The 54,817-nt window shown below is 64.9% G+C and carries 56 protein-coding genes and 1 riboswitch (1 of these 57 cut by a window edge); of the genes, 31 read left to right on the top strand and 25 right to left on the bottom strand.

Annotated elements, in window-relative coordinates:
* A protein-coding gene (locus E7681_RS04245) for a hypothetical protein (protein WP_136338036.1) crosses the window boundary here: on the bottom strand, positions 1-1,459 show its 5' portion. 263 nt of this gene lie to the left of the window's left edge; only the first 1,459 of its 1,722 coding nucleotides appear in the window; it begins with the start codon at positions 1,457-1,459; its stop codon lies beyond the left edge, outside the window.
* 137 nt (positions 1,460-1,596) lie between these two features.
* On the opposite strand from E7681_RS04245, the gene E7681_RS04240 reads away from it, so the two are divergent.
* Positions 1,597-2,277: a thiamine diphosphokinase gene (locus E7681_RS04240; protein WP_136338035.1), complete on the top strand. Its 681-nt coding sequence runs from the start codon at positions 1,597-1,599 to the stop codon at positions 2,275-2,277.
* Here the strand turns inward: E7681_RS04240 and E7681_RS04235 are convergent.
* The 4 genes from E7681_RS04235 to E7681_RS18780 form a co-directional block, all read right to left on the bottom strand.
* Positions 2,204-3,142, bottom strand: coding sequence for a DMT family transporter (locus E7681_RS04235; protein ID WP_136338034.1), 939 nt, complete (start codon positions 3,140-3,142; stop codon positions 2,204-2,206). The two genes, E7681_RS04240 and E7681_RS04235, sit on opposite strands and share 74 nt — an antisense overlap.
* 90 nt (positions 3,143-3,232) lie before the next feature.
* Positions 3,233-4,606, bottom strand: a complete 1,374-nt coding sequence (locus E7681_RS04230) for an L-serine ammonia-lyase (protein ID WP_136338033.1) — start codon at positions 4,604-4,606, stop codon at positions 3,233-3,235.
* Between the two features lie 158 nt (positions 4,607-4,764).
* Positions 4,765-5,196 carry a hypothetical protein gene (locus E7681_RS04225; RefSeq protein WP_136338032.1) on the bottom strand — a complete coding sequence of 144 codons (432 nt, stop codon included), beginning with the start codon at positions 5,194-5,196 and terminating at the stop codon, positions 4,765-4,767.
* A complete protein-coding gene (locus E7681_RS18780) occupies positions 5,193-5,330 on the bottom strand; it encodes a hypothetical protein (RefSeq protein WP_168733157.1) in 138 nt (45 codons plus the stop codon). Before E7681_RS18780 ends, E7681_RS04225 begins: the two co-directional genes overlap by 4 nt.
* A gap of 186 nt (positions 5,331-5,516) precedes the next feature.
* Here E7681_RS18780 and rpiA point away from each other — a divergent pair, with 186 nt between their 5' ends.
* The 6 genes from rpiA to E7681_RS04195 all read left to right on the top strand — a co-directional run bounded on the left by rpiA (position 5,517) and on the right by E7681_RS04195 (position 11,718).
* The gene (gene rpiA / locus E7681_RS04220; protein ID WP_136338031.1) at positions 5,517-6,305 is read left to right on the top strand and encodes a ribose-5-phosphate isomerase RpiA; all 789 of its coding nucleotides are present in this window, start codon (positions 5,517-5,519) and stop codon (positions 6,303-6,305) included.
* Positions 6,306-6,314: 9 nt separating this feature from the next.
* Entirely contained in the window at positions 6,315-7,676 is a 1,362-nt protein-coding gene (gene gor, locus E7681_RS04215) for a glutathione-disulfide reductase (protein ID WP_136338030.1), read from the top strand.
* A gap of 73 nt (positions 7,677-7,749) precedes the next feature.
* The gene (gene hflK, locus E7681_RS04210) at positions 7,750-8,892 is read left to right on the top strand and encodes an FtsH protease activity modulator HflK (protein ID WP_136338029.1); all 1,143 of its coding nucleotides are present in this window, start codon (positions 7,750-7,752) and stop codon (positions 8,890-8,892) included.
* Between the two features lie 3 nt (positions 8,893-8,895).
* On the top strand, positions 8,896-9,774 hold the full coding sequence (gene hflC, locus E7681_RS04205) for a protease modulator HflC (protein WP_136338028.1): 879 nt from the start codon (positions 8,896-8,898) through the stop codon (positions 9,772-9,774).
* Positions 9,771-9,968: a DUF2065 domain-containing protein gene (locus E7681_RS04200; RefSeq protein ID WP_211089764.1), complete on the top strand. Its 198-nt coding sequence runs from the start codon at positions 9,771-9,773 to the stop codon at positions 9,966-9,968. The genes hflC and E7681_RS04200 overlap by 4 nt, the downstream gene beginning before the upstream one ends.
* A 289-nt stretch (positions 9,969-10,257) precedes the next feature.
* Entirely contained in the window at positions 10,258-11,718 is a 1,461-nt protein-coding gene (locus E7681_RS04195) for a DegQ family serine endoprotease (RefSeq protein WP_136338027.1), read from the top strand.
* A 232-nt stretch (positions 11,719-11,950) separates the two neighbouring features.
* Here E7681_RS04195 and E7681_RS04190 read toward each other — a convergent pair whose 3' ends face one another.
* Entirely contained in the window at positions 11,951-12,481 is a 531-nt protein-coding gene (locus E7681_RS04190; protein ID WP_136338026.1) for a peptidoglycan-binding domain-containing protein, read from the bottom strand.
* Between the two features lie 157 nt (positions 12,482-12,638).
* On the opposite strand from E7681_RS04190, the gene E7681_RS04185 reads away from it, so the two are divergent.
* Together E7681_RS04185 and E7681_RS04180 are read left to right on the top strand one after the other, a co-directional pair.
* On the top strand, positions 12,639-12,962 hold the full coding sequence (locus E7681_RS04185; protein WP_136338025.1) for a 2Fe-2S iron-sulfur cluster-binding protein: 324 nt from the start codon (positions 12,639-12,641) through the stop codon (positions 12,960-12,962).
* Entirely contained in the window at positions 12,962-13,660 is a 699-nt protein-coding gene (locus E7681_RS04180; RefSeq protein WP_136338024.1) for an FG-GAP repeat domain-containing protein, read from the top strand. The genes E7681_RS04185 and E7681_RS04180 overlap by 1 nt, the downstream gene beginning before the upstream one ends.
* Here E7681_RS04180 and E7681_RS04175 read toward each other — a convergent pair.
* From E7681_RS04175 to purD, 3 genes are all read right to left on the bottom strand, one after another.
* On the bottom strand, positions 13,647-14,186 hold the full coding sequence (locus E7681_RS04175; RefSeq protein ID WP_168733156.1) for a hypothetical protein: 540 nt from the start codon (positions 14,184-14,186) through the stop codon (positions 13,647-13,649). The genes E7681_RS04180 and E7681_RS04175 overlap by 14 nt on opposite strands.
* A gap of 32 nt (positions 14,187-14,218) precedes the next feature.
* Positions 14,219-14,818: a LuxR C-terminal-related transcriptional regulator gene (locus tag E7681_RS04170; protein ID WP_136338022.1), complete on the bottom strand. Its 600-nt coding sequence runs from the start codon at positions 14,816-14,818 to the stop codon at positions 14,219-14,221.
* Positions 14,819-14,940: 122 nt separating this feature from the next.
* Positions 14,941-16,203 (bottom strand): phosphoribosylamine--glycine ligase, encoded by a 1,263-nt coding sequence (purD, locus tag E7681_RS04165; RefSeq protein WP_136338021.1) that lies wholly within the window; start codon positions 16,201-16,203, stop codon positions 14,941-14,943.
* A gap of 73 nt (positions 16,204-16,276) precedes the next feature.
* Between purD and xseA the strand changes: the two genes are divergently transcribed.
* Positions 16,277-17,818 (top strand): exodeoxyribonuclease VII large subunit, encoded by a 1,542-nt coding sequence (gene xseA, locus E7681_RS04160; RefSeq protein ID WP_136338020.1) that lies wholly within the window; start codon positions 16,277-16,279, stop codon positions 17,816-17,818.
* Between the two features lie 20 nt (positions 17,819-17,838).
* Here xseA and E7681_RS04155 read toward each other — a convergent pair whose 3' ends face one another.
* Together E7681_RS04155 and E7681_RS04150 are read right to left on the bottom strand one after the other, a co-directional pair.
* Positions 17,839-18,843, bottom strand: coding sequence for an alkane 1-monooxygenase (locus tag E7681_RS04155; protein ID WP_136338019.1), 1,005 nt, complete (start codon positions 18,841-18,843; stop codon positions 17,839-17,841).
* Positions 18,844-18,949: 106 nt separating this feature from the next.
* Complete coding sequence (locus tag E7681_RS04150; protein ID WP_136338018.1) at positions 18,950-19,351, bottom strand: hypothetical protein; 402 nt, start codon at positions 19,349-19,351, stop codon at positions 18,950-18,952.
* Between the two features lie 97 nt (positions 19,352-19,448).
* Between E7681_RS04150 and E7681_RS04145 the strand changes: the two genes are divergently transcribed.
* The 5 genes from E7681_RS04145 to E7681_RS04125 all read left to right on the top strand — a co-directional run bounded on the left by E7681_RS04145 (position 19,449) and on the right by E7681_RS04125 (position 23,285).
* Positions 19,449-20,090 (top strand): lysoplasmalogenase family protein, encoded by a 642-nt coding sequence (locus E7681_RS04145; RefSeq protein ID WP_136338017.1) that lies wholly within the window; start codon positions 19,449-19,451, stop codon positions 20,088-20,090.
* Between the two features lie 60 nt (positions 20,091-20,150).
* Positions 20,151-21,161, top strand: a complete 1,011-nt coding sequence (ftsY, locus tag E7681_RS04140) for a signal recognition particle-docking protein FtsY (protein ID WP_136338016.1) — start codon at positions 20,151-20,153, stop codon at positions 21,159-21,161.
* Between the two features lie 183 nt (positions 21,162-21,344).
* Entirely contained in the window at positions 21,345-21,779 is a 435-nt protein-coding gene (locus E7681_RS04135) for a hypothetical protein (protein WP_136338015.1), read from the top strand.
* Entirely contained in the window at positions 21,776-22,678 is a 903-nt protein-coding gene (locus tag E7681_RS04130) for an EamA family transporter (protein ID WP_136338014.1), read from the top strand. Before E7681_RS04135 ends, E7681_RS04130 begins: the two co-directional genes overlap by 4 nt.
* A 4-nt stretch (positions 22,679-22,682) precedes the next feature.
* Positions 22,683-23,285: an inner membrane-spanning protein YciB gene (locus tag E7681_RS04125; protein WP_136338013.1), complete on the top strand. Its 603-nt coding sequence runs from the start codon at positions 22,683-22,685 to the stop codon at positions 23,283-23,285.
* Here the strand turns inward: E7681_RS04125 and E7681_RS04120 are convergent.
* From E7681_RS04120 to E7681_RS04110, 3 genes are all read right to left on the bottom strand, one after another.
* The gene (locus E7681_RS04120) at positions 23,276-23,941 is read right to left on the bottom strand and encodes a class I SAM-dependent methyltransferase (RefSeq protein ID WP_136338012.1); all 666 of its coding nucleotides are present in this window, start codon (positions 23,939-23,941) and stop codon (positions 23,276-23,278) included. The two genes, E7681_RS04125 and E7681_RS04120, sit on opposite strands and share 10 nt — an antisense overlap.
* Positions 23,942-24,048: 107 nt before the next feature.
* Positions 24,049-24,762 carry a glutathione S-transferase N-terminal domain-containing protein gene (locus E7681_RS04115; RefSeq protein WP_136338011.1) on the bottom strand — a complete coding sequence of 238 codons (714 nt, stop codon included), beginning with the start codon at positions 24,760-24,762 and terminating at the stop codon, positions 24,049-24,051.
* 226 nt (positions 24,763-24,988) lie between these two features.
* Complete coding sequence (locus E7681_RS04110; RefSeq protein ID WP_136338010.1) at positions 24,989-25,729, bottom strand: DUF726 domain-containing protein; 741 nt, start codon at positions 25,727-25,729, stop codon at positions 24,989-24,991.
* Positions 25,730-25,842: 113 nt separating this feature from the next.
* Positions 25,843-25,921, top strand: a riboswitch (SAM riboswitch).
* Positions 25,922-25,985: 64 nt separating this feature from the next.
* On the opposite strand from E7681_RS04110, the gene E7681_RS04105 reads away from it, so the two are divergent.
* From E7681_RS04105 to E7681_RS04090, 4 genes are all read left to right on the top strand, one after another.
* Positions 25,986-27,167, top strand: coding sequence for an aminotransferase class I/II-fold pyridoxal phosphate-dependent enzyme (locus tag E7681_RS04105; protein WP_136338009.1), 1,182 nt, complete (start codon positions 25,986-25,988; stop codon positions 27,165-27,167).
* Positions 27,168-27,279: 112 nt separating this feature from the next.
* Complete coding sequence (gene folE2, locus E7681_RS04100) at positions 27,280-28,377, top strand: GTP cyclohydrolase FolE2 (RefSeq protein ID WP_136338008.1); 1,098 nt, start codon at positions 27,280-27,282, stop codon at positions 28,375-28,377.
* A gap of 234 nt (positions 28,378-28,611) precedes the next feature.
* Positions 28,612-28,887 carry a hypothetical protein gene (locus E7681_RS04095; protein WP_136338007.1) on the top strand — a complete coding sequence of 92 codons (276 nt, stop codon included), beginning with the start codon at positions 28,612-28,614 and terminating at the stop codon, positions 28,885-28,887.
* Positions 28,888-29,014: 127 nt separating this feature from the next.
* Entirely contained in the window at positions 29,015-29,239 is a 225-nt protein-coding gene (locus E7681_RS04090) for a DUF1127 domain-containing protein (RefSeq protein WP_136338006.1), read from the top strand.
* Positions 29,240-29,393: 154 nt separating this feature from the next.
* Here the strand turns inward: E7681_RS04090 and E7681_RS04085 are convergent, their stop codons facing one another.
* Positions 29,394-31,145 carry a serine protease gene (locus E7681_RS04085; RefSeq protein WP_342777047.1) on the bottom strand — a complete coding sequence of 584 codons (1,752 nt, stop codon included), beginning with the start codon at positions 31,143-31,145 and terminating at the stop codon, positions 29,394-29,396.
* Between the two features lie 181 nt (positions 31,146-31,326).
* Here E7681_RS04085 and E7681_RS04080 point away from each other — a divergent pair, with 181 nt between their 5' ends.
* The 7 genes from E7681_RS04080 to folP all read left to right on the top strand — a co-directional run bounded on the left by E7681_RS04080 (position 31,327) and on the right by folP (position 40,567).
* Positions 31,327-32,259 (top strand): glycine--tRNA ligase subunit alpha, encoded by a 933-nt coding sequence (locus E7681_RS04080; RefSeq protein ID WP_136338004.1) that lies wholly within the window; start codon positions 31,327-31,329, stop codon positions 32,257-32,259.
* Positions 32,256-32,783 carry a DUF6446 family protein gene (locus E7681_RS04075; protein ID WP_136338003.1) on the top strand — a complete coding sequence of 176 codons (528 nt, stop codon included), beginning with the start codon at positions 32,256-32,258 and terminating at the stop codon, positions 32,781-32,783. The genes E7681_RS04080 and E7681_RS04075 overlap by 4 nt, the downstream gene beginning before the upstream one ends.
* A 1-nt stretch (position 32,784) precedes the next feature.
* On the top strand, positions 32,785-35,010 hold the full coding sequence (glyS, locus tag E7681_RS04070) for a glycine--tRNA ligase subunit beta (RefSeq protein WP_136338002.1): 2,226 nt from the start codon (positions 32,785-32,787) through the stop codon (positions 35,008-35,010).
* A 153-nt stretch (positions 35,011-35,163) separates the two neighbouring features.
* Entirely contained in the window at positions 35,164-37,719 is a 2,556-nt protein-coding gene (locus E7681_RS04065) for a putative PEP-binding protein (protein WP_136338001.1), read from the top strand.
* Between the two features lie 169 nt (positions 37,720-37,888).
* Positions 37,889-38,506, top strand: a complete 618-nt coding sequence (locus E7681_RS04060) for a cell wall hydrolase (protein ID WP_136338000.1) — start codon at positions 37,889-37,891, stop codon at positions 38,504-38,506.
* Positions 38,507-38,602: 96 nt separating this feature from the next.
* Entirely contained in the window at positions 38,603-39,520 is a 918-nt protein-coding gene (locus E7681_RS04055; protein WP_136337999.1) for a dihydroneopterin aldolase, read from the top strand.
* A gap of 33 nt (positions 39,521-39,553) precedes the next feature.
* Positions 39,554-40,567: a dihydropteroate synthase gene (gene folP / locus E7681_RS04050; RefSeq protein WP_136337998.1), complete on the top strand. Its 1,014-nt coding sequence runs from the start codon at positions 39,554-39,556 to the stop codon at positions 40,565-40,567.
* Here folP and E7681_RS04045 read toward each other — a convergent pair.
* On the bottom strand, positions 40,557-41,474 hold the full coding sequence (locus tag E7681_RS04045; protein ID WP_246032403.1) for a DMT family transporter: 918 nt from the start codon (positions 41,472-41,474) through the stop codon (positions 40,557-40,559). The two genes, folP and E7681_RS04045, sit on opposite strands and share 11 nt — an antisense overlap.
* 72 nt (positions 41,475-41,546) lie before the next feature.
* Positions 41,547-42,569 carry a ketol-acid reductoisomerase gene (gene ilvC, locus E7681_RS04040; RefSeq protein ID WP_136337997.1) on the bottom strand — a complete coding sequence of 341 codons (1,023 nt, stop codon included), beginning with the start codon at positions 42,567-42,569 and terminating at the stop codon, positions 41,547-41,549.
* Positions 42,570-42,701: 132 nt separating this feature from the next.
* On the opposite strand from ilvC, the gene E7681_RS04035 reads away from it, so the two are divergent.
* From E7681_RS04035 to E7681_RS04025, 3 genes are all read left to right on the top strand, one after another.
* Positions 42,702-43,157, top strand: coding sequence for an Lrp/AsnC family transcriptional regulator (locus E7681_RS04035; protein ID WP_136337996.1), 456 nt, complete (start codon positions 42,702-42,704; stop codon positions 43,155-43,157).
* Positions 43,158-43,209: 52 nt separating this feature from the next.
* Positions 43,210-43,665, top strand: a complete 456-nt coding sequence (locus E7681_RS04030; protein WP_136337995.1) for an Lrp/AsnC family transcriptional regulator — start codon at positions 43,210-43,212, stop codon at positions 43,663-43,665.
* A 74-nt stretch (positions 43,666-43,739) separates the two neighbouring features.
* Positions 43,740-44,867 carry an aminotransferase class V-fold PLP-dependent enzyme gene (locus E7681_RS04025; protein WP_136337994.1) on the top strand — a complete coding sequence of 376 codons (1,128 nt, stop codon included), beginning with the start codon at positions 43,740-43,742 and terminating at the stop codon, positions 44,865-44,867.
* A gap of 95 nt (positions 44,868-44,962) precedes the next feature.
* Here E7681_RS04025 and E7681_RS04020 read toward each other — a convergent pair whose 3' ends face one another.
* From E7681_RS04020 to E7681_RS04010, 3 genes are all read right to left on the bottom strand, one after another.
* Complete coding sequence (locus E7681_RS04020) at positions 44,963-46,165, bottom strand: UbiH/UbiF family hydroxylase (RefSeq protein ID WP_136337993.1); 1,203 nt, start codon at positions 46,163-46,165, stop codon at positions 44,963-44,965.
* 62 nt (positions 46,166-46,227) lie between these two features.
* Positions 46,228-46,431 (bottom strand): hypothetical protein, encoded by a 204-nt coding sequence (locus tag E7681_RS04015; RefSeq protein WP_136337992.1) that lies wholly within the window; start codon positions 46,429-46,431, stop codon positions 46,228-46,230.
* 106 nt (positions 46,432-46,537) lie between these two features.
* A complete protein-coding gene (locus tag E7681_RS04010; RefSeq protein WP_136337991.1) occupies positions 46,538-47,182 on the bottom strand; it encodes a pyrimidine 5'-nucleotidase in 645 nt (214 codons plus the stop codon).
* A 112-nt stretch (positions 47,183-47,294) separates the two neighbouring features.
* Between E7681_RS04010 and E7681_RS04005 the strand changes: the two genes are divergently transcribed.
* On the top strand, positions 47,295-47,918 hold the full coding sequence (locus E7681_RS04005; RefSeq protein ID WP_136337990.1) for a GntR family transcriptional regulator: 624 nt from the start codon (positions 47,295-47,297) through the stop codon (positions 47,916-47,918).
* On the opposite strand, the gene E7681_RS04000 is transcribed toward E7681_RS04005, so the two are convergent.
* Positions 47,871-49,697 carry a glycosyltransferase gene (locus E7681_RS04000; RefSeq protein ID WP_136337989.1) on the bottom strand — a complete coding sequence of 609 codons (1,827 nt, stop codon included), beginning with the start codon at positions 49,695-49,697 and terminating at the stop codon, positions 47,871-47,873. The two genes, E7681_RS04005 and E7681_RS04000, sit on opposite strands and share 48 nt — an antisense overlap.
* Positions 49,698-49,830: 133 nt before the next feature.
* Positions 49,831-50,988, bottom strand: a complete 1,158-nt coding sequence (gene carA / locus E7681_RS03995) for a glutamine-hydrolyzing carbamoyl-phosphate synthase small subunit (protein WP_136337988.1) — start codon at positions 50,986-50,988, stop codon at positions 49,831-49,833.
* A 200-nt stretch (positions 50,989-51,188) separates the two neighbouring features.
* Between carA and E7681_RS03990 the strand changes: the two genes are divergently transcribed.
* Positions 51,189-51,650, top strand: a complete 462-nt coding sequence (locus E7681_RS03990) for a GatB/YqeY domain-containing protein (protein WP_136337987.1) — start codon at positions 51,189-51,191, stop codon at positions 51,648-51,650.
* A gap of 43 nt (positions 51,651-51,693) precedes the next feature.
* On the opposite strand, the gene E7681_RS03985 is transcribed toward E7681_RS03990, so the two are convergent.
* From E7681_RS03985 to E7681_RS03975, 3 genes are all read right to left on the bottom strand, one after another.
* Positions 51,694-52,188 carry a DUF2244 domain-containing protein gene (locus E7681_RS03985; RefSeq protein WP_136337986.1) on the bottom strand — a complete coding sequence of 165 codons (495 nt, stop codon included), beginning with the start codon at positions 52,186-52,188 and terminating at the stop codon, positions 51,694-51,696.
* An 82-nt stretch (positions 52,189-52,270) separates the two neighbouring features.
* Positions 52,271-53,944: a cytochrome c oxidase subunit I gene (locus E7681_RS03980; RefSeq protein ID WP_136337985.1), complete on the bottom strand. Its 1,674-nt coding sequence runs from the start codon at positions 53,942-53,944 to the stop codon at positions 52,271-52,273.
* A 308-nt stretch (positions 53,945-54,252) separates the two neighbouring features.
* Positions 54,253-54,642: a c-type cytochrome gene (locus E7681_RS03975; RefSeq protein WP_136337984.1), complete on the bottom strand. Its 390-nt coding sequence runs from the start codon at positions 54,640-54,642 to the stop codon at positions 54,253-54,255.
* Between the last annotated feature and the right edge of the window lie 175 nt (positions 54,643-54,817).

The raw sequence follows: 54,817 nt of genomic DNA, 5'->3' as shown, positions 1-54,817 counted from the left end.
TTTCCGCGAAGGCGGCGAAACCGTCACCGTCGTCTTGCGCGGCCATGGGGGCCGGCTCGTCCTGGATTTCGGCCAGCGAGACGCGGCGCGGGCGCACGACCTGGGTCTGGGCGGGGCTGGCGGCATCGACGCGCTGTTCGGCGACCAGCTTCAGCGGTGCCGGTTTGGTCACGGGGCGGCGCTGTTGCTCGGCCTCGGGTTCGGCGCTGCGGGGACGGCGCGGACGGACCACGCTGTTCAGATCGTCGCGATAAGCGTGCAGGCTGTCGTCGCCACGGTTCAGGCCGCCACCGGCCTCGGTCTCGGCGCGGGTCGCCTGGACGGCAGCGCGCAGATGGGCGATGGCGCTGCGGCGATGGGCACCTTCGGGGCGGTCCATCTCGACGCGGGCCTTGTCCATCAGCCGGCCGACATCGGTTTCGGCTTTGCCAACCGGAGCTGCGGGCGCTGCGGGCTTTTCGTCTTCGTCGAAGATGGAATCGAGTTCGGCTTCGAAGTCGTCCGCGTCTTCGGCGTCTTCGTCGATGGGATCAGAAATGCCCGACAGTTCGGATTCGACGCGCGCCAGTTCGGCCAGCAGGTCTTGTTCGTCCTCGGGCGACAGGCCGTCGGAATCGTCGGTGCTAAGCGCGCCCGAGGCGACCGCGGCGTCGAAATCCGAGCGCTTCATGCGGATCACACGGGTGCGGGCGGGGGCCTCTTCGGCGACTTCCGGTTCAGCTTCGGCTTCGGCGATGTCGGCGGCCAGCTGCGGGTCTTCGGGCTGATCGTCCTCCAGCAGATCCTCGAAGCTGTCGTCCTCGTCCAGGTCTTCGAACGCGTCGTCCTCGGCCAGATCCATCGGCTGTTCCGAGGTGTCGCGCAGGGCAGCCGCAATGGACGCGGCGGTCGCGTCCGAGGCATCCTCGGCGTGTTCGTCTTCGGAATAGGCGGGCGGCTGCGCTGCGGCCTCGGCATTGCGGGACACAACGGCCCGGATGCGTGACAGCTTGGCGGCGACGCTTTCCTCGTCCAGCTTCGGTGCAATGGGGGCGGGTTCGGGGATGACGGCCTCTTCGGGTTCGTCCTCGATCAGTTCTTCCAGCTCTTCGGGTTCTTCGATCACCTCGGGTGCGGCGGCGACCACAGGCTCGGCCACAGGGGCCGGAGCGGGCTTGGGCGCTTCGACGGCGGCGGGCGGCGTGGCGACGGCGGGTTCAGCTTCTTCGGTGGGGCGCAGCACCACGGCACCGTGTTCCATCCGCGCCTCGACCCGGCGGGCCACCTCTCGCTCGGCGATGCGGGCCAGCATTTCGGTGTCCGGTGTCGGCGGTTCCGCACCGAAATACCGGTCATCCTGCGCCAGATCCCGAAAGTATTCCGCGATGGCCTTCATCGTGTTGAACGAGTCGTCGAATCCTTCCAACGTGCAGGAGAAGGTTCCGTAGGAGACCGTCAGAATTTTGCTCGTGTTGACCATGACTACTCGCTTCCTGGTTATTATGACCCATTGTTTACCATGAGGAACCAGACCAAAGAGGCTCGAATCTTGGGTTTTTACAGTATCATTTTATGGCGATATTGTGATCCCTACGGTTAACGGGCACTAAACGGCATATGAATAAGCCGATTTTTCACTCAGAGCAGGCAGTCACACTGATCGGGGCGGGGGGCGCCACGGGGGCGACCTTGCGCCGGGCGCTGGATTTGGCGCCGCGGATTGTCGCCGCAGACGGGGGGGCAGACGTGGCCCTGGCGCACGGATTGACGCCCGAGGCGGTGATCGGCGACCTCGATTCCCTTTCCGCGCGCGCGCGCGAGGCGCTGGGGCCAGAGCGTATCCACCGCATCCCGGAACAGGACAGCACCGATTTCGACAAGGCGCTGCGCAGCATCGCGGCCCCGCTGGTGATCGGCGTGGGGTTTGAGGGCGACCGGCTGGATCACCTGCTGGCCTGTTTCAACACCCTGCTGCGGCGGCCGGAACGGCGCTGCCTGCTGCTGACCGCCGATCAGGTGGTGTTCCTGTGTCCTGCGAAGGCGCATTTTGATCTGGAGCCCGGCACGCTGGTGTCGCTGTTCCCGATGGCCGAGGTGCGCGGGCAGTCCAGCGGGCTGGAATGGCCGATCGAGGGGCTGAGTTTTGCGCCCTATGGCCGCGTGGGGACGTCGAACCGGGCGGTGGGCGCGGTGGACCTGCAGATGGATGCGCCCCGGATGATCGTCATTCTGCCGCTGGTGGCGCTGGAGGCGGCGGTGCGGGCTGTGCTGACGGGCGATGGGTGGCCCGTTCTCTGAACACGATATAAAGGCCTGAGGCCATCGTGATCGTGATCCCCATGGCGGCCAGACCGTTGGGCAGATCCTTGAAAAGTAGCCAGCCGATGGCGGTGGCAAAGGGGATTTCCAGATATTGCATCGGGGCCAGCGTGGTCGAGGGCGCAAAGCGCAGCGACCAAGTCATCACCAGATGTGCGAGTGTACCGACGAGGCCGATCAGGAACAGCAGCACGGCTTGGTTAACGGTCGGCACCACCAGCGAAAAGCTGGGCCAATGCAGGACGGTGCCGATCAGCATCACCGGGGCCAGGATCAACGAGGCGATGGCCCCGCTGACGGCTTGCAGGGCGATGGGGTCGGTGTCCTTGGCGATCTGGCGCGTGACCAGCATGAACAGGGCGAACACGACGGCCACGCCCAAAGGCAGCAGCGCCGGCAGGCCGACCTGCGCGAAACTGGGCTGGATCACCAGAAGGGTGCCTCCGAACCCGATCACGCAGGCTATCAGGCGGCGCGGGCCGACATCCTCGTGCAGGACGTATTTGCCCAGCAACAGCATCAGGAACGGCATCACGAAGGCGATGGCGATGGCGTCGGCCAGTGGTAAAAAACGTAGCCCCGTGAACATCATACCGATCCCGGCGATGTGCAGCAGGGTGCGCCAGACGGTCAGCCTCAGCAGACGGCCGCGCAGGCGCCACGGGCGGCGGGTGGCCAGCGTCAGCGGGGCCAGGAACAGGGCCTGCGCCAGAAAGCGGACCATCAGGATCATGGCGACCGACAGCGATGCGCCCAACAGTTTCGCCAACGCATCACCCAAGGGGGCGAGCGCGCAAAACAGCAGCATCAGCAGGATGCCAAGAAAGGGGCGATCAGTTTGCATCGGCGCAGATTAGAAGCGCGCCGGTCGGGCGGCAAGGCCGTGGAAATTCGGTGCGGTTTGGGGTGGTCTAGCGGCGTGTGACGAAATTGTTCAGCAATTCGGCACGTTTACGGCCAACCCCCCGAGCGAGGTTTCCTTGTAATGCTCGTGCATGTCGCGGCCGGTCTGACGCATGGTTTCGATCGCGGCGTCCAGCGGGACAAAGTGCTGGCCGTTGCCGCGCAGCGCCAGCGAGGCGGCCGAGACGGCCTTGATCGCGCCCAGCCCGTTACGCTCGATGCAGGGCACCTGAACCAGCCCCTTCACCGGGTCGCAGGTCATGCCCAGATGATGCTCCAACGCGATTTCCGCAGCGTTTTCAATCTGCTCCGGGGTGCCGCCCATTACGGCACACAGCCCGGCAGCGGCCATTGCGGCGGCCGAGCCGACCTCGGCCTGACAGCCCGCCTCGGCCCCGGAAATCGAGGCATTGTACTTGATCAGCCCGCCAATCGCGGCGGCGGTCAGCAGAAATTCGTCGACTTTTGAAGGTGTTGCGCCGGGAACGTGGTCCAGCCAATAGCGGATGACCGCAGGCAGCACCCCGGCGGCGCCATTGGTGGGGGCGGTGACGACCTGACCGCCGGCGGCGTTCTCTTCGTTGACGGCCATTGCGTAGGTGCTCATCCAGTCGTTGATGACGTGTGGGGCCGAGATGTTGAGGCCGCGCTCGGCCTGCAACGCATCATGTATGGCTTTGGCGCGGCGTTTGATCTTCAGCCCGCCGGGCAGGATGCCGTCATTGGTCAGGCCGCGCTCGATGCAGGCGTTCATCACGTCCCACAGCCGCGCCATGCCGTCCTTGAGGTGCGCGTGCGAGTTGCGAGACAGCTCGTTCGCGGCCTTCATCTGGGCGATGGTCTTGCCAGATTGTTCAGCCATTTCAAGCATTTGCGCGGCAGTTTTGAACGGGAACGGCACCGGCGGGCCCTGATCGGTGTCCTGTCCGGCGGCCAGTTGTGCCTCGGTCAGGACGAAGCCGCCGCCGACGGAATAGTAGGTTTCCTGCAAGATCACGTCGCCCTGCGCGTCGGTGGCCATCAGGATCATGCCGTTGGCGTGGCCGGGCAGGGGGTGGTCGTAATCAAAGATCAGGTCGGATTTCGGGTTGAAATTCAATGGGTTGAAGTCGGGGAGAAGGATTTTGCCGGTGGCGTTGATCTGCTCCAGAACGGCCTCGGCGCGGGCGTGGTCGTAGCTTTCGGGGGTGAAACCGGCCAGCCCCAGAACGGTGGCGCGGTCGGTTGCGTGGCCCACCCCGGTAAAGGCCAGAGAGCCATGCAAGGACGCCCGCAAACCGTGGAAGTCGAACGGAGATTTTCGCATGAAATCAAGGAATTGCGCGGCAGCCACCATCGGCCCCATCGTGTGCGAGGAGGACGGGCCGACGCCTATTTTGAACATGTCGAAGACCGAAAGAAACATCGCGCACCCCTGTTGTTTCGCCCATTCTAGCACCGGACAGGGGGGCGCGACCCCCGCGATTTGCGACGTTTCAGCGGGGAAAACCGCTGTGGTCACGATGCGTTAACCCCGGAAATCGTATGATTCCCGGGGAAAAACGTACAACTCTTTTGCGGTGCTCAGGCCGGGATGCAGGGGAAGAGGTAGATGGCGACCTCGGTCGTGCGGGTGAAGCGGATCGGCGCGAAATCGACGGCGCGGCCGCCGATGGTGATGGCGCCGGGTTGAAAGACCACGCGGGCGGCCTCGGCGTTGCCCGTGGGCGACGGGAAGGTCACGTAGGCCCCGTTGAACTGGAGGCCGTGTTCCGCGTTGGTGTTGTTATGCGTCTTGCGGGTCGCGGGGGCGTAGCTTTTGCCGCCCTCCTCAAGGCGGATGCGGCCCGGATTGATCCGGACGGACTGGATCGGGCCGAGCTTTTTGCGCTGCAGGATCTGCAGATCGACGGTGGCGTGGGGCTTGGCCTGTTCCGGGGGCGAGGCCCACAGCGAAACGCGGACATCGGCGGTGCCGATCTGGCGGTTTGCGACGGATTTGGCGTTGTTCATCATGCAACCGCTGCCGCCGCCCTGAACGGGAACGCATCGGCGGGATTGGGGGCATACACTTTGCTGGAAATCGGAACGGGGGCACAACCGGCCAAGGCAACAAGCACTGCGGAAACAGAGGTCAGAAGACGGGTCATGGAAAATATCCTTTAATAAATTGACCAAAAATATGGGCAATGACACAGCGTAAGGCGCAAAGGTAACATAATCCAAGGAATTTCGGCCTGCGCGCGCCAAGGCGGATCGCGGAAAACGGGCGCTTCCCCCTCGCACCTTTGCGGCAACTTTTCTATAAGCGTTTCAGAACCATTGGAGTCACCGCCATGACCGGAGAATTGTCACCCATCGACAAGGCCAAGTTCGTCGCTGCCAAGCGGGCGGTGGACTTTGTCGAGGACGGGATGAAGGTCGGTCTGGGCACGGGTTCGACCGCGGCATGGATGGTGCGCTGCCTGGGCGAGCGCGTGCGCGAAGAGGGGCTGCGGATCAAGGGGGTGCCGACCTCGGCCCGGACAGCGATGCTGGCGCGCGAGGTGGGGATCGACGTGATCAGCCTGGACCAGGCGCGCTGGCTGGACGTCACCATTGATGGCGCGGACGAGTTCGACGGCGAGTTCAACCTGATCAAGGGCGGCGGCGGGGCGCTGTTGCAGGAAAAGATCGTGGCGACGGCCAGCGACCGGATGATCGTGATCACGGATGCCAGCAAAGAGGTCGAGACGCTGGGCGCGTTTCCCCTGCCGGTCGAGGTGATCCCGTTCGGCTGGCAGACCAGCAAGGCGCTGCTGGAGGAATTGCTGATCTCTCTGGACGTGATGGGGCGCGAAACGACGCTGCGGATGAACGGCGCGGTGGCCTATGTGACGGACGAGGGCAACCACATTCTGGACCTGCACCTGAACCGCATCGGGAACGCCCGCCAGCTGGCGATGGCGCTGAACCAGATCCCGGGCGTGGTTGAAAACGGGCTGTTCATGGATATTTGTGACACGGTGGTCATCGGCTACGGCGACGGTCGGGTCGAAACACGCGACATTAACGAGGGTTCGGTACAGCATGACCGTCTGGATTTCGTCGAGGCGGACAACCTGTTCACGGACCTTTCTGACTGAGGACAACTGATGCAATTCGACTATGACCTGTTCGTGATCGGCGGGGGCTCGGGCGGGGTTCGGGCGGCGCGTGTGGCCGCTGGCGACGCCGGTGCCAAGGTGGCGCTGGCCGAAGAGGACCGCTATGGCGGCACCTGCGTGATCCGGGGCTGCGTGCCGAAAAAGCTGATGGTGTTTGCCAGCGAGTTTTCCGGCATGGCGGCGGATGCCGAGGCGTACGGCTGGGACATCCAGCTGGGCGCGTTCAGCTGGGACGCGTTCAAGGACAAGCTGAACGCGGAACTGGACCGTCTGGAGGGCGTGTATCGGCGGCTGCTGGCGGGCTCGGGCGTTCAGACGTTCGATGCGCGGGCCAAGGTCGTGGATGCGCATACGGTCGAGCTGTCGACGGGCGAGCGCAAGACGGCCAAGCATATCCTGCTGGCGATGGGCGGGCGTCCGGTGAAGGTGGACGTGCCGGGGGCGGAGCTGGCCATCACCTCGAACGACATTTTCCATCTGTCGGAAATGCCGAAGAATATCCTGATCCTGGGCGGCGGCTATATCGCGTGCGAATTCGCGGGCATCCTGAACGGGCTGGGCGTGGACGTGACGCAATATTACCGCGGCGCGCAGATCCTGCGGGGCTTTGACGACGAAGCGCGCGGGCTGGTGGCCGAGGAAATGATCCAGCGCGGCGTGAAGCTGCACCTGGGCACGAATGTCGAAAGCATGGAGCGGACCAGCGACGGGCGCATCCGTGTGGTGGCGACGAATGGCGACGAGACGGTGTTCGATCAGGTCATGTTCGCCACGGGCCGCGCGCCCAACACCGACGATATGGGTCTGGAACAGGCGGGCGTGAAGCTGGGCCGGGGCGGTCAGGTGATCGTGGATGACTATAGCCAGACGGCGGTGCCCTCGATCTACGCGGTGGGCGATGTGACGGACCGGGTGAACCTGACCCCTGTCGCGATCCGCGAGGGGATGGCTTTCGTGGAAACCGTGTTCAAGGGCAACCCGACCAAGCCCGACCACGAGCTGATCCCGACCGCGATCTTCACCCAGCCCGAGATGGGCACCGTGGGGATGAGCGAGGAAGAGGCGCGCGAGAAGGGCCCGATCGAGGTTTACGCAACCTCGTTCAAGCCGATGCAATCGGCCTTTGCCGGGCGCACGGATCGTGTTCTGATGAAGCTGGTCGTTTGCGCCGACACGCGCCGCATTCTGGGCTGCCACATCGTGGCGCCGGGCGCCGGAGAGATGATCCAGCTGGCCGGAATCGCGGTCAAGATGGGCGCCACGAAAGAGGATTTCGACCGGACCGTGGCGGTGCACCCCACCATGTCCGAGGAAATCGTCACCATGAAGACCCCGGTTCGCCGGGCCTGAGCTTGAATTTTCGCAAAGGCTGCACAGGTTATGGGCAGCCCGAGAACAAAGATAACAAGAGGAAGACTGGTTAATGGCTGGTAATTCTGGCGGCCCCTGGGGCGGCGGCGGAAACAGAGGAGGCGGCGGCGACGACAACCGCCCGAACAACAATGGTGGCCGGCGTCCGCAGGACGATGGCCCGCAGATCCCCGAGATCGACGAGCTGATGAAGAAAGGCCAGGAACGCCTGCGCGTTCTGATGGGCGGCGGCGGTGGCGGCGGCAATGGGCCGGCCAATCGCGGCTCGCGTCCGTCGGGGCCGGGGGTCTCGAAGGGGACCGTGGGGCTGGGCGTGATGGCGGCCGTGGCGCTTTGGGCGTTCGGCAGCTTCTACACCGTGAAGCCCGAAGAACAATCGGTCGAGCTGCTGCTGGGCGAGTTCCACAAGATCGGCAACCCCGGTCTGAACTTTGCGCCCTGGCCGTTCGTGACCGCCGAAGTGGTGAACGTGACCTCGGAACGGACGGAAACCGTGGGTGTGGCGCGCGGCAGCGCGGATTCGGGCCTGATGCTGACCACGGACGCGAATATCGTGGATATCGATTTCCAGGTGGTGTGGAACATCAACGATCCGGCGAAACTGCTGTTCAACATCTCGGACCCGCGCCTGACCGTGCAGGCGGTCTCGGAATCCGTGATGCGCGAGATCATCGCGGCCAGCAACCTGGCGCCGATCCTGAACCGCGACCGCGGCCTGATCGCCGACCGGGTGAAGGAAAACATCCAGTCGATCCTGAACGAGTACGAAAGCGGCATCAACATCGTCCGCGTCAACCTGGAAAAGGCCGACCCGCCGCGCGAAGTGATCGACAGCTTCCGCGCCGTGCAGGCCGCCGAACAGGAACGCGACCGACTGCAACGTCAGGCCGATGCCTATGCCAACAAGGTGCTGGCCGAAGCGCGCGGTGAAGCGGCGCAAAAGCTGGAACAGGCCGAAGCCTATCGCGCCGAGGTCGTGAACGACGCCCTGGGTGAGGCCAGCCGCTTCAGCGCGGTGCGTGCCGAATACGAAAAGGCCCCCGAAGTGACGCGCAAACGTCTGTACCTGGAGACGATGGAAAAAGTGCTGGGCGAGGTGGACAAGACCATCCTGGACAGCAGCGTGATCGGCCAGGGCGGCTCGGGCGTGGTGCCCTACCTGCCGCTGAACGAACTGCGCAAGGGGGGGAACTGAGCCATGAAGAAACTGACTTATGCCATCCCCGTTGTCGTGATCGCCGTCGTGGGCGTTCTGTCCTCGGTTTTCGTGGTGGATGAACGCGAAAAGGCGCTGGTGCTGCAATTCGGCCAGATCCGCGCCGTCAAGGAAAAGCCGGGCCTGAACTTCAAGGTGCCGCTGATCCAGGAAGTCGTGAAATACGACGACCGTATTCTGTCGCTGGACACCGACGCGATCGAGGTGACCCCCTCGGATGACCGCCGCCTGGTGGTGGACGCCTTCGCGCGCTACCGCATCAGCGACGTGGTGCAGTTCCGTCAGGCCGTCGGCGTCGGCGGCATCCGCGTGGCCGAGGACCGGCTGTCCTCGATCCTGAACGCGCAGATCCGCGAAGTGCTGGGTGCCGATCAGGTGACCTCGGACACGATCCTGTCGCAGGACCGCCGCGTTCTGATGACCCGGATCCGCGACCAGGCCCGCACCTCGGCGCGCAGCCTGGGGATCGAGGTCGTGGACGTCCGCCTGAAGCAGACCAACCTGCCGCAGCAGAACCTTGACGCGACCTTTGCCCGGATGAAAGCCGAACGCGAACGCGAAGCGGCCGACGAAATCGCCCGCGGTAACGAAGCAGCACAACGCGTGCGCGCGCTGGCCGATCGTACCGTGGTCGAAACCCTGTCCGAGGCCGAGCGCGAAGCCCAGGTCACCCGCGGTGAAGCGGACGCCAAACGCAACGCGATCTTCGCCGAAGCCTTCGGCGCGGACCCCGAGTTTTTCGCCTTCTACCGCTCGCTGCAAGCGTACGAAAAGGCGCTGAAGGGCGGAAACTCGTCGCTGGTGCTGACCCCGGACAGCGAGTTCTTCGACTATCTGAAGGCTGACGGCGCGTCGAAATGATCGAAATCGCACTGTTGGCCCTCGGGCTGGTGCTGATCGTGGAGGGGCTGGCCTGGGCGCTGGCCCCTTCGATTATCGAGCAGTTGCTGGAAGCCCTGCGCGCCCTGCCCATGGATCAGCGCCGCCTGCTGGGCCTGACGGCCCTGGCCGTGGGGATATTCTGCGTCTGGGTCGCCAAGACCCTGGGCGCCTGAGCCTGGCCCAACGGTCGGGTTTGAGTATTTGGATCAGAAAGAAGCCAGAATGCGGCGTCCTTCTCCGCCCGCGCGCGAGATGGCAAAAGGACGGCACCCTGGCTTCTTTCTGATGAAAATACTCGCGGCGGAACAGATTGTCCGGGCGCGGGTTGTGACAGGATCACCGGCGGTTCACGGCCACTTGAGGTGCCGCGATGTGGATTGAGTTGAAAACCGGAGCGGGTGCTGGGAAGGTAAGGCCAAACCGGCGCCAGAGGCCGGCATGTTTAGCAGGATCAAAGGAGAGATGGGAGTGAGCAGTCTGGCAGTTTCTGTTCCGAACCAGAAGGGCGCGCTGCGTGCGCTTTGGCTGGGTGTCGTGGCGCTGGCGATGGTGTTGGCGCAGGCCATGAGCGCCTCGGCGCGACCCGACAGCCTGGCCGATCTGGCTGAAAAGATCAGCCCCTCGGTGGTGAATATCACGACCTCGACGGTGGTCGCCTCGCAGGCAGGGCCGAATCCGATCGTGCCAGAGGGCAGCCCGTTCGAGGAATTCTTCAAGGATTTCCAGAACCGTAACCAGGGGCAGGGCGACCGTCCGCGGCGCAGCTCGGCGCTGGGGTCGGGCTTCGTGATTTCCGAGGACGGGTTCATCGTCACCAACAACCACGTCATCGAAAGCGCCGACGAGATCGAGATCGAGTTCTTCGGCGGTGAGACCCTGAAGGCCACGCTGGTCGGCACCGACCCGAACACCGACATCGCCCTGCTGAAGGTCGAGGCGGACAAGCCGCTGCCTTACGTCACCTTTGGTGACAGCGACAAGATGCGTGTGGGCGATTGGGTGATGGCAATGGGCAACCCGCTGGGGCAGGGGTTCTCGGTCAGTGCGGGCATCGTGTCGGCGCGTAACCGGGCGCTGTCAGGCAGCTATGACGACTTCATCCAGACCGATGCGGCGATCAACCGGGGCAACTCGGGCGGGCCGCTGTTCAACATGGACGGAGAGGTGATCGGCGTGAACACCGCGATCCTGTCGCCCAATGGCGGCTCGATCGGGATCGGGTTCTCGATGGCGTCGAACGTGGTCAGCAAGGTCGTGGCGCAGCTGAAGGAATACGGCGAAACCCGCCGTGGCTGGCTGGGCGTGCGGATCCAGGACGTGACCCAGGACGTCGCCGAGGCGATGGGTCTGGAAAAGGTCGCTGGCGTGCTGGTGACGGACGTCCCCGAAGGCCCCGCCAAAGAGGCCGGCATCCTGCAGGGCGACGTGATCCTGTCCTTTGATGGCGTCGATGTCGCGGATACGCGGGGTCTGGTGCGCCAGGTCGGCAATACCGATGTCGGCAAGGCCGTTCGGGTGATGGTGCTGCGCGACGGCAAGACCCAGACGCTGAAGGTCACGCTGGGCCGCCGCGAAGAGGCCGAAGCCGTGCCCGCCGCAGCCGCCAAGCCCGAAGCGACCGAGCCGTCCGAGATGCTGGGCCTGACCCTGAACGTGTTGACCGACCAACTGCGCAAAGAGCTGCAACTGGCCAACACGGCAACGGGCCTGGTCGTGATGGACGTGGTCGAAACCTCGGAGGCCTATGAAAAGGGCCTGCGCGCGGGTGACCTGATCACGGAGGCTGGCCAGCAAAAGCTGGAAACCGTCGCGGATCTTCAAGCCCGCGTGGACGAGGCCAAGGACGCGGGGCGCAAGTCGCTGCTGCTGCTGATCCGCCGCCAGGGCGAGCCGCGCTTTGTCGCGCTGTCCGTGGCCGACTGATCGCAATACTAACTGAAAATGAAAGCCGCCCTTCGGGGCGGCTTTTTCTCGCGCTCATCTGCCAACCGTCCCGCGCGCGGCGGTGTTGGAATTGAGTATTTTCATCAGAAAGAAGCCCATAGTTGGCGTCCTTCTCCGCCCGCGCGCGGGGTGTTGAAGGGACAGCTTTCTGGCTTCTTTCTGATCTAAATACTCAATGGCCCGCCGGTGCGGCCGGGTGCGCGCCTTGAGGTCAGTCCTTGGGCAGGATGACGGCGATCAGGCCGAGTTTGCGGGCGGCGGCGGTTGAGAGGATGCCGGAGTCCAGGCCTTGTGGCTTCTGGTACCGGCGCACGGCGGCGCGGGTGGCGCTGTCCATTTCTCCGGTGATGCGACCGTGGTAGTGGCCGCGCGCGGCCAGGGCGCGCTGGACGGAGGCGACGAAGTCTGGGGTTTGTGCCTCGGGGCAGGGGGTTTCGAACCAGGTGTCGCGGCGTTCGCGGGTGATGCGCTGGTGGGTTTCGGTCTTGTAGATCGCCGGCTGTTCCACCGTGCCGTCGGTGCGGACCTGGGCGGGTTGGAGCATGATCTGCTCTGTCACTGTTTCGATCAGCGCGGGCGTGGTGTGTTTGCCCCAGCACGAACCGGGGCGGGCGCCCGGGGGGGCCTCTTCATAAGACCGGGTGACCTCGGGTTCGGGGGACAGTTCGGGCATGGGCAGGCTGGCGTTGCATGCGGCAACGCCGAACAGCGCCAGAAGGGCCGGTACGGGGAAACGGATCATCTGCTCTGCCTCTTGCGGCTTTTGACGCTAGTGTAGCGCGTTTTGCCGTCATGGGAAAGCGCGGGCTGATGTTCACGCAAAAGGGACTGGTGCCGGGGCGCAGGCTTGGCTAGGTATCTGGGCGATACACCCAACAAAGACGTCAGGAGCCTGCGGAATGGCGAAAATTACCTATATCGAGCATAGCGGCAAAGAGCATGTCGTGGACGTGGCCAACGGGCTGACCGTGATGGAAGGCGCGCGCGACAACAATATTCCGGGCATCGAGGCCGATTGCGGCGGGGCCTGTGCCTGTTCCACCTGCCATGTCTATATCGACAAGTCCTGGGTCGAGCGTTTGCCCGCCAAGGATGCGATGGAGGAGGACATGCTGGATTTCGCCTATGAGCCGAACGCTGAGACCTCGCGTCTGACTTGCCAGATCAAGGTGACCGATGCGCTGGACGGGCTGGTCGTGCACCTGCCCGAAAAGCAGATCTGATGCGCAAGATCGCGCTGGGGCTGGCGTTGTGTCTGGCCCCGGTGACGGCCTTGGCGGGGATTGTCGGGGCCAGCTATGACCGGCCCGTCGCCCGCTATGGCCATGACATCCTGGGCGACACACCCGAATGGGGGGCGTTGCGGCTGCGGATGGCGGATGGGCAGGTCAGGACGTATGTCCTGCCGGGCTCGGAAATCTTCGAGGATATCGCGCCGCGTCTGGCGGATCTGGACGGCGATGGCACGCTCGAGGTGATCGCGGTGCAGACCAGCGTGACGCAGGGCGCGCGGCTGAGCGTCTGGGACGAGACCGGGCTGGTTGCGGCGACGCCCTATATCGGGCGGGCGCATCGCTGGCTGGCGCCGGTCGGCGCGGCGGATCTGGATGGCGACGGCAAGATCGAGATCGCCTATGTCGAAAAACCCCATCTGGCCAAGGTGTTGAAGGTTTGGCGGTTCGACGCGGGCAAGCTGGTTTTCGTGACCGAGCAAGCAGGGTTGACCAACCACAAGATCGGCTGGGCGTTCATCGCGGGCGGGTTGCGGGTTTGCGCGGGGCAGGTGCCGGTGATGGTGACGGCCTCGGGCGATTGGCAGAGCGTGATGGAGACGGTGCTGACGCGTGGACGTCTGCGCAGCGAGGCGCGCGGGGCGTATCGCGGGCCTGAAAGTCTGGAGGCGGCGCTTAGCTGTCGTTAGTCGGCGTGTCCAACGTCGCGATGAGTTGGCTGAGCGGCATGGTGGGCAGCGGCTCCCACGGGCGGTTGGCCCAGCTGAACACCACGCCAAGCGCCAGCAACAGCAGGCTGGGCAGGGCGGCGGCGGCGAAACGGTCGGAGCTGACGCCGCTGGCGATGGCGGCGACGGGCAGGCCGATCCCGACCAGCAGGCAGAGCACGCCCAGAACAAACATCACCACCCGCGCGCGGCCACGGATGCCCCAGCCGATCTGGATTTCGGGCCGGGCGGCGTGCAGCGCGCGCAGGACGGTTGTAATCAGGGTGGTGAAGTCATCTCCGGGGCCCGAAGGGGCGCCGGTTTGCGACAGGCGGCGCGTTTGGCCCTCGGCCTCGAGCTGCAAATAGCGCGAGGTAACGCCGCTGACCGAGGTCTGGGCATAGCTGACCGAGCTGACGGCGCTCAGGTCCAGCTGCCAAAGCGGGGCGTCGTTTTCCAGACGGGTCAGCGTGGCACCATCGACCCGGTACACTTGGGTCGGCCGCATCATGGCGGGCTTGAGCGCTAAGTCTCCCTCCTTCATTGGGATTGGTTCACGACATGGGGGCCGCTGATCTGGCCCAGGGACTGGAACAGGCCCGCCGTGTTGGAGGCGCGGAACTTCTTCAGCAGGCGGCCGCGATGCACCTCGACGGTGCGGTAGGACATGCCGAGGATCTGCGCGATTTCCTTGCTGGTCTTGCCCTCGGCCATCAGCGAGAAGACCTCGCGCTCGCGGCGGGTCAGCGGCTGGTAGGGGCGCGAGCGGGACAGGTCGGCAAAGCTCCAGACGGCGCGTTGCAGGGGGCTGTCGGGCGTGAAGGTGTGGCCGCGTACGCGGACCCAGAAATTCTCGCCGTTCTTGCGCATCATCACGCGCTCGTCCCAGTAGCCGGTATTTTCCTGCAAATCCTTCACCCCACGGTTGCGGATATTCGCAAACTCTTCCTCAGAAGGGTAAAGGATGTTGAACAACCTGTCACGCAATTCGGTGCGGCCATAGCCAAACATACGCGCAAAAGTTGGATTGCAGTCGCGGATGACGCGGTTTTCGGTGACCACCAGCCCGACGGGGGCATAGGTGAACATCAGCTCCATGTAGTCGCCGGTGGCATAGGCGGTATCGACGAGATCAGACATGGTATTCGGGGCTTCGGTCCTTGTGCGTGGGCGCATCTTAGAGCGGGCCGGGGAATTGCGCAAATCCCGGTTGGACTGGCGGGCGCCCGACCAGAGGCAGCCCGCCAGAGCCTAAGCGGTGCTTAGAGCGCGCGCCAGCCGATGTCGCGGCGGCAGAAGCCCTCGGGCCAGTCGATCTGATCGACCATCGCATAGGCGCGGTCGGCGGCCTCGCGCAGGGTGGCGCCGCGGGCGGTGACGTTCAGCACGCGCCCGCCGGTGGCGACGATCTGGCCGTCACGGGCGGCGGTGCCGGCGTGAAAGCACATCTCGTGCGCGGTTTCGGGCAGGCTGTTCAGGCCGTTGATAACGGTGCCCTTCTTGTAGGCACCCGGATAGCCGTTGGCGGCCATCACCACGGTCAGGGCGTGATCGTCGGCCCAGTTGACGGTGGCCTCGGCCAGGCGGCCCTCGGCGCAGGCTTGCATCAGGTCCAGCGCCTGCGCGCCAAGGCGCATCATCAGCACCTGGCATTCGGGGTCGCCGAAACGCACGTTGTATTCGACCAGACGGGGCTGGCCGTCCTTGATCATCAGGCCCGCGTACAACACCCCTTGGTAGGGAGAGCCGCGATCTGCCATCGCCTTCATCGTTGGGCGAATGATCTGGTCCATCGCCAGCTGCGCGATCTCGTCCGACAGGACGGGCGCGGGGGAATAGGCCCCCATGCCGCCGGTGTTCAGGCCGGTATCGCCCTCGCCGACGCGCTTGTGGTCCTGCGCGGTGCCGATGGGCAGGCAGGTCTCGCCGTCGACCAGGATGAAGTACGAGGCTTCCTCGCCCTCCATGAACTCCTCGATCACCACTTCGGCGCCAGCGGCACCGAATTCACCGCCGAACATGTCGTCGATGGCGTCCAGTGCGGTCTGTTCGTCCATCGCCACGATCACGCCCTTGCCAGCGGCCAGACCGTCGGCCTTGACGACGATCGGCGCACCGTTGGCGCGGATATGGGCCTTGGCGGCCTCGGCATCGGTGAAATGGCCGTAACCTGCGGTGGGCGCGTTGGCCGCGTCGCAGATTTCCTTGGTGAAGGATTTGGAGGCTTCCAGCCGCGCCGCCTCTTTCGAGGGGCCGAAGACGCTGAAACCGGCGTTGCGCAGGTCATCGGCCACGCCAGCGGCCAGGGGTGCCTCGGGGCCGACGATGATGAAATCAATCGCGTGTTCCTCGGCAAAGGCGATCACCGCCGCGCCGTTCAGGATGTCCAGATCCGCGCAGGTCGCAATCGCCGCGATCCCCGCATTGCCGGGGGCCACGATCAGCTTGTCGCATTTGGGGTTCTGCATCACGGCCCATGCCAGCGCATGTTCGCGCCCGCCGCTGCCCAGGATCAGGATGTTCATGCCGCCTCTCCGCTTGGCCTTCGATTGCAGGCGTTCTAAGGTGGCTGACGCATGGATACAAGACAGGCCCCGCATGTCCGAACTGTTTGATCAGCCCACCGAGGGGCAAAACGCCCCGGAATTTTCCGTTTCCGAGATTTCGGGGGCGGTGAAACGCATGATCGAGGGCGAGTTTTCCCATATCCGCATCCGAGGAGAGGTGGGCCGCGTGTCGCGCCCGTCCTCGGGGCACCTGTATCTGGACCTGAAGGACGACCGCGCGGTTCTGGCCTCGGTGATCTGGAAGGGCGTGGTGTCGCGCCTGACCACCCGCCCCGAGGAAGGCATGGAGGTCATCGCCACCGGCCGCCTGACCACCTTCCCGGGCCAGTCGAAATACCAGATGGTGATCGAGGATATCCAACCGGCGGGCATGGGCGCGCTGATGGCCATGCTGGAAAAACGCAAGGCCGCGCTGGCCGCCGAAGGGCTGTTCGATGCGGCGCGCAAACGGCCGCTGCCCTATCTGCCCGAAGTGATCGGGGTCGTCACCTCGCCCTCGGGGGCGGTGATCCGTGATATTTTGCACCGGCTGCGGGACCGGTTCCCGCGCAAGGTACTGATCTGGCCGGTGGCGGTGCAGGGCGCCAAATGCGCCCCCGAAGTGGCCAACGCAATCCGCGGCTTCAACGCGCTGACACCGGGCGGCGCGCTGCCCCGGCCCGACCTGATCATCGTCGCGCGCGGCGGTGGCTCGATCGAGGATCTGTGGGGCTTCAACGAAGAAATCGTCGCTCGCGCGGCGGCGGCCTCGGACATCCCGCTGATTTCAGCCGTGGGGCACGAGACGGACACGACGCTGATCGACTACGCCTCTGACATGCGCGCGCCGACGCCCACGGCAGCGGCGGAACTGGCGGTGCCGGTGCGGCTGGAGCTGCTCAGCTGGCTGGACGGCCAGAACGCCCGCCTGTCGCGCGCCCTGACCCAGGGGATCAGCCAACGCGGCCAACGCCTGCGCGATCTGTCGCGCGCCCTGCCCAACGCCAATCGGCTGCTCGACATCCCCCGCCAGAAACTGGACGGCATCGCGGACCGCCTGCCACAGGCCCTGACCCGCTCGGTGCAAAAGCGCCGCCTGGCCCTGTCGGAAACCTCGGGCGCGCTGCGCCCGCGCGCCCTGACCACCCGGATCGAGGCCGAGAAACGCCACCTCGCCACCCTTGGCCCGCGCGTCGACGCCGCCCTGATCCGCGTCCTCCAGATCAAGCGCGAGGCGATGGACCGGCGGGCCGATCGCCTGAACATCAAACCGCTGCAGGCTGATCTCACCCGCAAACGGACCGACCTTGATCGCCTGTCGCAACGCCTGTCCCAGGCCGGGTTGCGCCAGATCGACCAATGGCGCCGCGATATCGACCGGCTGGAACGGTTGCGCCAGACCGTCGGCTACGAGGCGACGTTGAAACGCGGCTACGCGGTGGTTTACGGCGACGGCGCGCTGGTCACCACCAGCACCGCGGCGCAATCCGCCCAGTCGCTGGAAATCGAGTTCGCCGATGGCCGCATGACCGTGGGCACCAAACCCGCCCGCAAATCAGCGCCCAAACCGCCCGAGCAGGGCAGCCTCTTCTAGTTTCTTTCTGATCCAAATACTCATTCCACCACCGCCACGCGCGCATCCATCAGCCGTCGCCACAACGGCGGCCACAGGGCGATCACCGCCATCACCGGCAGGGAGTAGGGCAGCACGGGCATGTCGCCCTCCAACCGCAGGGTCGGATAAGGCCGCATCGGATGCTGGTGGTGATCCGAATGGCGCGGGGCGTTCAGCATCATGGCCGAGGACCACGGATGCGGGCTGTTCCACGAATGGCGGGCGCGGACGGGTTCGGGTTTGCCGGTGGTTCCGACCGCGCGACGCAACCCGTAATGCTGGACGTAATCCGCCAGAAGGATTTGCAGATGGACATAGGAGGCGAGGATCAGAAGGCTGAAAATTCCCGCAGGTCCAGCCAAGGCGTAACTTGAGGATGTGCCTGCAACACTCCAGAATACATAGGTAAAATACCGATGCGCCCTCCGACCTGAACGGTCGCTCAGATCGCGTTCCGCGCGCCATCCGGCTTTGAAGGACCCGATCCAGGCGCGGGCGGCGAAGCGCCAGAACCCCATGCCCTTGGGGGCCGAGTTGGGGTCGCGCTCGGTGCCGACATGGGTGTGGTGCACCAGCCGATGCGCCGAGACATGGTGGCCGAACAGCAGCGTTGCGTAGACCATCGTGCCCAATGCGCGATGCAGGCGCGCGGGACGGTGGATCAGCTCGTGCGCGTTGGGGTGGCCGATCTGGCCGAAGAACAGCGCAAAGCCGATCAGCAGTCCGGCGCGGTCGGTCAGGCTGTGCTCCGCCCCGCCTGAGATCGCCCAGACGGCCAGCCCCAGCAGCGGCAGGTGCAGCAACGCCAGCGTGACCGACAGGATATCGCCGCTGGGAAACTCGGTATCGGCGGGCTGGCGGCGCGGCAGGCGCACAAGGCGGTCCAGCGTGGCGCAGACCAGCGTCATGGAGGCGGCCCCGGCCCAGCTCCATCCGCCGCCCAGGGCGACGCCCAGAACCAGCAGTGCTGCGGGGGTGAGTGTGGCCAGGGTGAACAGCGGCATGGGTGGGAACCTGTGATCAGGCGGAAATTGGGGAAATGTTCGAATTGGGCGATGATGGAGGGATATATAACCCATATCCCCGCCGAAAAAGTCATATTACGACAAGTCACGCACCGACGTCCGGCCCCATGCACAGCATCGGCTCGTCGCTTTCGCGGGTCTGGTACAGCAGCGATCCGCCCGGCAGGTTGCGGAATTGCGCGACCAGCCCCGAGGGGGTGCTGGTGAAGCTCCAGCATTGCGGTTCGGATTGCAGGCCGTCCTCTTCTTCGTAGACAAAGCAGATCATGTCGTCCTGCGGATACCAATGCCCGTCCTTGCAGCGGCCATCCAGAAACGACCAGCGGACGCGGCGGTTGTCGAGGTAATCCTCGGCGCCGTAATCCTGCCCGTCCTCGGCGTAGTAAAAGGTCTTGCCGCGGGTCATGGCGTCGAATTCCTCGGCCGTCATGTAGGGGGCGGCGAAGGCGGGCGTGGCGAGGAGGAGGGTCAGGGCTGCGAGTCTCATGCCGTAACCGTGCCAAACGGGGCGGTTTCCTCCAAGTCACAATTCCGCGCGGGGCAAGTTTGCGCGAAGATGACGCATAAAGGGGACGGAGGATGACATGGAACCGAACTGGGCTTTGATCGCGGCGGGGGCGGTGTTGGCGCTGCTTTATGGCGGGGTGTTCTGCTGGCGAGGGGAAAGCTGGCTGCGCTCGGGGGTCAAGACCGGGGCGGTGGTGCTGCCGGCGCTGGGGCTGATGGGGGCGGGGCTGCCGGGGCTGGCGCTGGCCGGGCTGTGGGCCTGTGCGGCGGGGGATTTCCTGTTGTCCCGGCCGGGCGAAGGGGCGCTGAAGGCGGGCATCGGGGCGTTTGCGGCGGGGCATATCCTGTACGTGGTGGCGTTTCTGACGGCGTTCCCGATGGGCAGCCCGGATGCGCTGTTCTGGGGCGTGGCGGTTGTGTTGGTGGCACTTGGTGCCTCGACCGAGGTCTGGCTGTCGCCGCAGACCGGCGCGTTGCGGCCCGCGGTGCGCGGTTACGTGGTGCTGATCCTGTCGATGGGCATCTGCGCGGCGCTGCCGGGTGGGCCACGGATCTGGGTTCTGTCGGGGGCGCTGTGCTTTGTCGCCTCGGACCTGATCCTGTCTACGCAGATTTTCATCCGTCCGGGCGGGCGCGGACCTGCGGTGGCGGTCTGGGTGCTGTATTGGGGCGCGCAGGCGCTGCTGATGGCCGGGTTCTGGACCTTCGCGCAGGCCTGAGGGCTTCCATTACGGGGGCAGGTTGTTTAGGTGGAAAGGGAATACCCTGCGGAGGCCCCCATGTCCTTTTTCGGCAAGCTCAAACAACGCCTGACGCGCTCTTCGTCGAAACTCGAGGAAGGGCTGGATGCGATTGTCGATGATGGCGGCGTGACCGAGACCGCGGCCCCTGCGGCGGAAGAGGCAAAGCCGGGTCTACTGGGCCGTCTGATCGGGCGCCCGGATGCCACGGTGGTGCGTCGCACGTTGGACGACGACATGCTGGAAAGCCTGGAGGAGTTGCTGATCGCCTCGGACATGGGCGTGGACACGGCGCTGCGGGTGACGGCGAACATCGCCGAGGGGCGGTTCGGCAAGAAACTGTCGACGACCGAGATCAAGACCCTGCTGGCCGACGAAATCACCCGCATCATGGAGCCGGTCGCCAAGCCGCTGCCGCTGTTTCCCAAAAAGCCGCAGGTCGTGCTGGTGGTGGGTGTGAACGGCTCGGGCAAGACGACGACGATCGGCAAGCTGGCCAGCCAGTTCAAGGGCGCGGGCAAGAAGGTGGTGATCGCGGCGGGCGATACGTTCCGTGCGGCGGCTGTCGAGCAGCTGCAGGTCTGGGGCGAGCGTGCCGGCGTGCCGGTGCTGACCGCGCCCGAGGGCAGCGACCCCGCCAGCCTGGCCTTTGACGCGATGACCCGCGCCGAGGCCGATGGCGCGGACCTGCTGATGATCGACACCGCTGGCCGCCTGCAGAACCGCAAGGACCTGATGGAGGAGCTGGCAAAGATCGTCCGCGTCATCCGCAAGAAGGACGAGACCGCGCCGCATAACACCTTGCTGGTGCTGGACGCGACGACCGGGCAGAACGCGCTGAGCCAGGTCGAGACGTTCCAGAAACTGGCCGATGTCTCGGGTCTGGTGATGACGAAACTGGACGGCACCGCCAAGGGCGGCGTGCTGGTGGCGCTGGCCGACAAGTTCGGCCTGCCGATCCATGCCATCGGCGTGGGCGAACAGATCGACGACCTGGCCCCCTTCGACCCCGAGGAGTTCGCCCGCGCGCTGACCGGTCTGGGCGACTGATCCGGCGCATCGGTCCGGGTTACCCACAGCTTTTCCACAAGAGTCTGCTTGTGAATCCATCCGGTGCGAGTCACAAATCCCGGAAACGCGCGGGATTGGCCCTGTTTTCAGGGGCTGGCTCGTGACTGGAATGGGAACTCTGGCTGTCGCATCCGATGCCAGTTGAAGACGCGGGCCGCCGAGATGCTTGAGATCCATGAGACGCTGAAATCCCAAGCTGAATGGGATAACAGCAGCCTTTTCAACGACATGGACGACCTGATGCAATGGGCTCGGGTCGATTATGACGGCGACGAGGGCGACTGGCCGGATGGCCGTGTCGTCTGTGCCGAATGCGTCGTGACCGAGGGCGAGGACGTCGTCGGCATGGGGCGAATCCTGTGGGATTCGCACATCGACGACGCGCTGCCCCGCGTGGCGCATCTGTGCCTGACCCCGGCGCACCGGACGGATTTCGTGCTGGAAAGCGTCGAAACCGTGCTGGTCGAGGCCTACGCGATGGACCCGATCGGCGGCGAAGTGGTGCGCCTGTCGGATGGCACCCAGATTGATCTGGCCGAGCAGGCGCAGGACCAACTGGCCGCGCTGATCGGGCTGGCCGAACCCCGGATGATATGAGCGCCTGGCTGACCTCGCTTGAGGGGACGGAGGCGGGCCATGATCTGGCCTTGGTGCTGGCGCTGCTGGCGGCGATCCTGCACGCGGTGTTCGGGGCGCTGCAAAAGGGGCGGCACGATCCGTGGCTGACGCGCGGGGTGATCGATGCGTTTTATGCGACGATTGCCGCTCCGTTCGCGCTGTTCGTGGTGCCTTGGCCCGAGCCGCATATGTGGCCGATCTTCGCGACCGCCTGGGTGATCCACATCGTCTATAAGACCCTGCAGGCGATGGCCTATACGCGCGGCTCTTACACGGTGGTTTACCCGGTGGTGCGCGGCATGGGGCCGTTCTTTACGGTGATCGGCGCCTACCTGCTGTTCGGAGAGGTGTTTGCCCCGCTGCAATGGCTGGGCGTGGCCGTGCTGCTGTGCGGGATCTTCGGGCTGGCGCTGTACAACTATCTGAAATTGCATGACAACCGGGGCCAGTTGGGGGCCGCGATGGGGTTTGCGGTGATGACCGGCTGCATGGTCGCCGCCTATACGACCTATGACGCTTACGGCATCCGGGCGACGGCCGATCCGTTCACCTTTCTGGCGTGGTTCTTCATGATCGACGGGCTGGTGATGCCGTTCGTGGCGGCCTTGCGCTGGCGATCGCTGGCCGTTCGTCCCGAGATGGGGCCGCTGATGCTGCGCGGGTTTTCTGGCGCGATCGTGGCGTTCTTCAGCTTTGGCGCGGTGATGCTGGCGACGCGGCTGGACAAGGTGGGCGAGGCGGCGGTCCTGCGCGAGACCTCGACCGTGTTTGCGGCCTTGATCGGATGGGTGTTTCTGAAGGAAACTGTGGGTCCGCGCCGGCTGGGTCTGATGGCCTTGATCGCGGCGGGGGCAGTCATTGTGGAAATGGGAGGCTGAGCGTATGGCCGGCAAGACAATCGACCCGAAGCTGAAAACCGCGTTGGAGCTGGGGCCGATCGTGGTGTTCTTTGCAGCCTACCTGCTGCTGAAGGACCGCGTGTTCACCATCGGCGGCACCGAGTATCAGGGCTTTATCCTGGTGACGGCGGGGTTCATCCCGCTGATGCTGATCTCGACCGGGTTGCTATGGAAGCTGTCGGGGCATGTCTCGAAGATGCAGGTGATCACGCTGGTGCTGGTGGTGATCTTCGGCGGGCTGTCGGTGTGGCTGAATGACGAGCGGTTCTTCAAGATCAAGCCGACGCTGATCTACCTGCTGTTCGGCGGCGCGCTGGGCGTGGGGCTGCTGCGTGGCGAAAGCTATCTGCAAGGGCTGATGGAGGCGACCTTGCCGTTGCAGCCCGAGGGCTGGATGATCCTGACGCGCCGGTTGTGCGCGTTCTTCTTTGGCCTGGCGGTGCTGAACGAGGTGATCTGGCGCACGCAAACCACTGAAACCTGGGTCTATTTCAAGACCTTCGGCCTGACGGCGGCGATTTTCCTGTTCTTCATGACCCAAGGGGCCGTGTTCAAGAAATACGGGATCGAAAAGGATCAGGGCTGACGCCGCGCGGCGTACAGGACTTGGCCACGCGGCAGCATCCGTGCGTCGCGGGTCAGGCTCCAGCCGGTTTCGGTGGCCAGAGCTTGAAGCTCGGTTTCCAGCACATGGAAGGGTGCCTTGGCCGGGTGCGTGACCACGCCGTCGGGCTGACGGTAGGGGCGCGCGGCCTCGTCCTGCGGGGCCAGAAAGACGGTGAACAGAAAGACCTGTAGCGCGGGAAAGCGGCGCAGGTTTTCTAGGGCCAAGCGCAGATGCGGCAGGGTCAGGTGCGGAAACACCGCAAAGGCCAGCGCATGGGTGATCGTGTCGGGAATGCCGGGGAAGGCGAAGGTTTCATCCTGGACCAGATGGGCGGGGTCGAGGCGGTCAGGATCGGGAAGCTCGTGGGTGCGGCCGGTCAACATCATGTCGCGCGACGGATCGGTGGCCCAGTAATGGCCCGGATCGAGATAGGGCACGGCCTTGCAGCCCAGCCGCAGCGAGCCCGCACCAATGTCGAGCAGGTGGTGATGCGGTTGCAAGCCCGCGTCGAGCAAGAGCGCCATCTGCGCACGCCCGGTTTCATCCCAGCGTCCGCCGACAATATCCCGGTGCCGCCCCTGCGCGATGGCGCGGGCGTAGAAATCGGGGGCTTGATAGGGGGATTTCTGGGACATGGCGCTGCATGAGGCGGGCGGCGCGGGCTGTCAAGGGGGAGGGGGCGCTGCCCCCTCTGGCCTGCGGCCATTCACCCCCGGAGTATTTGGTTCAGAAAGAAGCCGGGTCAGCCTTTTTGGCCGAAGAGGACTTTCTGGGCTTCGCGTTCTTCGCCGGTTTCGCGCTTGCGCTCGCGCAGGTCGGCGGCGAGGGCGCGGCCGCGTTGGACGGCGGGGCGGGCCGACAGTTCGTCCAGCCAGCGTTTGAGGTTGGGTTTGTCGTCCAGCGTTTGTTGCTGGCCTTCCCACAGCGAGACCCAGCCCCAGAGCGCCATGTCGGCGATGGAGTAGAAATCGCCCGCCACGTAGCGGTGTTTGCCCAGTTGGGTGTCGAGGACGCGGTAGAGGCGCGAGACCTCGTTGCGGTAGCGGTCCTTGGCGTAGGGCAGGTCGTTGGGGGGCTCCATCGAGGGGGCGTATTTGAGGAAGTGGTGGGCCTGACCGGCCATCGGGCCGACGCCGCCCATCTGCCACATCAGCCATTGGTCGACGGCGATGCGGTCGCGCTCGGTCTTGCCGTAGAACTGGCCGGTTTTGCGGGCGAGGTATTGCAGGATCGCGCCGGATTCGAAGATCGAGATCGGGGCGCCGTCGGGGCCGTCATGGTCGATGATCGCGGGCATCCGGTTGTTGGGCGAGAGTTTCAGGAACTCGGGCGCGAACTGGTCACCCTTGCCGATGTTGATCAGGTGCAGGGTGTAGGGCAGGCCCATCTCTTCGAGGGCGATCGAGATTTTCCAGCCGTTGGGCGTGGGCCAGTAGTACAGGTCGATGGGGGTCATGGTCGCTCCGGGTTCACTCCGGGCGTTAAGATGCGGCTTTGCGGGCGAAAGGCAAGGGGGCACGGGGGCGGGGCAGGATCCTGAGGCGTGACCAGCGGGGCTGCGTCTGGTCGGGCAGGGCGGCGCGCAGGGCCGGGAGCGGGTGGCGCTGGGGTTGGAACAAGAGCGCGCGGTAGAGGTTGAATACGCCGGGGCGCAGGTAGGCGGACCAGTGGCAGACGCGGCGCTACGGGGGCGCGACGGGCAGGCCGCGGGTAGAAAGCAGATCGAGCACGTTTGGGTCGTCCAGTTGCAGCGTCACCAGATTGGCGGTGCGGGGTGGGCAGGCGCCCATCGTGCGGTCGCCGGGGACGGGCGGGGCGATCAGCCGTTCGAGGGCGAAATCGTAGAGGTCGTTTTCACCGCTGGTGATTGAGAACACCTCGACCGTGCGGCCGGCGGGGCTGTTGAGGGCCTCGGCGGCGGCGGATTGGAACTCGGCCGGGGCCAGCAGCAGGGCGCGGTTCAGGCTGCCGGGGCGGGCGTGGTGCAGGGCGGTCAGGATGACGCGCGCGCCCATCGAGTGGCCGATGGCGTGGATCGGACGGTGCGGGGCCAGTTGGCGCAGGTGGTCCAGCAGTTGGGCCAATAGCGCGCCAGTGTCCTGCGCGCATTGGAACGCCTGCCAGAGGCTGCCCATCGCGGACCATCCCAGCGCGATTCCCAGACCGGGGCTGTCACCGTCGACAAACCCAAGGGCGCGGGGCCAGGACAGGGCCTTCCAATGGGTGGGCTCGTCGCGGGTGGACAGGATGTGGACATGCGGGCAGTCCGCGCCCGCGCCGGGGGCAAAGCGGAACCCGTGCACCATGATGACGATCGGCCCGTCGCCCGCAAGCACGCGGGCGTTCAGTGTGGGCCAGAGCGGCTGGGCGCTGCCATGCAGTGCCAGCCCGCGATCCGTGGCATTGATCCGAAGCAGCGGCATTCCCCTGACCCTCTGCTGTGTCTGTGGGCGCAATCTGCCCTGAGCGTGCAAAGCGGGTGTGAAAACATGGTAAAGGGAACGTAACGATTGACGCGTTGCGGGCGGGGGCGTATTTGGGCGCCCGTGGCGATTTGTTTACCGGATTGCGGGCCACGTTAAACATGCCGCTAAAGAGGTCAGACGAAAGCTCCCTTTCGCTTGGCCGAAACGGGAGTTTTTTTGTGCCCCGCGCAGGGGTCGCCGAAGGAGACGCACAATGAGCGACGATTGGGATATCCGCACGAAACTGGTCCACGAGGGCAGCCGCCGCAGCCAATATGGCGAGGTGAGCGAGGCGATTTTCCTGACCCAGGGCTTTGTCTATCCCACCGCCGAATCCGCCGAGGCGCGGTTCGAGGCGCTGGGCGAGGACGAATTCATCTATGCCCGTTATGGCAACCCGACCGTGCGCATGTTCGAAGACCGCATGGCCGCGATCCTGGGCTATGAGGACGCGTTCGGCTGTGCCTCGGGGATGGCGGCGGTCAACGGCGCGCTCATGGCGCTGAGCAAGGCAGGCGACCGCGTGGTGGCCAGCCGGGCTCTGTTCGGTTCGTGCCTGTACGTGCTGGAAAACGTGCTGGGCCGCTTTGGCGTAGAGATCGTGCTGGTCGATGGCACCGATAACGCCGCGTGGGAGGCCGCGATTACGCCCGAGACGACGCTGGTGTTCCTGGAATCGATCTCGAACCCGACGCTGGAAGTCATTGATCTGAAACACGTTTGCGATCTGGCCCATGCCAATGGCGCGCTGGTGCTGGTCGATGACGCGATGGCGACGCCGATCTTCAGCTACTCCAAGGCCTGCGGCGCCGATCTGGTGATCGTGTCGACCACCAAGCATGTGGACGGGCAGGGGCGCTGCCTGGGCGGGATGATCGTCGGCTCGCGCGAGCTGATCCGCGGACCGATCGAGACCTACCTGAAACACACCGGCGGCGCGATGAGCCCGTTCCACGCCTGGGTGCAGCTGAAGGCGCTGGAGACGATGGACCTGCGCGTGCGCGCGCAAGCCGATGGCGCGCTGGCCGTGGCGCAGGCGCTGGAAGGGCACCCCAAAGTGTCGCGCGTCAGCTATCCGATGCTGCAATCGCACCCGCAACACGCCGTTGCGATGCGTCAGGGCGAATCCGGCGGCACCGTGGTGGCGTTCGAGATCGCGGGCGGGAAAGAGGCGTGCTTCCGCTTCCTGAACGCGCTGAAAGTGTTCACCATCTCGAACAACTTTGCCGATGCGAAATCCATCGTGACCCACCCGGCCACGACGACCCACCAGCGCCTGCCGCAGGACCAAAAGGACATCTTGGGCATCTCGGGCGGTCTGGTGCGCCTGTCGGTCGGTCTGGAATCGCAAAAGGACCTGATCGCGGACCTGAAGGCGGCGTTGGAGCTAGCCTGATCCGAAAAAAGTGATCCGGGGTGCCGTTTTTGGCGTAATCCCTTTCGAAATTGGAAATTTGCCGGAAGAGTGATTAAGTTACTCTTCCGGGAGGAACCAGAGAGGGCCTGCGATGAACTTTCACAGTTCGGATATGAACCGCGAGTTGACGCGCGAAGAAGCCGCCGAGGCTTTGGCGCGTCTGCGGGCTTGGGCGCGCGGCGCGTCCGAGGCCGAGATTGCCGATCTGGACCCGGCCGTGGCGCGTCTGCTGCCGGGCGAGGCGTCGGACTATCCGGTGCTGTCGCGCCAGTACCCGGCCGATTTCACGGTGGATGCCGCCTATAAGGCGGGTCTGCCCGATCTGCAGAACGGCCCCACCAGCCTGATCCGCGGTGCCAAGCGGCAGATTCAGCATGTGGGGATCTCGAATTTCCGACTGCCGATCCGGTTCCACACCCGCGACAACGGCGATCTGACGCTGGAAACCAGCGTCACCGGCACCGTCAGCCTGGAGGCCGAGAAAAAGGGCATCAACATGTCCCGGATCATGCGGTCGTTCTATAAGCACGCCGAAAAAACCTTTAGCTTTGAGGTGATCGAGGCCGCGCTGGACGATTACAAATCCGATCTGGAGAGTTTCGACGCCCGCATCCAGATGCGCTTTTCCTATCCGGTGAAGGTGGAAAGCCTGCGCTCGGGGTTGATGGGGTATCAGTATTACGACATCGCGCTGGAGCTGGTGGAAACCGACGGCGTGCGCAAGAAGCTGATGCATCTGGACTATGTCTATTCCTCGACCTGCCCGTGCTCGCTGGAGCTGAGCGAGCACGCCCGCATGACCCGTGGCCAGCTGGCGACGCCGCATTCGCAACGCTCGGTCGCGCGGATCTCGTTGGAGGTGGCGGCGGGCGATTGCCTGTGGTTCGAGGACGTGATCGAGATGGCCCGCGCCGCCGTGCCGACCGAGACGCAAGTCATGGTCAAGCGCGAGGACGAGCAGGCCTTTGCCGAGCTGAATGCCGCCAACCCGATCTTTGTCGAGGATGCCGCGCGGCTGTTCTGCGAACAGCTGCACAAGGACCCGCGCGTCGGCGACTTTCGCATCGTGGCCAGCCACCAGGAAAGCCTGCATAGCCATGACGCGGTCTCGGTGCTGGTCGAGGGTGAGACGTTTGCGGGGCAAAGCATCGACCCGCGGCTGTTCTCGACCCTGTTCCACGTCGGCTGACTTAGGGTCATCTCCGCTTATTCCTTGGGCATGGGCCGCGTCCGGCGGCCTGCGCTGCCTGTTTTGGCGGCGTTCTATACGGCATTGCAGCGCGTGACGCCGGAAGGACTCGGTGCCGCTGGGGCGCTCTGGCAGGCTGATGCGCGGAATTCACAGGCCCCGGGGTTCGTCGCACAAGCGTGATCTTGCAGCGATAGGCTGAGCCCGGATGCCCAACCGGAAAGGACCGATCCGATGATCCATGTGCTCAACCCCTATCAACTGTCGACATCGATGTACCGTCTTGCCGCCTATGGCTGGGAGGCGCAGGTGACCCTGATGAAGGTCGTCACGCACCTGGCCACTGCTTCGAACCCGATGTTTGTGACCCGCGAGCGGATCCTGAAGGCCGCCGACGCGCCTGAGATTGCCGAGGCCAAGGTCGAGCCGGTGGTGGATGCCGCCGAACCCAAGAAGTACCGCGCCCCGTCAAAACCGCCGGCCATGCCCAAAGGCAGCGCGGCCGAGTGAGATCGCAGGCAATTGCTGCATTGCAGCAATTGCAGCGCGGCCATTCCGAAAGCGCATTGGTAAAGTCAGTCTGCCTGACCTAACCTGGTGTCAGGGAGAAAACCAAAGGTAACCGGAGTTTTCCAAAATGGCTGCACAAGCTTCTGTCGTTTTCGCCAAGGGTGGTCTGCGTGACCGCATTGACGCCTTTTTCGCCAACCTGGGCCAAGGCATGAGCGCTTACGCCCAGCACCGCTCGCGCGCGGATCAGGTCCGTGCCTTGAATGCGAAATCGGATGCGGAGCTGTCCAAGATGGGCATCACCCGCGATGATATCCCGCGCTACGTCTTCCGCGACCTGTTCTACGTCTGAGCAGGCTGGGGCAGAGGCGTCTGCCCGGATGAAAGCCCCGCGTCGTTCCAATCCGGCGCGGGTTTTTTCATGGTTATTGCACGGCCCCACCACGGAAAAAGGCGCGGCATTTGCCGCGCCTTTTGTGTTTCTTACCAACGCTTTGGCCGCGGGATCATTCCCAGCAGCTGACCAGAACGGTCATACCCGTCGCCTCGACCGTCAGGTCTTCGGGGGCCTTGTCGGTGATCTGGTCGGTTTCCTCGGTCTTGATGCCAGCATCCTTCAGCACCTGACGAATGACCGCGCCGTCCAGCGCAAAGCTGACGTCCTCGGGCAGCTGGCGGTTGCTTTCGGCGCGCGGCAGCAGCATGCCCAGCACCTCGCCGCCGGTGTCGTAGACCGGGCCACCCGCATCGCCGGGCAGGGTGACCATGGCCAGACGCTCCAGCGTTTCTTCGCCTTGCAGTCCGCGCAGGTCGGCAAGGGTGCCGAAGGTCAGCGTCGGCGCATCCAGCACACCCCCGTAGGAGTAGCCAGCCACGGCGACCTCGGATTGCAGGCGCGGCGTTGCGGTCTGGAACCGGGCGACGGCCATCGGGGCGAGCGTTTGCTTGGGTCGCAGAACGGCAATGCCCTGTGCGGCGTCGGTGGCCAGAACGGTGGCCTCGGTGTCGGCGTCCAGCGTGATGCGGGTGCAGGCGGCCACGGCGTCGGCGGTGGTCACGACGGCACCCTTGGGATCGACGTAAAAGCCCGAGCGCGTCAGTTTCGGCTGGCGCGTGGCCAGACCCGAGACCAGATCGACGCGCTGATCCAGCGTGCTGCCGGCGGCGGGGTCCAGAACGCCCTCGGTGCGGGCAAAGCTGGCGCGCATGTCATCCAGCAGGCGGGCGCGGCGCTCTTCGTCGCCGATCGGCCAGATCAGGGTGAAGCCCTTGATCTGCCCGTTTTGCAGCGACGCCTCGGTATGCGAGACGAAACGTGCGCCTTGCCCGACCAGCGTGAACGAGTCGCCGTCCAGTTTGCGCGGGCCTTTCAGCGGCACGATTTTCAGCGTCTGCATGATGTCGTAGAGGCCATACAGCGTGTTGCGGTCGCCGGTCTGCGAGATCAGCAGAACGCGCGCCTCGGGGACCGCGCCGGTGGCGGCGAAATGCGCGTAGGGGGCCTCGTACCGGTCGAATTTCACGGCACCCAGCGGCAGTTTCATGGTGATGCCGACGGTGGCGTCGGCGACGGTCTGCACGTCCAGCCCCTTGAGGATGGCGTTGTACTGGTCCAGCAGTTCAGCGCGCTGGCCAGTGGTCAGAACGCCGGTCGGTTCGTGGCCATACGCCTCTTGCCAGGCGGCCATCGAGGCGCGGGTGCCACGGCCGAAGGCGCCGTCGATGCTGGAGGTGTAAAAGCCCGCCCATTGCAGCAGGCGTTGCAGCTCCATCCGCTCGTCGCGGCTGAGGGCGGCCTCGGAGGCGCGCGCCTCGGACAGGGTTTCGTCGGGCAGGACTTGTTCCGGCTGGGCCTGAACGGTCGGCTGCGCCTCGGGTTGCGTCACGGGCTGCGAGGTCTCGGCCGGTGGCGTTGCGGGCTGGGTCAGCCCTGCGGTGCCGACGGGCCAGAACTGGCTGTCGAAATTGCCGGTATAGGCGATGAAACTGTCGCGCGGGATCTTGCCCTCGGCGCGGTAGACGCGCAGCACCTGTTCGGCGTCGTCACGCTGATACGGCCCCAGAACGATGGCGTACCAACCGCCACGCACGGCGAATCCGTTAACGTCCTGCAGCTGGGTGGCATAATCACGGGCGCGGCCCAAGGCCTCGGCCAGGGTTGGTTGCGCCTCGATCTGCACCCAAACGGTTTCTTCCTGAGCAAAAAGGCTCCGGCTCGCCATTGCCACGAAAAGTAAGGCGGCGATCACTAATCTCATCATAACGTAAAAAGGTCCTTGCCCTGTACTTGAATGCGTTCCTGTCTTCTTTTTTTACCAAATCAGGCGTCCTGTGCATCCAAATAATGCGCGCGGGTGGAATTGACCCCGCTTCCGCCGCGCCTTAGGTAGGGCGGGACTTTTTCCCGGGCCGCGCAAGGCCCCGACAGAGGCTGGACCGATGGCAGAGACGAGTGTGAAACCGCGCAGCTTTCAAGAGATCATCCTGAGGCTTCAGGCGTATTGGGCCGCGCAGGGCTGTGCCATCATGCAGCCCTATGACATGGAGGTCGGCGCGGGCACGTTCCACCCGGCGACCACGCTGCGCAGCTTGGGTACGCGCGCCTGGGCGGCGGCCTATGTGCAGCCCTCGCGCCGGCCCACCGACGGGCGCTATGGCGAGAACCCGAACCGTCTGCAGCATTACTACCAGTACCAGGTGCTGATCAAACCCAGCCCGGCGAATTTGCAGGACCTGTACCTGGGCTCGTTGCAGGCCATCGGCATCGACATGGATCTGCACGACATCCGCTTCGTCGAGGACGACTGGGAATCGCCCACCCTTGGCGCATGGGGTCTGGGCTGGGAGGTCTGGTGCGACGGCATGGAAGTGTCGCAGTTCACCTATTTCCAGCAGGTCGGTGGGCATGACTGCCACCCGGTGTCCGGCGAGCTGACCTATGGTCTGGAACGTCTGGCGATGTATGTGCTGGGCGTCGATCACGTCATGGACATGCCCTTCAACGCGCCCGACGCGCCGATCGCGCTGACCTATGGCGACGTGTTCCGCCAGACCGAGCAGGAATACAGCCGCTTCAACTTTGACACCGCCAACACCGAGATGCTGCTGAAGCATTTCGAAGAGGCCGAGGCCGAGTGCGAGGCGATTCTGTCGGCCGAACATGTCGACCCCAAGACCGGCAAGCGTATCATCATGGCCCACCCGGCCTATGACCAGTGCATCAAGGCCAGCCACCTGTTCAACCTGCTGGACGCGCGCGGCGTGATCTCGGTCACCGAGCGTCAGGCCTATATCGGCCGCGTCCGTGCGCTGGCCAAGCAATGCGCCGACGCCTTCGTGCAGACCGAGGCCGGGGGCTGGGCTGCAGAATGACCGGGAAACTGCTGGCGGGGTTGATCGTGATTACGGCTTTGGTCGCCGGTGTGGCGATGTATTATCTGCAGGTTTACGCCTATTATGACGAGGTATCGGCCAACGGGACCGACGACGTGATGATCACGTCGCTGTCCTCGGGGGTGCCGGAAAGCATCGTCTATGACAATTTCCAGGCGATCGATTCCGACAGCTCTCCGATCCGGTATCGTGCCTGTTTCACCACCGGCCATAGCCAGGCCATGCTGACCGAGACGTACAAGCCCTACGCCAAGGCCGAGCCGCTGGTCGCGCCCGGCTGGTTCGGCTGTTTCGACGCCAAGGAACTGGGCCACGCGCTGGAAAACGGCACCGCCCTGGCCTTTCTGGGGCAGGCGAATTTTCACTATGGCATCGACCGCATTGTCGCCGTGATGGACGACGGGCGCGGCTTTGTCTGGAACCAGATCAACCATTGCGGCGAGGTCGTGTTCAACGGCGAACCCGTCCCCGCAGATTGCCCAACTCCGCCGAAAGGCTACTGACATGCCCGATTTGCTGATCGAACTCTTTTCCGAGGAAATCCCCGCCCGGATGCAGGCCAAGGCCGCCGAGGATCTGCGCGCCCGCGTCACCGATGGCCTGGTCGAGGCCGGTCTGACCTATGCCTCGGCCGCCGCGTTTTCGACGCCGCGCCGTCTGACGCTGACGGTCGAGGGCCTGCTGGACCGCAGCCCGACCCTGCGCGAGGAACGCAAGGGTCCGCGCGTCGATGCGCCCGAACAGGCGATCGAGGGCTTCCTGCGCGGCGCTGGTCTGACCCGCGACCAGCTGGTTGAACGGGACGACAAGAAGGGCCGCGTGTTCTTTGCCGTGGTCGAGAAGCCGGGCCGCCCCGCCGCCGAGATCGTGGCCGAGGTGCTGGAGGCGACCATCCGCAACTTCCCCTGGCCGAAATCCATGCGCTGGGGCGCTGGTAGCTTGCGCTGGGTGCGTCCGCTGCACTCGATCCTGTGCATCCTGACCACCGAGGCCGGGGCCGAGGTCGTGCCGATGGACGTGGACGGCATCGTGTCGGGCAACACCACGCAGGGCCACCGTTTCATGGGCTCGGGCCGGTTCAGCGTGAACGGCTTTGACGATTACACCGCCAAGCTGAAGCGCGACCACGTCATCCTGTCGGCCACCGACCGCGCCGAGGCGATCTGGCACGACGCCACCAACATGGCCTTTGCCGCCGGGCTGGAGGTTGTCGAGGATCGCGGCCTGCTGGCCGAGGTGTCGGGTCTGGTCGAATGGCCGGTCGTGCTGATGGGCCAGATCGGCGAGGAATTCCTGGGCCTGCCGCCCGAGGTGCTGCAAACCTCGATGAAAGAGCACCAGAAGTTTTTCTCGGTGAAGAACCCCAAGACGGGCCGCATCGAACGCTTCATCACCGTGGCGAACCGCGAAACCACCGACCACGGCAAGACCATTCTGGCGGGCAACCAAAAGGTGCTGTCGGCGCGTCTGTCGGATGCGAAATTCTTCTGGGAGAACGACCTGCGCGTCGCCAAGAAGGGCATGAGCGAATGGACGGATCGCCTGTCCAACGTGACCTTCCACAACAAGCTGGGCACCCAGGCCGCCCGGATCGACCGTATCGCCGCGCTGGCCCGCGAAATCGCGCCGGTGCTGGGGGTCGAGGCGGGTCTGGCGCAGCAGGCCGCACAAGTGGCCAAGGCCGACTTGAGCTCGGAAATGGTGTATGAATTCCCCGAGCTGCAGGGCCTGATGGGCCGCTACTATGCCGAGGCCGCGGGCCTGCCGCAGGCCGTGGCAAACGCCTGCCAGCAACACTATGCGCCGCTGGGTCCGTCGGATGACGTGCCAAGCGAGGCGGTGTCCTCGATCGTCGCTTTGGCTGACAAGCTGGACACGCTGACGGGTTTCTGGGCGATTGACGAAAAACCGACGGGGTCGAAAGACCCGTTCGCGCTGCGCCGTGCGGCGCTGGGGGTGATCCGCATCATCCTGTCGGGCGATATCCGGGTGAACCTGGACCGCTTCATCGACAGCCAGCTGCTGAAGCACCACATCAACCAGTCGGATGCCGAGGGCGACAGCCTGGACGCGCTGAACGCCATGCTGGACGAGATCGCCGATCACGGTGTGTTCGGTGCGGCGTTGGAAACCGTGCTGCAAAGCGCGCAATCGGCCACCCGCGAAACCGTACAGGCCGTGACCGGCCCCGTGCCGGATATCAGCGCCGATCTGCTGGCCTTTTTCCATGACCGGCTGAAGGTCTACCTGCGCGATCAGGGGCTGCGTCACGACGTGATCGACGCCTGCCTGTCGATGCCGGGCAATGACGACCTGACCCTGCTGGTGAAACGCGCGCAGGCCCTGGGCGAGTTCCTGTCCTCGGACGATGGCGAGAACCTGTTGCAAGGCTTCAAGCGGGCCAACAACATCCTGACCCAGGCCGAGGCCAAGGACGGGGTTGAGTATTCCTATGGCGCGGACGTGAAATTCGCGGAAACCGTGGTCGAAAAGGCGCTGTTCGCAGCACTGGACGCGGCCGAGGCGCAGATTGCCCCGGCGATGGGGGGCGAGGATTTCGAGGGCGCGATGCGGGCGATGGCCTCTTTGCGGGCGCCGATCGATGCGTTCTTTGAGGGGGTGCAGGTGAACTCGGACAACGAGATCGTCCGCCGCAACCGCCTGAACCTGCTGTCGCGCATTCGCACGATCTGTCTGTCGGTCGCCGATCTGAACCGGATCGAGGGCTGAAACGGGGCAGGGGGCGCTGCCCCCGACCGCCTGCGGCGGCCTCCCCCGGGATATTTGTAAAAAGAAGAAAGCCCGTGTTCGGAAATATCCGGACGCGGGCTTGCCTTGTGGACCGGTCGGCGTATTCTGCGGCCATTCACGAAAGGTGCCGCAGTGCAGCAGAACGATCCTCATATCACCCTGATCACGCCGACCGCGCCGATGACGGCCTCGAGCCACGGGGGACGCGCGAAGTGTTTGCAGCGCCTGGTGCGCCTGGATTTGCCGGTGCCCAAGACCGTGGCGCTGAGCTTTGACGCGGTACATCGGATCGCGTCGGGCGAGATGCCCAACATCCGCGCGTTGATGGAGCCGTTCGGGGCGGCGCCGCTGCTGTGCGTGCGACCCTCGTCCGAGGACCCCGATTGGGGCGGTCCGGGGGCGGTGCTGAATATCGGCATGAACGATGCGGTCTATGTGGACCTGAGCGACCGGCTGGGTCAGGACGCGGCCAGCGCGATGTATCTGCGTTTCGTGCAGGCCTATGCGGTGCATGTGGCGCGTCTGGACCCGGATGTGTTCGACGATGTCGGGCTGGATGGGCCCGAAGGGCTGTCCGAGGCGTTGCGCGCCTATGAGGACGAGACCGAGGAAGAATTCCCGCAGGACCCGGCGGTTCAACTGGGCGAGGTGCTGCGATCCATGGCGCGCGCGTGGGAGGGCACGACCGCCCGTCTGCTGCGCCAAGCCAAGGGCGCGCCTGCGGATGCAGGTTTGGGCCTGGTGGTGCAGGAGATGGCGCTGGGGCTGGGCTTGGGCGAATGTGGCTCGGGCGTGATCCAGCTGGTGAACTCGAAAACCGGGTTGCCGCAAATCACCGGGCGCTACCTTTCGCAAAGCCAGGGGCGCGACGCGCTGTCCGCCGGTGCGGGCGCGATGTTCCTGGAGCGTGATCCGCGTGGGCCCTCGCTGCAAGAGTTGGAGCCTGAGGCGTTCGATGATCTGATCCGGCACACGCAGCTGATGCGTACCCGCCTGCGCGAAGAGATGCAGGCCGAATTCACCATCGAGAACGGCCATGTCCACCTGCTGGACGGGGTGCGCGTGGCGCGCAATGCGCGGGCCGCCGTGCGGATCGCTGTCAGCCTTGCGGAGGACGGGATCATCCCCCAGGAAGAGGCGCTGACCCGGATCGAGCCGCGCGCCATCAACGAATTGCTGCACCGTCAGATCGATCCCGAGGCCAAGCGCGACCGCATCACCCGCGGGATCGCCGCCAGCCCCGGTGCCGCGTCGGGCCGGATCGTGTTCTCTGCCGCCGAGGCGCAGGCCAGTGCCGCGCGTGGCGAGGCGTGTATTCTGGTGCGGCGCGAGACGTCCTCGGAGGACGTGCGCGGGATGCATGCGGCCGTCGCCGTGCTGACTGAGCGGGGCGGGATGACCAGCCACGCGGCCGTGATCGGGCGCGGCATGGGCCTGCCCTGCGTTGTGGGCGCGTCCAGCCTGACGTTCAACACCCGTCGCAACACTCTGATGGCGCCGGACGGGCGGGAATTCCGCGCGGGCGACATCATCACCATCGACGGCACCAATGGCGAGGTTCTGGCTGGCGAAGCCCCGATGCTGGAGGCCGCGCAGGACGACGCGTTCCAGACCCTGATGGGTTGGGCGGACGAGCACCGCGACATCGGCGTGCGAGCCAATGCCGACACCCCGGCGGACGCGACCACCGCGCGCAATTTCGGGGCGCAGGGGATCGGCCTGTGCCGGACCGAGCACATGTTCTTTGAGGCCGACCGCCTGACCGTGATGCGAGAGATGATCTTTGCCGATGACAGCGAGGATCGCCGCGCAGCTCTGGAGCGGTTGCTGCCGATGCAACGCGCCGACTTTGCGGAGCTTTTCCGCATCATGCAGGGGCAACCCGTGTGCATCCGCCTGTTCGATCCGCCCTTGCACGAATTCCTGCCCAGCGACCGTGCGGGCCACCGTGAACTGGCCGAAGCGCTGGATCTGCCGCTGTCTGACGTGACCCGCCGGGTCGAGGCGCTGTCGGAATACAACCCGATGCTGGGGATGCGTGGCGTGCGTCTGGGGATCACTGTCCCCGAGATCTACGAGATGCAGGCCCGCGCGATTTTCGAGGCCACCATCGAGGCCAGCCGCGATGGCGATCCGGTGGTGCCCGAGGTGATGATCCCGCTGGTCTCGGCCAAGCGCGAGGTTGAGCTGGTCAAGACCCGCATCGACGGCATCGCCGCCGCCGTGCGCAACGAAACCGGGGTGAATTTCGCCTACCGTCTGGGGGTCATGGTGGAAACGCCGCGCGCCGCCCTGCGGGCCGGGGAAATCGCGCCGTTCAGCGCCTTCCTGTCCTTCGGCACGAACGACCTGACGCAGATGACCTATGGCCTGTCGCGCGACGATGCGGGGCGATTCATGTCGGCCTATGTGCAGCAGGGCGTGTTCCCCGAGGACCCGTTCCACATGCTGGACACCGACGGCGTGGGCGAGCTGCTGAGCATCGGCGCCGAGCGCGGCCGCGAGGTGCGCCCGGACCTGACCCTGTCGATCTGCGGCGAGCATGGCGGCAACCCCGAATCAATCGCCTTCTGCCGGGCTGCGGGCTTCAACTACGTGTCCTGCTCGCCCTTCCGGGTGCCGGTGGCGCGACTGGCGGCTGCTCAATTAGCAGTCAGGGACAAAATGCGCTTCCCCGAAGCTAAGTAACAGTTTCGTAAGGACTTTCTATTTATGAATCGAAGGCATCGGCAATGCTCCGCCGGTGCCTTTTTCGTTGTCAAGGGGGCGTGGGTGGACGAAATCGAAAATTTTCTCTAAGGGGCAGGTGCTATTGCCGGGTTCCTTTGGGTTTCGGCGTGGTTCGGAGACTGAAAAAATGCGTATCTTTCTGGCCTTTGTTCTGGCCCTTTCGGTGGTGACGCCGGCCTTTGCCGACACCCCGATGGACCAGGTGCTGAAGCAGGAACAGCGCGGGTTGTTTGGGCTTTCTGCCACCCGTCTGAGCAAACTGCTGCACCCCACGGGCAAGGTTGAAAACATCAGCTATTCCAAGGAATGGCTGGCAGGGCTGCCCTCGGCACAGGGCGGTGACGAATGGCGTTGCCTGGCCGAGGCGCTGTATTTCGAGGCCCGCGGCGAAAGCGTGAAGGGCCAGTTCGCGGTGGCCGAGGTCATCATGAACCGTGTCGACAGCCCTCGTTTCCCCGACACGGTGTGCGGTGTGATTCATCAGGGCACCGGCCGCAAATACCAGTGCCAGTTCACCTTTACCTGCGACGGCCATGCCGAGGTGATCGCCAATCCGCAGGCGTTCGAACGCGTGGGCAAGGTGGCCAAGTTGATCCTCAGCGGGGCGCCGCGCGCGCTGACCGACGGGGCGACCTACTACCACACCAACGCCGTTGCGCCGAAATGGTCGCGTAAATTCGCCCGGACGACGACGATTGGCGTGCACCATTTCTATCGTCCCCAGACCGAGTTGTCGCAAAACTGAGTATGCCGGTTTTGTCCGCCATTTGGGCGGAACCTGTCTGTCATCCCGCCCGCCTAGCGGGTAGGGTGGCGGCGTAGCGGTGGACGGAAGGAAAGCATGTCGCAGGAACTCAAGTGGGCCTTTGGCCACCCGTCGGAACGGGCCGAGGGCACGGCTGACGGGCCGCTGGATCGCATTTCCTTGCGCGACCATGTCGTCGAGGTGGAAATCGGCGCCTTCCAAAAGGAACGCGGCACCACCCAGCGTGTGCGCTTCAACATCGTGGTCGAGGTGCAGCCGCTGACCGGCCCCGTCGATGACGACGTGGATCGCATCCTGTCCTACGACCGAGTGACCGAGGCGATCGCTCACGAACTGGCCGCCGAACGTCTGAATCTTCTGGAAACCCTGGCCGAGCGGATCGCCGAACGCATCCTGGCCGAACCCCAGGCCATGCGCGTCTTTGTGCGGATCGAGAAACTGGATCGGGGCCCCGGCGCTCTGGGCGTCGAGATCGTGCGCGCCCGCAAGGACGTGCACCCCGCCGACCACCCCGAGGACAAGCCCCATCCGCAGGTGGTGTACCTGTCGAACGCCGCGATTGCCTCGCCCCTGCTGCGTCACTGGCTGGACCAGTTGGAGGCCGAGCATCGCCCCACCATCCTGTGCGTCGGCGCGCCCGACATTGCCGCGCCGCGCGCCTCGAACCCGTTGGCGCAGCGCCGCATCGACCTGCTGGCGATTGAACAGAACGCCTGGGTTCTGGCCGGGCGCGACAAGCGCTGCGTGGTGGTCAACACCCGGACCGAGCTGGACTGGTCGATGAAGAACGACCAGCTCAGCGTCTGGGCGCCCTCGAAGATCGTTCTGGATGCGGTGGACGGCCCCTCGGCCCAGCCGCGCGATGCGCTAGCGCTGGTGCTGTGGTTCGCCCGTGCGATGCAGGCCGCCGACGTCGTCATCATCGGCGAGGACCTGCCCCAAGACGACACATTGCCCTTGCGGGCCGTAGCCGCAGACGTGAAAATGATCTGACCGCACCCGTTTCGGCCCGCCGCGCAGGATGTCATGAAACGCTATTACCGCCCCATCCCCCAGATCGACAGCGCTCGCCCCGATGGCGCGCTGACCCTTGCCGGTGGCTGGGCCTGGTTCGACCGGATCGAGGTGCTGACCCGCAGCGGCGCGCATCTGATCCCCGCGCAGGACGCCCCGCCCGAGGTGTTGGAGCGTCTGATCGCCCCGCGCCCGGACATCGCCGGGGTGCCGATGTCGCGCCCCTCGGTGATGGGGATCCTGAACGTGACGCCCGACAGTTTCTCCGACGGCGGCGACCATGACGCGCCCGACGCGGCCCTTGCCCATGCCCGCCAGATGATGGCCGAAGGCGCGGACCTGATCGATGTGGGCGGCGAGTCGACCCGCCCCGGCGCGGCTTGGGTCTCGGTCGGCGAAGAGGTCGCCCGCGTGACCCCCGTGATCCGCCGCATCCGGGCCGAAATGCGGCTGCCGATCTCGATCGACACGCGCAAGCAGCCGGTGGCGCAGGCCGCGATTGCCGCCGGGGCCGATATCGTGAACGATGTCTCGGGCTTTACCTTCGACGCGGCCCTTGGTGCCTATTGCGCGGCGGAAAATCTGCCGGTGATGGTGATGCACACCAAAGGCGATCCACAGACGATGCACCTGTCGCCACAGTACGAAAACGTCCTGCTAGAGGTTTACGACTTCCTCGAAGAGCGCGTCACCCATCTGGAATCGCTGGGCATTCCGCGCGGGCAGATCATGGTCGATCCCGGTATCGGGTTCGGCAAGACGCTAGAGCATAACCTGCTGATCCTGAACCGGATTTCGCTGTTCCACGCGCTGGGGTGCCCGATCCTGCTGGGCGTGTCGCGCAAGCGGTTCATCGGGACCATCGGCAACGCGCCGGAACCAAAGGACCGCGCGGCGGGCTCTTTATCCGTTGCGTTGCGCTCGGTTCTGGACGGGGTGCAGATGCTGCGCGTCCATGACGTGGCCGAGACGCGCTCGGCCCTGAACCTGTGGACAGCGGTCAGCGATGGGCGGGTCAGCGGCTGACAAACAGCCGCTTCAGCGCGCCGAACTGTCCCAGCGCGACGCCCGACAGGATCAACGCCAGCGCCCAGATCAGGCTGGGGGGCAGGGGTTCCGCCAGCAGCCACGCGCCCAGCACCACCGACCACACCGGCACCTGGTAATTCACCAGCGTCAGAAAGGTCGGCCCGGCCGAGCGGATCACCAGCACCCGCAGCAGGTTCATCGCCGCCGTTGATACGACGCCCAACCCCAGCAGCGCCCACAAAGCGTTGGCCGAGGGCACCGGCGGCACCCCCTCGAACACCACGGAAAACGGCAGGGTAATCACCGCACCCGAGGCCATCATCAGCGTCGTCAGCCCGATCGGATCGACCGGCGGCAACCGGCGGATGGTGATCGAGTTGACCGCATAGCACAGCGCCACCGCGATACAGGCCAGCTGGCCCCAGATTTCCAACGCAGCACCCGATCCGGTCAGCGCGCCCTGACCGACCAGCAGCCAGACGCCCACCACGCCCATGCCCACGCCGATGATCTTACGCGCATTCAGCCGCTCTCCGGCGACCATGACATGCGCCAGCGGCAGCACAAAGATCGGCACTGCCGCCATCGCCGTCCCCGCAAACCCCGAGGTCACATGCGTCTGCCCCCAGTTCAGCAGCAAAAACGGAATGCCCGAGCTGACCGCCCCGGTCCACACGATCTGCGCCCAGGTCGGCCGCTGATCGGGGTCCAGCGCCAGCCGCCAGCCCTGCCGCCCCCAGACCACCGCCAGCACGGCCGCCGCAATCGCCAACCGCCCCGTCGCCAGCCAGAACGGCGGGATGCCACCGCCAAGGGCGATCTCGATCCCCATGAAGGTGGACCCCCAGACGAAGCCCAGAATGCCGACCATCAGCCAGCTGGATTTGGTGATCTGCGGCTCCATCCGCCCCTCCTGAAAGGAAAAACCCCCGGCGTGCAGGCCGGGGGTTCAAAGATCAGGCCATCCGGCCCGGCCTTAGTTCTTCGACTTGTCGACCATCTTGCCGGCCGAGATCCACGGCATCATGCCGCGCAGCTTGGCGCCGGTGGCTTCGATCATGTGCTCGTCGTTGGCACGGCGCGAGGCCTTGATGGTGGGCTGGCCAACAGCGTTTTCCAGCATGAAGTCACGCACGAATTTGCCCTGCTGGATGTCGGTCAGGACGTCCTTCATGGCTTTCTTGGTCTGCTCGTAGGGCAGGATGCGCGGGCCGGTGACGTACTGGCCGTATTCCGCGGTGTTCGAGATCGAGTAGTCCATGTTCGCGATGCCGCCTTCGTAGATCAGGTCGACGATCAGCTTCACTTCGTGCAGGCACTCGAAATAGGCCATTTCCGGTGCGTAACCGGCTTCGACCAGGGTCTCAAAGCCGCAACGGATCAGCTCGACCAGGCCACCGCACAGAACGGCCTGCTCGCCGAACAGGTCGGTTTCGCACTCTTCACGGAAGTTGGTTTCGATGATGCCCGAACGGCCGCCACCGATTGCCGAGCAATACGACAGACCGATTTCCAGCGCCTTGCCCGAAGCATCCTGATGCACGGCCACCAGGCAGGGCACGCCGCCGCCTTTGGTGTATTCGCCACGCACGGTGTGGCCGGGGCCCTTGGGGGCCATCATGATGACGTCGACGCCGGGCTTCGGCTCGATCAGGCCGAAATGCACGTTCAGGCCGTGGGCGAACGCGATGGCAGCGCCTTCACGCAGGTTGTCGTGGACATAGGCCTTGTAGGTCGCGGCCTGCAGTTCGTCGGGCATGGTGAACATGATCAGGTCGCACCAGGCTGCCGCTTCGGCGATGCCCATGACCTTCAGGCCTTCGGCTTCGGCTTTCTTGGCCGAGGGCGAGCCTTCGCGCAGCGCGACGACGACGTTCTTGGCGCCCGAGTCGCGCAGGTTCAGCGCGTGGGCGTGGCCTTGCGAACCGTAGCCCAGGATGGCCACTTTCATGTCCTTGATCAGGTTGATGTCGCAATCGCGATCGTAGTAAACGCGCATTTTGGCGCTCCTTCCTTATTGTGTTCTGGGCGCACTATCTGCGGAAACCGGCGCATTTGGGTTTCAAACTTTGACGATCTTCGCAATTCGTGTAAGAAATCATTCTCAAAATAGCCAATAGTCGGAAAAATCATGCTGGATGACACCGATCGGCGCATTCTGCGCCAGTTCCAGGCCGATCCCGGCCTCTCGACCGCGGATCTGGCCGAACGCGCCGGCATCACCGCCGCCACCTGCTGGCGACGGCTGGAACGGATGCAGGCGCAAGGCATCCTTCTGGGCCAACAGGCCGTCATCGACTGGCGCGCGCTTGGGTACGAGGTTGAGGTCTCCCTCCGCATCACCCTCGACAAAACCAACCCGCGCGCCTTCGACGATTTCCTCGCCGCCGCCCGCGAGGTGCCCGAGGTGTTGGAAATCCAGACCTTCCTCGGTCAGGTCGACGTCCGCCTCTCTGTCATCGCCCGCGACATGGCGCATTACCAGCAGATCTACCGCAGCCGCATCCTGACCCTGCCGCATATCGCCGACCTCGACGCCCTGATGCACGTCGCCCGCATCAAGGAAGACGAAGTTCTCCCCGTCTGACCGCCTCCCAGCTTCTTTCTGATCCAAATACTCAATCCACGGCCCGACACCCATGATCGACCTCGACGATATCGACCACCAGATCCTGCGCGCCCTTGCACAAGACGCCACCCTCTCCGCCGGGGCCCTTGGTCGCCGCCTCAACCTCAGCCAACCCGCCACCTGGCGCCGCATCAAGCGCCTGCACGACTCCGGCGCGATCAAGGGTCGCCGCCTTGTACTGGACCGCGACAAGCTCGGCTTCGGCGTCACCGTCTTTCTGGGCGTCAAACTGGCCACCAAGGGCCGCGTCAGCCTCGAGGATTTCGAGCGCGTCGTCACCGCCATCCCCGAGGTCCAGACCGTCGAGCACATCCTCGGCATCTACGACTACCGCCTGAAGATCGTCGCCCGCGACATCTCTGACTTCGAGCGCGTCCTGCGCCGCCGCATCATGGCCCTTCCCGGCGTCGGCAACGTCGAGGCGAACGTCATGCTCTCCGAAGAACGCCGCCCCGGTCCGCTCTGACCCTGTATGCGACGGTAGACTTGGACAAGCCCGCCAAACCGCGCTACCCCTATCCCAAATTTGGGAGAGAACACATGCCTGCACTGCTCGATACCGTCGATCCCGACGGCCTTTTGGAATTTTCCGTCGTCTTCACCGACCGCTCGCTGAACCACATGTCCGCCACCTTCCAGCAGGTGATGCGCGACATATCGGGCATGCTGAAAGAGGTCTACCACGCCGATGGTGTCGCCCTCGTCCCCGGCGGCGGCTCCTACGCGATGGAGGCCGTCGCCCGCCAGTTCGGCCATGACGCCCACGCGCTGATCGTGCGCAACGGCTGGTTCTCCTATCGCTGGAGCCAGATCTTCGAGGCAGGCAATTTCGCCGCCCAGACCACCGTTTTCAAGGCCCGCCAAACCGGCAACGGCGCGCAATCCCCCTTCGCTCCGGCCCCGATCGAGGAAGTGACCCAAGCCATCCGCGAGGCCAAGCCCGACGTCGTCTTCGCCCCCCATGTCGAAACCAGCGCCGGTCTGATCCTGCCCGACGACTACATCACCGCCCTGGCCACAGCGGCGCATGAGGTCGGCGCCCTGATGGTGCTCGACTGCATCGCCTCGGGCTGCGCCTGGGTCGACATGACCAAAACCGGCGTCGACGTGCTGATCTCGGCCCCGCAAAAGGGCTGGTCTGCCTCCCCCTCGGCAGGTCTGGTGATGATGTCGCAACGCGCGCTCGACCGTCTGCCCAACACCCAGTCCGACAGCTTCGCCATCGACCTGAAGAAATGGCACGCGATCATGCAGGCCTATGAAAACGGCGGCCACGCCTACCACGCCACCATGCCCACCGACGCCCTGCGCGCCTTCCGCGACACCATGCAGGAAACCCGCGCCTACGGCTTCTCCCGCCTGCGGGCCGCGCAATGGCAGCTGGGCGACGGCGTCCGCGCCATGCTGGCCGCCAAGGGCGTGACCTCGGTCGCCGCCGAAGGCTTCGGAGCCCCCGGCGTGGTCGTCAGCTACACCACCGACCCCGAGATCCAGAACGGCAAGAAATTCGCGGCCCTCGGCATGCAGATCGCCGCCGGCGTCCCGCTCGCCTGCGACGAGCCCGAAGGCTTCATGACCTTCCGCCTCGGCCTGTTCGGGCTCGACAAACTTTACGATGTGCCCGCCACGCTCAACCGCCTGAAAACGGTCATCGACCAAGTCCTCTGAGATCAACAAAGCCCGCCCCAGACACCGGGACGGGCTTCTTCTTTTTCCAAATATCCCGGGGTGAATGGCCGCAGGCCAGAGGGGCAGCGCCCCTTTTACCCCTTCGTCCCCAGTCCCAGCTGCATCATGGTCTTGCGCACCGGCGCCAGCGAGTAGATCGCGTTCAGCCCCGCCGCGCGCAGATCGCGCAACGGCCGCGCCTCCATCATCGAGGCGCGGTTCAGCACGTCGATCCCCGCCACCCGTGCGCGCACTTCCATGTGACGCTTGCGGTGATAGGCCTCCAGCATTTGCGCATCGCCCAGCCGCTCGGGGGCGGCCTCTGCCAGCTCCAGCAGCACGCGCATATCGCCCAGCGACATGTTCAGCCCCTGCGCTCCGATCGGCGGCACCACATGAGCGGCCTCGGCCACCAGCGCCACGCGCTCGGCATACATGCGTTCGGCATACTGGCTGATGATCGGCCACACCGTCCGGCGCGAGGCCAGCGTCAGCGGTCCGAACAGCCCGCAGGAGCGTTCGTTCATCGCCGTCTCGAACTCGGCCTCGGGCAGCTCGGCCAGCCGCAGCACCTCGGGCCCGCGCTCCATCCACACAATGGCCGAGGAGGGCAGACCGTTGTAATCGGGCAGGGGCACCAGCGTGAACGGCCCGCCCGAGCGGTGAATCTCGGTAGACACATTCTCATGCGGAATCGGATGGGTGACGGCAAAGGCCAGCGCCTTTTGACCGTAGCGGATGGTCTTCACCTTCACGCCCGCCGCCTCGCGCACTGGCGAGTTTCGCCCGTCCGCCGCGATCACCAGCCGTGCGCGCACCATCGTGCCGTCGCTCAGGCCAACGCGGGCTTCGGCTTCGCGGGTGAACAGGCTGGCGGTGCCGGTGCCGGGGCGAAACTCGACATTGGGCATCTCGGCCAGTCGCGCCACCATTTCCCGGCGCAGCAGCCAGTTGGGCAGGTTCCAGCCAAACGGCCGCTCGGAAATGTCTGAGGCATTGAAATCCTTGACGATTCTCGGCTCGGGCACCGCGCCGCCTGCATCCACGATCCGCATGATCTGCAACGGCGCGGCATAGGCGTCCAGACGCTGCCACAGGCCCGCGCGCTCTAGCAGAGCCTGCGCGGGTTGCAAAAACGCCGTCGTCCGCAGGTCGGAACCGGCGGCGTCACGCTCTGTCACAGGGGGGGTCGGGTCCACGCACAGGACCGAGAAACCGGCCGATCCGAACACGGCCGCGGCGGTCAACCCGGCGACGCCGCCGCCGGAGACCAGGATATCAACGTCTTGGGTGCTCATCTGGAATGCCTCCTGCGCGGCAACCTAGTGCCAAACAGGGGGGCATTCCAAGCGGCATCCTGTCATCCCCGAGAGATGATGATCAGCAGCACATACATCACCGGCACCAGCGCCAGCGCGGGGATGTACAGACCGGGCACACCAAAGAAGAACACCGAGGCACCCCAGGCGACCAGCGCCAGCAGGGTCGCCAGCAGGAGGATCGTATCGGGCGAGGATGTCTTGGTTTCGGTTGCGGGGGCGTTGGTGGCGTCGATCGCGGTCATGTCGTTATCCTGTTAAATGAGGGTAAAGAGCCATTTAACATTCACGTTTGCGAATTTAATGAGCCGGATTGCCGCACTGCGGCAAGCGGACGCGATCACAAATGCGTCAGCGCAGACGGGTCAGGAAATCAGCCAGGTCGTCGGTGTGGTGGTGGATATGCTCGGCCTGATGCGGGGCGGGGGCGACGTGCACCGTCCGCATCCCCATTGCATGGGGGGCGGCCAGGTTGCGCGGGTCGTCCTCGAACATGGCGGCGCGGGTCGGGTCCAGCCCGTCGGCCTCGAATATCTTGCGAAATGCGTCGGGTTGCGGCTTGGGGATAAACCCAGCGTTTTCAACGCCGTATACCGCATCGAACAGCCCGTCCAGCCCGCGCGCCTCTAGCACCCGCCGCGCATAGGGTGCGCTGCCGTTGGTGTAGACGATCTTGCGCCCCGGCAGGGCGGTGATCGCCGCGGCAAGGGCGCTGTCGGGTTCCAGATGCGACAGGCTGATCTGGTGCACCTCGTCCAGATAGGGCAGCGGGTCCACGTCATGCTCGTGCATCAGCCCGGCCAGCGTGGTGCCGTAGGTCTGCCAATAGTGTTGCCGCAGGTGGTTCGCGCGGGCCTGATCCACGCCCAAGGACCGCATCACATAGGCCGTCATGCGCTGTTCGATCTGGTCGAACAGGCGCGCGCGGGGCGGGTAAAGCGTGTTGTCCAGGTCGAAAACCCAGAAAGTGACGTGACTGAAAGCTTCCTTTGGCATGATCCGACGCTAGATTGCCGCGACGAAAGGCGCAAGAAGCTGGGCTTGATCGCAGGCGAAACACGGGCTTACTGTGACCGGATGCGAATGGGGATGGGAAAAGGAACAGGCGGTGCAGAAAGACGCATATACGCTGATACTCGAAGCAATCGACGAAGGAACATACCGTCCGGGTGATCGCTTGGTCGAAAGCGAGCTGGCCGACCGGTTCGGTGTGTCGCGGACTCCGATCCGCGAGGCGCTGCAGCGGCTTGAGACACAATCCCTTCTGGCGCGCGACGGGCGCAGCCTGATCGTGGCCTCGCTGGATCACAACCAGCTGTCCGAGCTTTACGTCGTGCGCGCCGAGCTGGAGGGTCTGGCCGCTCGTCTGGCCGCCCGCCACGCCACCCCCGAGGAGGTGCGCGTTCTGTCCGAGATGGTTGAGGAAGACGCGGCGTTGCTGGGCAATCCGCATGCGCTGTCGCGGGCGAACCGGCGGTTCCACAAGCAGATTCATCTGGCCTCGCACAACCGCTACCTGGTGCAGCAGCTGGACCTGGTGCATCGCTCGATGGCGTTGATGGCGACGACCTCGCTGGCGGCCGAAGGGCGCGGCGAGGTGGCGCTGGCCGAGCACACCGCCATCGTCGACGCGATCCGCACCCATAACGAGGATCGCGCCTATGAGGCGCTGAAAGACCACATTTCAAAGGCTTTCATCACCCGGCTGAAGCTGGACGCCTCGAACGCCTGAGCCGGGCAGCGACAGGCCGTGGTTGGTCTTGTCCCAGTAGAACGGGGCAAAGACCAGCTCGTACAGCGCCTTGTACGCGGCCAGAACGCCCAGCGGGAAATACAGGTGCAGGCTGGGAATCCACAGCAGCAGGTGGCGATGCGCGGGGCCTGACACCGCCAGAGTCGCCGCCAGCATCGCGCAGATCTCGACCGTAAAGAACATGCCCCCCATCGCGGCGATCAGCCCCGAGGGGACGACCGCGCTCAGCGGGTGATAGGCACCCAGCACGATCAGCCACATCGACCACAGCAGCGGCGCCAGCAGGAATTGCGACAGCGCCGTGATGAAATGCGCCTGAAAGCCCAGGAATTTCCACGCCCCCAATTGCCGGAACAGCCGCGCGGGGCGGCGCATGTGGACCATGTAGGTGACCATGTACCCCTTCAGCCAGCGCGAGCGTTGCTTGACCCAGGGCACCGTCCGGCAGTTCGCCTCTTCGCGGGTCGTGGTGTGCAGCATCTCGGTCCGGTAGCCGTGGCGCGCCAGACGGAACCCCAGATCGGCGTCTTCGGTCACGTTATGGGCGTCCCAGCCGCCCAGCTGTTCCAGCGGGGCGCGGCGGAAATACAGCGTGGTGCCGCCCAGCGGGATGGCAAAGCCCAGCCGCGCCAGCCCCGGCATCATCACCCGGAACCACGTCGCGTATTCGATGGTGAAACAGCGCGCGAGCCAGTTCTGCCGCGCGTTGTAATAGTCCAGCACGCCCTGCAGGCAGACCAGATCGTCGGGCGCGGCCATGAAGCGCGCGGCGACCTTGTCCAGCTGATCCGGCTCGGGCGCGTCCTCGGCGTCGAAAATGCCGATGATGTCACCCCGGCAGAAATCCAGCGCATAGTTCATCGCGCGCGGTTTCGTGCGGGGCTGGCCGTCCGGCACCACGACGACGCGCATCCAGTGCGGCAGTGTCGAGGCGGCGATCGCCTCTTGCGTCAGGGTGTCGGTTTCCTCCAGCACCAGCACCACGTCCAGCAGCGCCTTGGGATAGCTCAGCCGCTCCAGCCGTTTCAGCAGCACCGTCGCCACCTCGGTCTCGCGGAACAGCGGCACCAGCACAGAGATGCGCGGGCGTTTCTGACCGGGCTGCAAGGGCGGATCGGGGGGCGGGGCAGGGGCCGTGACATGGGCCACCATCGCCGCCAGTTTCAGCGCGCCCGCGACGACCAGCGTGAACCCGGCCCACAGCGTCAGCAGGCTGAACACCCATTCGGGCTGCCAGATCGTCAACATCAACGCGCAAAGCAGCGTCAGGCCGGTCAACAGGATGCGCAGGCGCGTGACGCCCTCCCATCCGCGACAGCTTTCAGAGGCGGGGGGGCGGGCCTGCGCCTGTTGGGTCAGCGCCGGGCGACCCAGCCGGGCCAGTGCGGCCTGCACCTCGGCCTGCGTGGCGATCACGGGCTGGATTACACCCCAATCGACGGGCAATCCCGCCATCTGCCGGTCGAACCGTTCAGCCCGGGCGGTGGCGACCAGCGTCACGCCGCCATCACGTCCCAGCGGCAGCACCGACAGGTGCAGGCAGGTCAGCAGGCCCGCCTGTTCGACCATCGTCGCGTCGGGGCGCATCATGTCGGGCGAAAACCGCGGCGCGCCCAGCCAGTCCGCCGCCCAATCGGCCGCGCTTTCCGCGCTCAGGATGCCACGGGCGATCAGGACATCGCTCAGCTCGGCCTCCATGCTGGCCAGGTCCGCCCGCGCGCGCAGCATCTGCGCCGAGGACAGCACGCCTGCGTCCATCAGGAACTGCCCGAAAGACCTGTGCGCTGCGCTGCGTAAAGGAGCCCGATCCTGAAATGACAACGGCACCCTCCTGACCCGAATGTCCGGAGAGTGCCGTACGAGGTGTTAACGTCTGGTTAAGACCCGTTAATCAGGCCTTACGCGCGGCCATATCCGCCGCGAAACGCTCGAACAGGTAGAAGCTGTCCTGCGGGCCGGGGCTGGCCTCGGGGTGGTGCTGCACGCTGAACACCGGGCGCCCGTCCATCGCGATGCCGCAGTTCGAGCCGTCAAACAGCGACACGTGGGTCTCGCTGACGCCGGCGGGCAGGCTTTGAGCATCCACCGCGAAACCGTGGTTCATCGAGGTGATCTCGACCTTGCCGGTGGTCACGTCCTTGACGGGGTGGTTGGCGCCGTGGTGGCCGTGGTTCATCTTGATGGTCTTGCCGCCAACGGCCAGCGCCAGCATCTGGTGGCCCAGGCAGATGCCAAAGACCGGCAGATCCGCCGCCAGCACGCCCTGGATCATCGGCACGGCATATTTGCCGGTCGCTGCGGGGTCGCCGGGGCCGTTCGACAGGAACACGCCATCGGGGTTGTGCGACAGCACCTCCTCGGCGGTGGCCGAGGCGGGCAGCACGATCACGTCGCAGCCGACCGAGGCCAGGCAGCGCAGGATGTTGCGCTTGGCGCCGAAATCGACGGCGACGACCTTGTGTTTGGGCTCGCTCAGGCGGGTGTAGCCCGCGGGCCAGGCCCACCGCATTTCATCCCAGCGATAGGATTGCGCGCAGGTGACGTCCTTGGCCAGGTCCAGCCCGACCAGACCGGGGAAGGAGCGTGCCTTGGCGACCAGCGCCTCGATGTCGAAATTACCCTCGGGATCATGCGCCAGTGCCACGTGCGGCGCACCGGCCTGACGGATCGCGCGGGTCAGGCGGCGGGTGTCCACGCCACCGATCGCGATACGGCCACGACGGGCCATCCAATCGGTCAGACGCTCGGCCGCGCGCCAGTTGCTGGGCTCGGTCGGGTCCCACTTCACCACCATGCCCTCGGCCACCGGATCGCCGGTTTCGTCATCGTCGGGGTTCACGCCGACATTGCCAATATGCGGGAAGGTAAAGGTCACGATCTGGCCCGCGTAGGACGGGTCGGTCATGATTTCCTGGTACCCGGTCATCGCGGTGTTGAAGCACAGCTCGGCGGTGGTGACGCCGGTCGCGCCGAACCCGGTGCCGTAGAAGATCGACCCATCGGAAAGGACAAGGCAGGCAGTCGGTCGGGTAGAGGGCGTCTGGGCCATGGCTTGGTGCTCCTGATGGGGGACAAATTGGCGGGGTTCTACGGCTCGGGGCGGATGGGGTCAAGGGCGGATGCCCCTGAAAACGTGGCTTTGACGGGCCAGAAAAACAAGCCCGTTGACGTGACGACAGCGCAACTTGCCTGATCCGCCCGGATTGAGTAGGGTCCGCCGTCAATGCACACCCTAGGGGATGGGACCATATGCAACTCCGAGACCGGATCAACACGGCCCTGAAACAGGCCATGAAGGACAAGGACGCCGCGCGCCTGTCCACTCTGCGCCTGATCAACGCCGCCATCAAGGATCGCGATATCGCAGCCCGTGGGGATGGGCGCGATGACGGAGTCGATGACAGCGAAGTTCTGGCCATTCTTGGTAAAATGGTGAAGCAGCGCCAGGAAAGCGCGCGCACCTACGAAGAGGGCGGCCGTCTGGACCTGGCCGAACGGGAACTGGCCGAAGTCCCGGTGATCGAGGATTTCCTGCCGCGCCAGCTGAGCGCCGACGAGGTGACCGCCGCCGTGGACGCCGCGATTGCCGCAATCGGGGCCAGCTCGATTCGCGACATGGGCAAGGTCATGGGCGAGCTGAAGGGCAAATACACCGGCCAGATGGATTTCGGCGCGGTCGGCCCGCTGGTCAAGGATCGCCTGTCGGCCTGATCTGCGCCGGATACGGTGACCAAGGGGCCCTTCGGGGCCCTTTTTATTTGCGGTGGCTGCGGATGAAGTCGGCCAGCTCGCCGTGCAGGGCCTTGCGTTCGTCCTCGGACAGGAAGCTGCCGATCTCGACCAGGCGGCCGTTGCCGGCCAGCGTCAGGTAGAACGGCACCGGGCCGCCCTGAACGTGCATCTCGACCCGGGTCCAGTAGACGTTGCACTCCCAGCTTTGCGCCTCGCCCTTGGCAGGGACGTGTCGCAGCTCCAGCATGTCGTCGGGGCGCAGGGTCAGCGTCTCCAGGATCTCGGCGTCGCGATAGGACCTCTCCAGCCCCCACCACAGCGCGCCCACCATCGCCAGGATGAACGGCAACAGCCCCCACAGGAACACCGTCCCGATCAACCCGTACAGCGGCACCGTCCCCAGTACGAAGGCCAGCAGGATCATCGCCGCAAAGCCCCGGCGCGGCAGTGACCTGTGCGGCCACAGCCGCAGCTGCGGGGCGTTGGTGCTGTCCTCGGTGGTCCACTGATACGGCATGGGCGCTTTCTGCTGCTTTCATAAAAAAGCAGGCCCCGGATCATCTCCGGGGCCTGCGGTATTTCGGATCAGGCTGTGGCGCTTAGTGCGCGTGGCCCTTGTCCCAGTCTTCCTGCTTGGGCAGCGTTTCGAACGTATGTTCGGGCGGCGGCGAGGGCAGGGTCCATTCCAGGGTATCCGCGTATTCGTTCCAGTAGTTGTTCTCGGTGACGCGCTTGCCCTTCAGCAGGGTGTAGATCACGATACCGAAGAACAGCACGAACGAGGCGAAGGACAGGAACGCACCCATCGACGAGATCTTGTTCCAGTAGGCGAAGGCCTCGGGATAGTCGATGTAGCGGCGCGGCATGCCCTGGCGACCCAGGAAGTGCTGCGGGAAGAACGTCAGGTTGACGCCGATGAAGAACATCCAGAAGTGCAGCTTGCCGAAGAACTCGGGGTACTGACGGCCCGACATCTTGCCCAGATAGAAGTAAATCCCGGCAAAGATGGTAAAGGCCGCACCCATCGACATGGTGTAGTGGAAGTGCGCCACGACGTAGTAGGTGTCGTGATATGCGCGGTCCACGCCAGCCTGGCTCAGGACGATCCCGGTCACGCCACCGATGGTGAACAGCACCAGGAAGCCGAAGGCGAACAGCATCGGGGTCTTGAACTCGATCGAGCCGCCCCACAGCGTTGCAATCCACGAGAAGATCTTAACGCCGGTCGGAACCGCGATGACCATCGTGGCCAGCATGAAGTAGGACTGCTGGGTCAGCGACATGCCAACGGTGTACATGTGGTGCGCCCACACGACAAAGCCCAGTGCGCCGATCGCGATCAGTGCCCACACCATCGGCAGGTAACCGAAGACCGGCTTGCGTGCGAAGGTGGCGAACACGTGGCTGACCAGGCCAAAGCCGGGCAGGATCACGATGTACACTTCGGGGTGACCGAAGAACCACAGGATGTGCTGGTACAGGATCGGGTCGCCGCCACCAGCGGGGTCAAAGAAGGTGGTGCCGAAGTTACGGTCGGTCAGCAGCATGGTGATTGCGCCTGCCAGAACCGGCAGCGACAGCAGGATCAGCCACGAGGTGACGAAGATCGACCACGAGAACAGCGGAACCTTGAACAGGGTCATGCCGGGGGCACGCATGTTAAGGAAGGTGGTGATCATGTTGATCGCGCCCAGGATCGACGAAGCACCCGAAACGTGCACCGCGAAGATCGCCAGGTCCATCGACATGCCGCCTTCGGTGGTCGACAGCGGCGGGTACAGAACCCAGCCCACGCCCGACCCCAGCTGACCGTTGCCACCGGGGCTCAGCAGCGAGGCGACGCCCAGCGAGGTGCCTGCGAAATACAGCCAGAACGACAGGTTGTTCATGCGCGGGAACGCCATGTCCGGCGCGCCGATCTGCAGCGGCATGAAGTAGTTGCCGAAGCCGCCGAACAGGGCGGGGATCACGACGAAGAACATCATCAGAACGCCGTGATAGGTGATCATGACGTTCCAGAGGTGACCGTTCGGGGTACATTCGCCGGCGGCAGCGGCGGTAAAGCGCGCGCCTTCCAGGCACATGTACTGCACGCCGGGCTCCATCAGCTCGAGGCGCATGTAAACGGTGAAACAAACAGAGACCAGGCCGACGAGTGCCGACGTGATCAGGTAAAGGATACCGATATCCTTGTGGTTCGTGGACATGAACCAGCGGGTGAAGAACCCGCGCTCATCGTGATGTCCGTGGCCGTGGATGGCTGCGTCTGCCATACTCTGTGCCTCCTGTTGGTGTGTTGAAAGGCGCAGAGAGAGTGACTCCCTGCGCCCGCGGTCCAATTCCGGTTTTAGAATGCCGCGCGGATGGCGGCAATTGCTGAATTTGATCTAGGTCAAATAATTTTGTCGCACCCTGTTGAAATTCCGGTTGCTTTGCCGGGGCTGCATACCGTCCGGGCCGTTGCTGCGGGGTGCCGTACGGTTTTCGGCGCGAATCGTACGAAATCATGCATTTCCCAGACATGAAAACGGCGCGCGGTGGTGTGCCGCGCGCCGTTTCTGATCTTGCTGAGGGCCGAGGATTACTCGGACTTCGGACCGACCGATGCCAGGTAGGCCGCGACATCTTCGCCGCCTTTTTTCAGCTTGAAGGTCATCTTCGACTTGTCGCCCAGGAAGGCTTTGGGGTCGACGACGAACTCAGCGATTTTTGCCTCGTCCCACACGAAATCGGCAGCAGCCAGCGCCTTGGAATATTTGAAGCCGTCGACTTTGCCTGCAGTGTGGCCAACAACGCCATACAGGTTCGGGCCGGTCTTGCCGCCCTTCTGGATCTCGGTGCCATCGGGTGCCACGATCATGTGGCAGGATTTGCATTTCTTGAACAGGTCTTCGCCCTTTGCGGCGTCGCCGGCGATGGCGGGTGCGGCCAGGGCCAGCAGGGCGGCGGAAGCGATCAGTGCGATTTTCATTAGCTTTCCTCTGTGTCGGTTGGGGTTAGACGTTGACCGTATATCTACTGCACCCAAGCTCAGGGGCAACAGTCGTTTCTCCGGCAGAATTGTCGCACTTCGGGAAAATGCGCGGGTTTGCGGGGCTTTTTCGGCGATTTGATGCCGAGGGGACTTCTGCTTTGCGGCTTGCCGA

It is taken from the genome of Thalassobius vesicularis (assembly GCF_004799325.1).
In the GTDB taxonomy this organism is placed as follows: domain Bacteria; phylum Pseudomonadota; class Alphaproteobacteria; order Rhodobacterales; family Rhodobacteraceae; genus Thalassobius; species Thalassobius vesicularis.
This window is presented reverse-complemented; position numbering and strand designations above follow the sequence as displayed.

Bases quoted from the DNA above. Each gene is read 5' to 3' on its own strand.
- E7681_RS04195 (WP_136338027.1), top strand. From the start codon at position 10,258: ATGGGAGTGAGCAGTCTGGCAGTTTCTGTTCCGAACCAGAAGGGCGCG.
- E7681_RS03980 (WP_136337985.1), bottom strand. From the start codon at position 53,944: ATGGCAGACGCAGCCATCCACGGCCACGGACATCACGATGAGCGCGGG.
- E7681_RS04055 (WP_136337999.1), top strand. From the start codon at position 38,603: ATGTCGCAGGAACTCAAGTGGGCCTTTGGCCACCCGTCGGAACGGGCC.
- E7681_RS04090 (WP_136338006.1), top strand. From the start codon at position 29,015: ATGGCTGCACAAGCTTCTGTCGTTTTCGCCAAGGGTGGTCTGCGTGAC.
- E7681_RS03990 (WP_136337987.1), top strand. From the start codon at position 51,189: ATGCAACTCCGAGACCGGATCAACACGGCCCTGAAACAGGCCATGAAG.
- carA (WP_136337988.1), bottom strand. From the start codon at position 50,988: ATGGCCCAGACGCCCTCTACCCGACCGACTGCCTGCCTTGTCCTTTCC.
- hflK (WP_136338029.1), top strand. From the start codon at position 7,750: ATGGCTGGTAATTCTGGCGGCCCCTGGGGCGGCGGCGGAAACAGAGGA.
- folE2 (WP_136338008.1), top strand. From the start codon at position 27,280: ATGAACTTTCACAGTTCGGATATGAACCGCGAGTTGACGCGCGAAGAA.
- E7681_RS04225 (WP_136338032.1), bottom strand. From the start codon at position 5,196: ATGATGAACAACGCCAAATCCGTCGCAAACCGCCAGATCGGCACCGCC.
- E7681_RS04020 (WP_136337993.1), bottom strand. From the start codon at position 46,165: ATGAGCACCCAAGACGTTGATATCCTGGTCTCCGGCGGCGGCGTCGCC.
- E7681_RS04035 (WP_136337996.1), top strand. From the start codon at position 42,702: ATGCTGGATGACACCGATCGGCGCATTCTGCGCCAGTTCCAGGCCGAT.
- E7681_RS04015 (WP_136337992.1), bottom strand. From the start codon at position 46,431: ATGACCGCGATCGACGCCACCAACGCCCCCGCAACCGAAACCAAGACA.
- ilvC (WP_136337997.1), bottom strand. From the start codon at position 42,569: ATGCGCGTTTACTACGATCGCGATTGCGACATCAACCTGATCAAGGAC.
- E7681_RS04180 (WP_136338024.1), top strand. From the start codon at position 12,962: ATGCGCAAGATCGCGCTGGGGCTGGCGTTGTGTCTGGCCCCGGTGACG.
- xseA (WP_136338020.1), top strand. From the start codon at position 16,277: ATGTCCGAACTGTTTGATCAGCCCACCGAGGGGCAAAACGCCCCGGAA.
- E7681_RS04075 (WP_136338003.1), top strand. From the start codon at position 32,256: ATGACCGGGAAACTGCTGGCGGGGTTGATCGTGATTACGGCTTTGGTC.
- E7681_RS04105 (WP_136338009.1), top strand. From the start codon at position 25,986: ATGAGCGACGATTGGGATATCCGCACGAAACTGGTCCACGAGGGCAGC.
- E7681_RS04170 (WP_136338022.1), bottom strand. From the start codon at position 14,818: ATGTCTGATCTCGTCGATACCGCCTATGCCACCGGCGACTACATGGAG.
- hflC (WP_136338028.1), top strand. From the start codon at position 8,896: ATGAAGAAACTGACTTATGCCATCCCCGTTGTCGTGATCGCCGTCGTG.
- E7681_RS04115 (WP_136338011.1), bottom strand. From the start codon at position 24,762: ATGACCCCCATCGACCTGTACTACTGGCCCACGCCCAACGGCTGGAAA.
- E7681_RS04150 (WP_136338018.1), bottom strand. From the start codon at position 19,351: ATGAGACTCGCAGCCCTGACCCTCCTCCTCGCCACGCCCGCCTTCGCC.
- E7681_RS04120 (WP_136338012.1), bottom strand. From the start codon at position 23,941: ATGTCCCAGAAATCCCCCTATCAAGCCCCCGATTTCTACGCCCGCGCC.
- E7681_RS04235 (WP_136338034.1), bottom strand. From the start codon at position 3,142: ATGCAAACTGATCGCCCCTTTCTTGGCATCCTGCTGATGCTGCTGTTT.
- E7681_RS04155 (WP_136338019.1), bottom strand. From the start codon at position 18,843: ATGCCGCTGTTCACCCTGGCCACACTCACCCCCGCAGCACTGCTGGTT.
- E7681_RS04025 (WP_136337994.1), top strand. From the start codon at position 43,740: ATGCCTGCACTGCTCGATACCGTCGATCCCGACGGCCTTTTGGAATTT.
- rpiA (WP_136338031.1), top strand. From the start codon at position 5,517: ATGACCGGAGAATTGTCACCCATCGACAAGGCCAAGTTCGTCGCTGCC.
- E7681_RS04230 (WP_136338033.1), bottom strand. From the start codon at position 4,606: ATGTTTCTTTCGGTCTTCGACATGTTCAAAATAGGCGTCGGCCCGTCC.
- E7681_RS04000 (WP_136337989.1), bottom strand. From the start codon at position 49,697: ATGGACGCAGGCGTGCTGTCCTCGGCGCAGATGCTGCGCGCGCGGGCG.
- E7681_RS04110 (WP_136338010.1), bottom strand. From the start codon at position 25,729: ATGCCGCTGCTTCGGATCAATGCCACGGATCGCGGGCTGGCACTGCAT.
- E7681_RS04130 (WP_136338014.1), top strand. From the start codon at position 21,776: ATGAGCGCCTGGCTGACCTCGCTTGAGGGGACGGAGGCGGGCCATGAT.
- E7681_RS04045 (WP_246032403.1), bottom strand. From the start codon at position 41,474: ATGGAGCCGCAGATCACCAAATCCAGCTGGCTGATGGTCGGCATTCTG.
- E7681_RS03975 (WP_136337984.1), bottom strand. From the start codon at position 54,642: ATGAAAATCGCACTGATCGCTTCCGCCGCCCTGCTGGCCCTGGCCGCA.
- E7681_RS04200 (WP_211089764.1), top strand. From the start codon at position 9,771: ATGATCGAAATCGCACTGTTGGCCCTCGGGCTGGTGCTGATCGTGGAG.
- E7681_RS04085 (WP_342777047.1), bottom strand. From the start codon at position 31,145: ATGAGATTAGTGATCGCCGCCTTACTTTTCGTGGCAATGGCGAGCCGG.
- E7681_RS04240 (WP_136338035.1), top strand. From the start codon at position 1,597: ATGAATAAGCCGATTTTTCACTCAGAGCAGGCAGTCACACTGATCGGG.
- E7681_RS04175 (WP_168733156.1), bottom strand. From the start codon at position 14,186: ATGCGGCCGACCCAAGTGTACCGGGTCGATGGTGCCACGCTGACCCGT.
- E7681_RS04145 (WP_136338017.1), top strand. From the start codon at position 19,449: ATGGAACCGAACTGGGCTTTGATCGCGGCGGGGGCGGTGTTGGCGCTG.
- purD (WP_136338021.1), bottom strand. From the start codon at position 16,203: ATGAACATCCTGATCCTGGGCAGCGGCGGGCGCGAACATGCGCTGGCA.
- E7681_RS18780 (WP_168733157.1), bottom strand. From the start codon at position 5,330: ATGACCCGTCTTCTGACCTCTGTTTCCGCAGTGCTTGTTGCCTTGGCC.
- E7681_RS04125 (WP_136338013.1), top strand. From the start codon at position 22,683: ATGGCCGGCAAGACAATCGACCCGAAGCTGAAAACCGCGTTGGAGCTG.
- E7681_RS04060 (WP_136338000.1), top strand. From the start codon at position 37,889: ATGCGTATCTTTCTGGCCTTTGTTCTGGCCCTTTCGGTGGTGACGCCG.
- glyS (WP_136338002.1), top strand. From the start codon at position 32,785: ATGCCCGATTTGCTGATCGAACTCTTTTCCGAGGAAATCCCCGCCCGG.
- E7681_RS04135 (WP_136338015.1), top strand. From the start codon at position 21,345: ATGCTTGAGATCCATGAGACGCTGAAATCCCAAGCTGAATGGGATAAC.
- E7681_RS04010 (WP_136337991.1), bottom strand. From the start codon at position 47,182: ATGCCAAAGGAAGCTTTCAGTCACGTCACTTTCTGGGTTTTCGACCTG.
- E7681_RS04030 (WP_136337995.1), top strand. From the start codon at position 43,210: ATGATCGACCTCGACGATATCGACCACCAGATCCTGCGCGCCCTTGCA.
- E7681_RS04190 (WP_136338026.1), bottom strand. From the start codon at position 12,481: ATGATCCGTTTCCCCGTACCGGCCCTTCTGGCGCTGTTCGGCGTTGCC.
- E7681_RS03985 (WP_136337986.1), bottom strand. From the start codon at position 52,188: ATGCCGTATCAGTGGACCACCGAGGACAGCACCAACGCCCCGCAGCTG.
- E7681_RS04080 (WP_136338004.1), top strand. From the start codon at position 31,327: ATGGCAGAGACGAGTGTGAAACCGCGCAGCTTTCAAGAGATCATCCTG.
- folP (WP_136337998.1), top strand. From the start codon at position 39,554: ATGAAACGCTATTACCGCCCCATCCCCCAGATCGACAGCGCTCGCCCC.
- E7681_RS04095 (WP_136338007.1), top strand. From the start codon at position 28,612: ATGATCCATGTGCTCAACCCCTATCAACTGTCGACATCGATGTACCGT.
- gor (WP_136338030.1), top strand. From the start codon at position 6,315: ATGCAATTCGACTATGACCTGTTCGTGATCGGCGGGGGCTCGGGCGGG.
- ftsY (WP_136338016.1), top strand. From the start codon at position 20,151: ATGTCCTTTTTCGGCAAGCTCAAACAACGCCTGACGCGCTCTTCGTCG.
- E7681_RS04185 (WP_136338025.1), top strand. From the start codon at position 12,639: ATGGCGAAAATTACCTATATCGAGCATAGCGGCAAAGAGCATGTCGTG.